We start from the raw sequence: 49,045 nt of genomic DNA on the forward strand, positions 1-49,045 counted from the left end.
GCGAAGTCTTTCGCTTCACCGCCGTACACTTTTGAAAGAGTAGTACAGATTGCAGCAGTTAGAGTTGTTTTACCGTGGTCAACGTGGCCGATAGTACCAACGTTAACGTGCGGTTTAGTACGTTCAAATTTTTCTTTAGACACGATCGTGTTCCTTCCTAGTTATGATTCGCCACGATCCGAATTGATCGAGACGCGCCAGAAATTGCTATTTTATGCGCCAACGTGAGTCAGCGCAATATTTGGACGCATTGATCTTTAAAAAAAGCCGGACTTTTTTACAGATCAAGACGTTTTATTAGTAACCACGCGCTGCAATGATTTTATCTGCAAAGTTTTTCGGTACTTCAGCGTACTCGTTAAACTCCATAGAGTAAGACGCACGGCCTTGAGTTGCAGAACGAAGGTCAGTTGCGTAACCAAACATCTCAGATAGAGGTACTTGAGCGCGGATGATCTTAATACCAGCCACACCGTCATCCATACCTTCGATCATGCCGCGACGACGGTTAAGGTCACCAACAACATCACCCATCCAATCTTCAGGAGTCGTTACTTCAACATTCATCATTGGCTCAAGAAGAACAGGTTGTGCTTCTAGTGAGCCTTTCTTGAATGCCATTGAGCCGGCGATCTTAAACGCCATCTCGTTAGAGTCAACATCGTGGTAAGAACCATCAAACAGCGTTGCTTTAATGTCTAGTACTGGGTAACCCGCTACTACACCACTGTTCATTTGCTCTTCGATACCTTTTGATACCGAGCTGATGTATTCCTTAGGAACCACACCACCCACAATTTCGTCAACAAAGACAAAACCTTCGCCAGGTTCAGATGGCTCCAGTTTGATCCATACGTGACCGTACTGACCACGACCACCAGATTGACGAACAAATTTACCTTCAACTTCCGCGCTACCACGGATAGTTTCACGGTAAGCAACCTGAGGTTTACCTACGTTACAGTCAACGCTGAATTCACGCTTCATACGGTCAACGATGATATCTAGGTGAAGTTCACCCATACCAGAGATCAGAGTCTGACCTGTTTCGTCGTCCGTTTCTACGCGGAACGATGGATCTTCTGCCGCTAGTTTACCTAGTGCAATAGCCATCTTTTCTTGATCAGCAACAGAGCGAGGCTCTACTGCGATTTGAATTACTGGATCAGGGAATTCCATGCGCTCTAGAATCACTTTGTGGTTCTGGTCACATAGCGTATCACCTGTCGTGACGTCTTTAAGGCCGATTGCTGCTGCAATATCGCCAGCACGAACTTCTTTGATCTCATCACGCTTGTTCGAGTGCATCTGTACGATACGACCAAAGCGTTCTTTCTTCTGCTTAACAGAGTTGTAGACTGCATCACCAGAGTTCACGACACCAGAGTAAACACGCATAAACGTTAGCGTACCTACAAATGGGTCAGTCGCGATCTTAAATGCTAGCGCTGAGAACGGTTCGTTGTCGTCTGCATGACGCTCAACTTCGTTGTCATTGTCATCAACACCTTTAATCGCAGGAACGTCTACTGGTGAAGGCAAGTATTCAACAACTGCATCCAGTACCGCTTGAACACCTTTGTTTTTGAATGCACTACCACAAGTAGCCAGTACAATTTCGTTATTTAGTGTGCGAGTACGCAGAGCTTGTTTGATCTCAGCTTCAGACAGTTCGCCCTCTTCAAGATACTTATCCATTAGCTCTTCAGTTGCTTCAGCAGCTGATTCAACTAGGTTGGCACGCCACTCTTCCGCTTCTTCAAGCATATCAGCTGGGATATCTTCGTAAGTGAAAGTTGTACCTTGGTCTGCTTCGTTCCAGTTGATCATCTTCATCTTGATCAGGTCGATAACACCCTTAAAGTCTTCTTCCGCACCAACGTTTAGTTGAATTGGAACAGGGTTCGCACCAAGACGGTTTTTGATTTGATCAACAACACGTAGGAAGTCAGCACCTGCACGGTCCATCTTGTTCACAAATACCATACGTGGAACGTGGTATTTGTCAGCTTGACGCCATACAGTTTCAGATTGAGGTTCAACACCTGAAGAACCACAGAACACAACAACAGCACCATCAAGTACGCGCAATGAACGCTCTACTTCGATCGTGAAATCTACGTGTCCAGGAGTATCGATGATGTTGATGCGGTGGTCTTGGAATTGTGCTTCCATACCACGCCAGAAAGTTGTAGTTGCAGCAGAGGTGATTGTGATACCACGCTCTTGCTCCTGCTCCATCCAGTCCATGGTAGCAGCGCCATCGTGAACTTCACCGATTTTATGAGAAAGACCAGTGTAGAACAGAATACGTTCACTTGTGGTTGTCTTACCTGCGTCTACGTGAGCGACGATACCAATATTACGGTAGCGCTCAATAGGTGTTTTACGAGCCACGATTGAATCCTCTTGAATTAGGGACTATTGCTATTTCTAGATGATTGTAGGATTGCTTTGGGCAATTTTCCTTACCCCTAGATATAGCAATAGTTCCTAGGCTTGCGCATAGGAACTAGAGTAGCGCCGCGAAGAGTATCGCGGCACTGAAAGGTATTACCAACGGTAATGTGCGAACGCTTTGTTTGCGTCAGCCATGCGGTGAACGTCTTCACGTTTCTTAACCGCAGTACCTTTGTTCTCAGACGCGTCTAGCATTTCAGCAGCTAGGCGTTGAGCCATAGATTTTTCACCACGCTTACGCGCAGCTTCAACCAACCAACGCATAGCAAGTGCGTTACGGCGAACCGGACGTACTTCTACAGGTACTTGGTAAGTTGAACCACCTACACGGCGAGATTTAACCTCTACCGCTGGGCGAACATTTTCAAGAGCTTCTTCAAATACAGCTAAGTGATCTTTACCAGATTTCTCAGCCATTGCATCTAGTGCAGTGTAAACAATTTTCTCTGCAGTAGATTTTTTACCGTCAACCATTAGGATGTTAACGAATTTTGCCAGCAGTTCAGATTTGAACTTTGGATCTGGAAGGATCTTACGCTGACCGATGACGCGACGACGTGGCATGGAATTTCTCCGTTGTCTTATTCTTCAGGTTATCCAAAACTTTTCAGTTTCTTCAAAAATTAAAATTTAATTTTAGTGTTTGGCCTTACTTAACGCTTTTCTTCAGAAGAAAAGACGATTAAGACTTAGGACGCTTCACACCGTACTTAGAACGACCTTGTTTACGGTCATTTACGCCAGCACAGTCAAGTGCACCACGTACTGTGTGGTAACGTACACCCGGAAGGTCTTTAACACGACCGCCACGGATTAGAACAACTGAGTGCTCTTGAAGGTTGTGACCTTCACCACCGATGTACGAAGTTACTTCGAAACCGTTTGTTAGACGTACACGACATACTTTACGTAGTGCCGAGTTAGGTTTTTTAGGTGTAGTAGTGTAAACACGAGTACATACACCACGTTTTTGTGGGCACGCTTCTAGTGCAGGCACGTTGCTTTTAACAACTTGCTTTGCACGTGGCTTACGTACCAACTGGTTAATAGTTGCCATTAACTAGCTCCTGATTTACTTAAAAGTAAGCTTTGTGAAAAATCTATCCCTACCTACCAGTGGCAGTTAGGGACGCAAAATTCTATTCAGCAGTGAGAGGTGTGTCAAGAAATATACGGATCTTTTTTGTTCAATTCAGGCGAACAAGGTGTAAACGTCCAGCGACACAAACTGGCAGAGGGAATAATCACTCCCAAGTGATCGAATTTGAGTGCTTAATAGTGAGTTCAACGAAGCCGTCATAGTCGACTAAATTGGCATTTGGCGTGATTCTATTTTCGATGCCTCGAGCCATGCTATCCGCGCTCAACACGAAGATTTCTAACCCTTTGATCTGACGATAGGCTTTATGCTGAGAGTTAGCTGCATACACGGCTTGTTCAATCAAAAGTAAGCTGTCTCCCTCACGGAAAACATTCACGACATCCTCAAGCGCTGATACTGTTTTTACGATATGAAGCATAGAAGACCTAAAATGTGAGGATTTTGCCGCTCATGTGCAGCTTTTCTTTAAGTTCAGTAGGTGGCAGAGCCTCAGCATCAAGAACTAAGTCTGCTTGCGCCAGTCCACGCTCTTCTAAAGAAGCCTGACACACAAACACCTGCTCAATGTCGTACAAATCAAACAACTTCATCATTGGCGAATAATCTTTACTCAAAATGCCTGCTGTCTGCTGACCATGCAGTAACTGATAAACACCATCGCCCATAAATAGCACGCTGATATCTTCGCAATAGGCCGACGCCGCTAACAGCGCATCAACCCCTTCTCGGCCAGCAGAAGAGCTATGAGGCGCACTGCGAAAGAGATAAGTTAACTGACTCAAAACTGTACTACCCTATCTTGGACTAACATGGCTTCTGCAAGACTGCCCAGTCCAGCTTGTTCAAAGCCCTCAGCGAGATTGCTTTGACTTAAACCATGTTGGCTAGCTTCACCTTCACTGATGATTCCTCGACGCAGCGCTGCCGCGACGCAAGTTTCTAAACGCACATCATGTTCCGTTGAGAGCGCTTGCCAAGCTTTGACTAAATCAAATTCGTCATTAGCCGGAACGGTCAGTGCACTACCATTGGTCACACCATCTTGATAGAAAAAGACACTTACTAAAGTATGCCCTTTTCCAATCAATGCTTTGGCAAACTGATAAGCACTGCGCGCAGATTGGCTTCCGTAGGCAGAACCATTGACGACAAGAGTGTAAGTTAGTGTGCTCAACTCTCGTCATCCTCAGTCTTGCGCTGACGAATGTAAAGGTAAACCGTGTGCTTAGAAATATTCAAGCGGTCCGCAACGCGGTTAATTGCGTCTTTGATATCGAAAATACCCTTATCATACAGCTCCATCACGATCTGACGATTTTTGGTGTTATTTGATACCGACTTATCCGCATTAATTTCTTCTATCGTTCGTTCAACGGTTTGGTCCACCAGCTCTTCTACATCACTAGCAAAGTTTACAGATGATGCAGCTTGTTTCGCCTCTTCAGTTGGCATAAACGATTGCAGTACTTGCGAGAATGGCGCATCTAAATTGACGTTGATACAAAGCAGGCCGATAACTCGGTTTTCACCGTTGCGAATCGCAACCGTAATAGACTTCATCAGTACTCCGCCTTTCGCACGAGTGAAGTAAGAACGAGAGAAGTTGCGCTCTGAGCCTTCAATGTCACGCAGCATTTTTAGTGCGAGATCGGTAATTGGAGATCCCACCTGACGCCCTGTATTTTCTCCGTTAGCAATCTTAATCGCTGACGTATTGAGATCTTCTAAGGAGTGAAGAACGATTTCACAGAACGGGCCAATGAGGCTGGCAATACCATCCACCACTGCTTCGTACGATCTAAGAATGATTTTATCGTGCTCACTAAATGGCATCACATTGACAGATTCCATTTCGAGCAGCATATCCGTGTTTACTGTTTCTGTAGTTGTCACTTTTTTAAGCCTTCGAGCGAAAAATCAACAAATTGATGTAAGTTTATCAGAAATTTTGAAGAGAACACCTAGCTATACGAGCATCTAGTGATTTAGAACAAATATTTACTTCTCGAAAACAAAAAAGGCCCGACTTAAGTCAGGCCTTTGTGTTATCCGTTCAAGCGTAAATTATTGAACCGCTTGCTCACCGTTATCAATTTTCAGAAGCTCAACTTCAAATACTAGCGTTGAGTTTGCAGGAATTGTTGGTGTGTCTTGTTCGCCGTATGCAAGTTCTGGCGGGATGACAAATTTGAATTTAGAACCCACAGGCATTAACTGAACACCTTCAGTCCAACCTGGAATCACTCGGTTTAGTGGGAACGTTGCAGGCTCACCACGATCGTATGAGCTATCGAACTGAGTACCGTCAATCAATGTACCTTTGTAATGTACTTGAACAGTATCAGTATCTTTTGGCTGCTCACCTTCTGCTGGCGTCATCACTTGGAAAAGAAGACCCGTGTCAGTCTTAGTTACGCCTTCCTGCTTCTCGAACTCAGTACGGAAGTTATCACCCTCTGTTTTCGCTGCAGCGGCTTTTTCAGCAGCTTGCTTTTGCATTGTCTCAGCAACGCGCTTATCTAGTCCCTCAAGGGCTGCACGAGTCTCTTCTTCGTTTAGCTTTGGGTTACCTGCGAATACATGTTCAATACCTTTAAGTACAAGGTCTTTGTTCAAAGTAATACCAATTTCGTTTGGCTTATCAAGACTCGTATTTAGGTAGTTAGCAAAAGAAACACCGATAGCGTATGCCGCTTTGTCATCTTCTGATTTAAAGTGAACCGCTTTACCTGTTTCAGCTTGCACCTGCTCTACTGCTGGTGCTGGCTCTGCTTTTGGTTCTTCTTCTTTTTGACAGCCAGCAGCTAGCGCAACAGTTGCAGCAAGCAGTGACACTTTAAAAATCGATTTCATTAAATTCTCCAATTAATGGCTAACCATTTGTCTTTGTGCACAAATCTCGAATTAACACTGGTGCACATAAGCATGTTGTACCAATATAACCAATATGCGTTTTAATTAAACGTAAACCAAGCGGATATTTGGACTTAATGCGTATAATTTTTAACTCACTATTCATACTAATTGTCATCTCTGCGTTAAATGGGTGTTTTTTCTCCACTCAAGACGCACAGCGCTGGACCATTGAACCACAAGGTACAACCAGCTTTGCACTCAGCCGAGACGCCAGATTCGCACTTCTCTACTCAAAAGAGCATCAACTTGTGCTTTGGGATCTGATCGAAAGCCAAGAGCTTGCCTCTTTAGGCGCTCAAGACCCACAGTCTAGCACCGTCTCTCGCATTCGGATTTCTGACAACGGCCGCTTCGCCGTTACCGCAACACAAATTAATTTTGCAGTCTGGGATTTAGCCTGGACGCAAGCCGAAGGGCTTTGGTCTATTTCCGATGGCCTGATCCGTGACGTTGACATAGCAAGTAATGGTGACCAAGTATTGCTTGGCCTTTCTAATGGCAAATCCATCTACGTCAACTTAGTCACCGGACGCCGCTTAGAGTTCCTCGCTCACAATGAAAAAGTCAATTCTGTTGCTTTATCACCGAATGGTCGTTTTGCCCTCTCCGGCGGAAACGACTACAAAGCTTACTTGTGGAACACCGAGACTGGTCAAATACTGCAAACCTTTGAGCACGAACAACGAGTCAACCGCGTAGCACTTCATCGTGATGGAAAGTTAGCGTTCACTTCAGATGGAGGAAACCAAGCGAGAGTTTGGGAGATTCCATCTGGAAATGAAGTTTCCCAACTCAGTAGCTTCTCTCGTCAGTTGATTTTTTCCAGTGCCCGCTTTTCCGATGATGGACTTCACCTAGTCACAGGCACACCGTCAAGTCGCATCATGGTTTGGGATACGCAAACAGGGAAAAAGGTGGATGGTTTTGAGGCCGAGCCATTAAAAGATACTCGCCCTCCACGTGCAGTGGTGTATGATGCAGCCTTTGATAGCGAGAACCGCGTCATATCTGGCACTTCAGCCGGCATAGCCCAAGCTTGGGACGTAGACTATTAACCTGACAAAGAACCGTTAGCGATGACAGAAAAGCGAATTGAACAGTTAGAAAGCCGTGTGAATGACCTAGAGTGTCAATTAGCTTTCCAAGAGCAAACCATTGAAGAGTTAAACGATGCGTTAAGTCAGCAGCAACTACTTATCACTAAGATGCAAGATCAAATGAAGTATGTTGTAGGCAAAGTAAAAAACATGGATTCATCCAACCTTGCTGACCAGTCACAAGAAACACCACCACCACACTACTAAGTGACGATTTGGCTAGCAACCTTACGCTAGCCAAACATATAAGCAATCACGGCTCCCGCCACCACTAAACAACCTCCGATTCTTCTCAGTTGTTCATCAGGCTGTTGGCTCAATTGCGCGACCATATTACGCCAGCCATTGGGAGCGATAAGAGGACCAAGCCCTTCGACGATTAAGACCAAACCAAACGCTAGCCACAATGAATTAGACATCTCTTTTCCTTACAAAAAATAAAGGCTCCACATGGGAGCCTTTATCGTATCTTAATTGCGATTATTTCGTTTCTGCACCAGAGGCATTATTCATGTACTGGAAGAAGTCACTCTTCGGATCCAATACAAGAATATCACTCTTGTTGCTGAACGATTTCTCGTACGCTTTCAGAGAACGCATAAAGCCGAAGAACTCAGGGTCTTTGTTGTAAGCATCCGAGTAAATCTTCGCAGATTTTGCGTCAGCTTCACCTCGAGTCACACGTGCAGTCTTATCCGCTTCCGCTAGAACTGTTGCCACTTCTAGGTCAGCTTGTGCACGGATAACTTCTGCTTTCTCACGACCTTGAGAACGGTGACGACGAGCAACAGACTCACGCTCAGCTCTCATACGACGATAGATAGACTCGCTGATTTCATCAGGCAGGTTGATTTTCTTCATTCGGAAATCAACGATCTCAACACCTAAATCTTTCATCGCACTGTCTCTCGTGCCTAGTAGAACGTTTTCCATGATTTGGTCACGTTCACCATCGATCTCTAATGCTTCTAGCGCCGCTTCCGTTGTTACTTCTTCACTGTCTGCACTTTCTGGAAGCACATCTTGGTTACGTGGACCAGACACAATCTGTTTGATCTCACGAGAACCGATTTCAGAACGTAGCACGTCGGTCACTTTACGTTCCAATAGTGCTTCTGCTGTTAGCGCATTACCACCACCTGTTGTTAGGTAGTAGCGGCCGAAATCAGAGATACGCCATTTAACGTATGTATCGATAAGAACGTCTTTTTTCTCTGATGTTACGAAACGGTCAGAGCGTCCATCCATCGTTTGGATACGTGCATCGAGTGTTTTCACACGGTCGAACAGAGGCATCTTAAAGTGAAGGCCAGGTTCGTAAATCTTAGATACACCGTTGTCATCTAGGACACGACCGAATCGGATTACTAGACCTCGTTCACCCTCTTGAATAACGAAGACTGACATAAGCAGTAGAGCAATCGTTACGACTAATACAGGGATCATTAACTTACGCATTCTTAATATCTCCCTTGACGTGAACCAGTTGTACGAGATTGCGAATCTGACGTTGAGTCAGTTGACTGGGTTTCAAGCTCAATTTGGTCGTAAGCTGAAGAAGACTTCGTGCTACGTTTCGTTTGAGTTTGGCTTTCGCCAGTTAACTTATCGATTGGTAAATAAAGAAGGTTACCGCTCGACTCTGAATCAATCAGAACTTTCGATGTGTTGCTGTAAACTTCTTCCATCGTATCTAGGTACAGACGGTTACGAGTAACTTCTGGTGCAGCTTGGTACTCAGGTAGAAGCTTTTCAAACTGAGCCACTTGACCTAGCGCTTCGTTCACAACGCGCTCAGAGTAACCCAATGCTTCTTTCTTCAGACGCTCAGCACGACCAGTCGCTTTAGGAAGAATGTCGTTACGGTAAGCTTCAGCTTCACGCTCAAAACGCTCTTCATCCTCACGAGCTGCGATAGCATCATCGAATGCATCTTTTACTTGCTCAGGTGGACGTGCAGACTGGAAGTTCACGTCTACAATCACAACACCCATGTCGTAGCTATCTACGATTTCGTTTAGTGTCTCTTGCGTGCTTTGACGGATTTGCTGACGACCAGTGGTCAGAATGCTATCCATCAGAGAGTCACCAATCACTGCACGTAGCGCAGAATCTGTCGCTTGGCGTAAGCTGTCGTCTGCGTTTGTGACGCGGAAAAGGTATTTATATGGGTCAGCCACTCGGTACTGAACGTCCATCGCAACCGTCACAACGTTTTCATCTTTAGTCAGCATTAGACCTGATGAACGCAGTGAGCGAATCGCCTGAACGTTAACGGCTTCATACTCATCAATAAAACGAGGACGCCAGTTAAGACCAGGATCGACCACACGATCGTATTTACCAAGGCGTAGTACAACACCACGCTCAGCTTCACCGATAGTGTAAAAGCCAGCAAAGAACCAAATTGCTACTGCGATTGCTGCAATAACGCCTAAACCTAGTACGCTACCACCGCCGCCAATAGACGGTCCATTACCACCTTTGCCACCAAACTTTCCACCCAGTTTCTGACTCAGTTTATTAAACACTTCGTCCAAGTCTGGCGGTCCTTGATCACGGCCACCCTTGTTACCACGATTATTATTACCCCAAGGGTCATTATCGCGGCCATTGTTGCCGTTGTTATTACCAGGCTCATTCCACGCCATTAGAAAGCTCCATCATTTGATATGACGTTATACTCTAGCAGTCATTTAAGTAACTATAAAGTCACGTAAATCTGCCTCTTCTCTTTTTTCAAGTCTAGACCAATCCACTTGTTGCATCCGAACATCAATCAACAAGTTACCCTCTTGGTCATATTCTTCTCGTTGAATACACTTCATCTTAAAGAATGTACTACGAAGTCTGCCTTGATGTTGTGGCGGAATTCGCATTTGGTGCTGAACCATCTGACTAGCCAAACGATCCGTCAGCGCATCAAATAAGAGCTCAATACCCTTACCTTCCATCGCTGAAACCCAAACCGTGTGAGGGACACCTTCGTCGTCTCTATCGATTCGAGGTTTTTGACCTTCGAGGTTATCGATCTTATTCATGACAACCAATGTCGGTATTTCATCCGCATCGATTTCAGCTAAGACATCATGAACAGCTTGAATATTCTCACGAAAACGCTCGTCACTGGCATCAACAACATGTAACAAAATGTCAGCTTCTTGCGTCTCTTGAAGTGTTGCTTTAAACGCTGCAACCAAGTCGTGCGGTAGGTGACGAATGAACCCCACCGTATCGGCCAATATCGCAGGACCAACATCCGCTAGATCGATCTTACGTAACGTAGGGTCCAATGTAGCAAACAGCTGATCTGCGGCGTATACACCCGCTTCTGTAATTCGGTTAAATAGCGTTGATTTCCCTGCGTTAGTATAACCAACGAGAGAAACTGTCGGGATTTCCGCTCGACTTCTTGCACGGCGACCTTGTTCACGTTGCTTAGCTACTTTCTCTAAGCGACGTAATATCGTCTTAATACGTACACGCAATAAACGTCGGTCAGTTTCTAACTGAGTTTCACCTGGACCACGTAAACCGATACCACCTTTCTGTCTTTCAAGGTGAGTCCAACCACGAATTAATCGAGTAGAGATATGGCGTAGCTGAGCAAGTTCAACTTGTAGCTTACCTTCGTGGGTACGGGCACGCTGAGCAAAGATGTCAAGGATAAGACCAGTACGATCTAAAACACGACACTTACACAACGCTTCGAGGTTACGTTCTTGGGCAGGAGAGAGGGCGTGATTAAAGATCACAATATCAGCTCCAGCTAATTGCACAGCCTGCGCAATTTCCTGAGCTTTACCCTCTCCGACATAGTATTTAGGGTGTGGTGACTGGCGACTTCCGGTTACAACTTGTAACGCAGATACGCCAGCAGAAGAGACCAGCATCTCAAACTCGCTGAGATCTTCCCACTCCCCTTCTTGCGTGAAGTTGATATGAACAAGTACGGCTCGCTCACCGGCTTCATAACGGTCAAACAAGCAATCAACTCCTTAAAATATGTCTCGGTAATTCAGAGATAATTAATCTTCTGATTTTTCTGGACGATCACCTTGTGGACGATCACCGCTGTGGTGGCTCACTGGACGAGCAGGAACTACCGTAGAAATAGCGTGCTTGTATACCATTTGGTTAACAGTATTTTTCAGCAAGATTACGAATTGATCAAATGACTCGATCTGACCTTGCAGTTTAATTCCGTTTACAAGGTAGATTGACACTGGAATACGTTCGCGACGTAATGCATTTAAGAATGGGTCTTGTAGAGATTGCCCCTTAGCCATTTTTATTTTCCTTATTTTGTAATTTTGTTTTAGTTATTTAGCTAGTGGTGCGCTGCAGATAAATGCGGCCTTTGCTCTGAGCTAAACGAATAAAATAACACCCTGTTGTTACTTGTTATGACGACTTTGGATCGAAATTTCAAGTAACAGATCCTTTACAGGGTACATTCACGCAAAAGCGATCACATTATACACAGCTAAAACCTTCAGATGCTATGGCATTTGAAACAGTTTCTAACGCTTCGTCAATGTTCTCACTATCTAACCAAGTTAAATCATCCCAGCTGCGTAACCAGGTAATTTGTCGCTTGGCCAATTGACGGGTTGCACAGACGCCTTTAAACATAGCTTCATCTAACGTGCAGTTCCCATCCAAATAGTCCCACATCTGCCTATATCCTACGCAACGAATCGATGGAAGATCTGGATGAAGATCATCACGAGCGTACAAAGCACGCATCTCTTCTTCAAAGCCAGCATCTATCATCTTGTCAAAGCGCAGCTCAATACGGCGATGGAGCTCGGCCCTTTCCTTGGGAGCTATTGCAAACTGTTTAACTCTAAACGGCAGGCTGTCACCTTTGGTTTGAGTTAACTCAGTTAGAGTTTTACCCGAAATTCGATAAACTTCCAATGCCCTAGACAATCTTTGTGGATCATTAGGGTGGATTCGCTCTGCCGAAACAGGGTCGATCTTTTTCAGTTCATCGTGAAGCTTATCCCAACCTAAGGTCAATGCTTCTTGTTCGATCTGTTGTCGAATTTCAGGGTTTGCAGCAGGAAGTGGTGATAAACCTTCCAGCAATGCCTTGTAATAGAGCATGGTTCCACCCACTAGCAACGGGATCTTGCCTTGCTCTACGATCTTGTCCATTTCAATCAGCGCATCGCGACGAAAATCTGCCGCCGAGTACGCTTCAGTTGGATCTAAAATATCGATCAAACGATGTGGTGCTTGCGCTTGCTCATCAGCATCTGGCTTCGCGGTACCGATATCCATCCCTTTGTAGATCAACGCTGAATCTACAGAGATGATCTCAACCGGGAATTTCTTTCGTAAACGAATCGCAAGGTCTGTCTTGCCTGATGCGGTTGGCCCCATTAAAAACAGAGCCAAAGGTAATTCTTTGTTTTTCATAATTCTAAAGCTGCAATCGTTGCCGAAAAATCTACGGGTCTTACGAATGTCGAATCCCCTAATGGGAGGTTACCCTGCCAAAGCTGCTCGATATCAGCGATGATTTGAATCGCTTCCGACAAAGTGTAGTCGCTTTTCACTTGCGTGATCTGATCGCTCAACCAATTCGCGATCTGTGTATGATCAATAGCTTGGTGGGTCGACATCGTCAAAGCGGCGTAAGATAGCAGATCTGGAATCACTTGTTGTAAGTTTTGTTGTCTCAAAGGCTGCGGAACCCCCATCACCATTAACGCTTTACTACCGCGTGTTTTTAGTTCAATTCCAAATTGCTTTAATGTTGCTTCAAGCTGCGTTGCAATATCGAGCAACTCTTGATCCAGTTTAAGCGACAGTGGCACCAGCAGGGGCTGACTTTTTAGATTTCCTTGTTGAGTGGCTAATTGACCATTCACTCTCAGCCACTCCGCTTTCGCTAAGCTCACAAGACAAACACCTGACTTGTTGCCCATCACCACATAGCGTCCATTCGTTACACTAACAGCCTTACCCAAGCTTTCGACCACTTGATGTTCTACAGGTTCAGTTGTTTTTTGCTTTGCCGCCTCTGGCTGAGGCTCTACCTGGTAATCTGGCGTTTTAAGTAGCTCTTGGTACGCCTTAACTTCCTGACGGCTAGGTGCTGGTTCACTATAACGTTCAGTGACCCTTGGTTTAGATGCGGGTTTGGATTCATTCCACTCATGACGAGGCTTAGCTTCTTGGATTTGCTCTCGACTCTGTTGATAGTCAGCTTTTCCTGGGTAAGACGGCACTGACTCAATCGCTTGAAATTCTTGTGTAGATAATGGAGTTGCTGGCTTTGGCTGCTCAGCGACACTAACAGATTGCGTAGGCTCAACCTCTGATGACGGCGATTCGACATGAAATGCCGATGCTGTCTGTTCCGGTTTTTCAATGTGAGCGCTTTGCGCTAAGGCATCACTCAGCGCCTGATAAATGAAATCGTGGACCAGTCGAGACTGATGAAAGCGAACTTCATGTTTAGCTGGATGCACATTGACATCCACTTGGTGAGGGTCAAGTTCGATGAAGAGAACGTAGGTCGCAAATTGATCTGGGCGCAAGCTTGTTTCATAGCTTTGACGAATGGCATGATTGATCAGCTTATCACGCATCATACGACCATTAACGTAACAGTATTGAAGATCGCTTTGTTGGCGAGCACCTTCGGGCATAGTTATCCAACCGTGCAACTTTAAGCCTTGGTGCTCAAGCTCAATTTTGAGCATGTTACGCACAAACGCATTGCCACATACCGCAGCGATACGCTTCTCTTCCTGCGCCGGTGTTTTTGCGGCGCGGTACTGTTTGACAAGCTTACCGTTGTGTCGAAGGTTTATCGTGACATCAAATCGGCTTAGCGCAATACGCTTTAAGAGCTCATCAATATGAGTAAATTCCGTCTTCTCTGTTCTCAGGAATTTACGACGCGCAGGAGTATTGAAAAACAGATCCAATACTTCAACTGTGGTGCCAATTGGATGGGCTGCAGGTTGAAGTTTAACCTGCATATCACGCCCTTCACTATAAGCCGACCAAGCTTGCTCTTGAGTCGCTGGACGAGAAGTCATAGTGAGTCGCGCAACAGAACTGATACTCGCTAGCGCCTCACCACGGAAACCTAAGCTAATGATCGCTTCGAGGTCATCCAGAGTGTGAATCTTTGATGTCGCATGACGACTCAGCGCCAAGCCCAATTCATCTTTGACGATCCCTTTTCCGTTATCTCGTACACGGATCAGTTTGGCGCCGCCCTTCTCAATATCAATATCGATTCGAGTAGCACCAGAGTCTAAGCTGTTTTCTACCAGCTCTTTTACAACAGAAGCCGGTCTTTCGACCACTTCACCTGCTGCGATTTGGTTTGCGAGTCGAGCGGGAAGAATCTTGATCGTCATATCAACGTTTCACTATTAGTTGTGCGGAATGATCAATACTTGGCCTACTGCCAATTGATCAGAACGTAAGTTGTTCGCTTTGCGGATACCACTCACACTCACGCCGTACTTACTTGCGATCTTACCTAGGAACTCACCGCGCTTCACCGTGTGTTTGCGTAGTGGCTGATCCTTCATGCTCACAGTAATTTTTAGCTTCTGCCCTAGCTTCAACGTATCAGACTTGAGATTATTTTCTCGCTTAACCGCTGCGACCGACACTTTGTATTTAGCAGCAATCTTACCTAAGTATTCTCCACGTTGAACAACGTGTGTCAGTGTCTTAGTCTCTACAGGGTTCGTCACTTTAGGAACAGTTACCCCTTGCTTAGAGCCTGGAATAGTTAACACTTGGCCAATAGCAAGACTGCTGCTTTTCAGCTTGTTCGTCTGCATAATCGCTTTGGTTGATGTGCCATACTTTTTAGCAATCACTGAGAGCGATTCGCCACGAGCAACCTTGTGTTTTATGCTCTTGCCGCGATTAGCAAATAAGGTTCCTTCAGGCGGGTTTTCCTCGAAGTATTGAACAACAGCTTTGGTGACAGAGCGTGCCAATTTATCTTGGTGACTACGTTGAAAGAGCAGCCGTTCTTCCGTTGGGTTGGTGATAAATCCAGTCTCAACGAGAACAGAAGGAATATCCGGTGACTTCAGAACAGCTAGACTCGCGTTCACAGGCTCTTTCTTATGTAAGTGAATACCTGCTCGCGTCATCTCTTTTAGAATCTTAGTCGCTGCTTTGTAACCCTCTTTTTGAGAGTGGCTAAATTGCAAGTCCAACAAAGTCTGGCTTACATTTCTATCATTAGAGTTCTTTGCCAGTACATCACCCGCGCCACCTAAAAGCTGTGACTGCTGCTCGTGGTTCTCAACCCAGCGAGCAATTTCTGAGTTCGCACGACGTGTGTTCAAGACAAAGACGGAACCACCTCTTGGCTGAGGCGTACGAAAGCCATCAGCATGAATAGAGATTAAGAAGTGTGCTTTGTTTTTACGGGCGATTTCAGAACGCTTGTTGAGATTGACAAAATAATCACCACCTCGTGTCAGCACGGCCTTCATACCTGGTACAGCATTAATCTGCGCGGCAATTTTCTTGGAAATAGCTAGCGTGGCGTGCTTTTCATATTTTTTAGACGGGCCAATTGAACCAGGGTCTTCGCCACCATGACCGGCATCAATCGCAACGACGATATCTGCACTTCCCGAAAGCTGAGAAGCATCGCGACTTACAGAAGTCTTACTGCTAGTCGGTTGAGAGGCAGGTGTCGATGAAGTTGTAGAGCCATGAGGCATATCAATGACGAGTCGATGACCGTATTGACCACCCGGTGTTGGCGCTAGCTTGAACAACTGAGGCGTGACTTTTGTCTTGAGTTCAAACACCAAGCGATAAGTTCCCTTACTTGGTGGCGAGCTTTTTCGAATTTTTTTCAAGACTGGGCTATCAGAAACCGAAATCGGTAGCTTAGTGCTCAAAGAGGTCTGTTTTAAGTCTACGACCAAACGAAAAGGGCTAGAAAGCGTAAAATAGCTGTAATCAGCCTCTGACGATAGGTCAATTACGACTCGTGTTTCGTCAGGAGAAGGCCAAACGCGAATTCCCTCTAAAGCATTCGCGAAGGCATAATTGGATAGTAAGGCAAGAGCAAAGAGAAATGGAGCGAAAGTAGCTCTTAATAATCGACTGTTCAACATAACTCCAACTGTTCTAATAATTGACATCCATATTGATTATTTGCAGTCAGTTCAACCACACGCGCTTCACCGTTGTAACGGATATCAATATCCAAATCGGCTTCAGGTAGCATGCCATAGCCTTTCTCAGGCCACTCAACTAAGCAGATTGCATCAGGAGTAAAATAATCACGAATCCCCATAAATTCCAACTCTTCTGGGTCCGCTAAACGATAAAGATCAAAGTGATATACCTGCCACGCATCCAATTGGTACGGTTCAACCAAAGTGTAAGTTGGACTTTTCACGTTTCCTTGGTGGCCCAATGCTCTTACAAAGCCTCGGCTAAAGGTGGTTTTACCTGCACCAAGATCACCATGAAGATAGATCGTTGTCTGTTGCGAACAAAGCTTAGCTAATGAGGTCCCCAGTTGAATAGTTGCTTGTTCATCTTTTAGGGCAAATTGTTTTGTGCTCATGGGGGATTATCTCTAAAGGGTCTAGCCTGAAGGCCACATAAAAATCAAAAGAACAGGAATAGTAAACTGGGTTGGAATTAGGAGACAAGAGATCTTGTGTAAGTAAAACGAAAAATCAGCGATTTCTTGCCATTTTTCCTTTTTTATTGGCTAGATCAGGCCTATAAGATCCGTTAAGATCCTGCCCCCTTTACCTGAGGTGCGTCTGCATGAACTACCAAGAGCTCGTCGAAAAGATCAAAATTTGGGGCCAAGAACTCGGCTTCCAAAAAGTTGGTATCAGCGATATTGATCTCTCTGAGCACGAAGCTGCGCTGCAACAGTGGTTAGATGCAGGCTACCATGGTGAAATGGATTGGATGGCTCGTCATGGCATGATGAGAGCTCGCCCTGATGAACTGCTTCCTGGAACCGTTCGTGTCATAAGTGTGCGTATGGATTACCTTCCTCCAGAGGCACGTTTTGCCTCTAATCTATCCGATCCAACTCAAGCCTACATTAGTCGCTATTCGTTAGGTCGTGACTATCACAAGCTAATCCGCAATCAATTAAAAAAGCTTGGACAAAAAATTGAGCACGAAGTTGGACAGTTTGGTTATCGCCCCTTCGTTGACTCAGCACCGATCCTTGAACGACCGTTGGCTCAAAAGGCAGGTTTAGGCTGGACAGGCAAACACTCGCTCATCCTTGATAAAGAGTGTGGTTCATGGTTTTTCTTAGGTGAACTTCTAATTGACCTTCCCCTTCCTGTAGATGAACCAAGCCAAGATGAGTGTGGTAAATGTCGAGCCTGCATCACTTCATGCCCTACAGCCGCGATTGTCGACGATGGTGTAGTGGATGCAAGACGCTGCATTTCTTACTTAACGATTGAGTTTGATGGAGTGATCCCTGAAGAGTTCCGTAAGCCGATGGGTAATCGAATCTATGGTTGTGATGACTGTCAATTGGTGTGCCCTTGGAATCGCTTTTCTGAACTGACTCAGCAATCAGATTTCCATCGTAGAGAGGCCTTCGAAGACGCAAATCTCGTTGAACTGTTTCTTTGGGACGAAGCGACCTTCTTAAAAAATATGGAGGGTTCAGCAATACGCAGAATTGGTCATCTGCAATGGATGAGAAACCTCTCCATCGCGATGGGGAATGCTCCCTACTCACAGAACATTGTTGATGCGTTGAACGGCCGCTTAGGCCTGAGCCACATACTTGACGAACATATTCACTGGGCTTTAGAAGAGCAAACTCGTCAGCTTCCTACTAGCTCAACCAAATTAGATCGACTTATTCGTATTATCGAGAAGGGTTTGCCTAGAGATGCATAATACTTGCCGCATCAGACTGTAGATAAGTTGATTTAGCTCTAAAAATAGAAATGTGGAAAAAGCAACAGATAGTTACTCATTTTCTTACAGGTGTAGAAGTTAATCACAGTCACAATAAATGACCAGGATCAAAAAACAGTGACTTAATGATCGAACTTGCCCCTAAATAAACCTTCCAGAAAACCATTAAAGTCACTTAAAAACAACAACTTAACCAAAAACCCAGCGTGCGTAAGTAACTTTCAAAAACAAAAAGATCGTTTCAAAGGCACTTGGAAATCAGCGTTATAATGGTTTATACACCAAGTTATCCACACATTGGACGTTGTGGATAAGTCTGTTGACTGATGTGTAAACGCCTAGCTCACACTAGGTTTGCTATAGACTTCTAATCAGCACATCCCGTACTGGAAAATATAATTTAGACATAAAAATGCCCACCTAATGATTAGGAGGACTGCTTTTTATTTTTTGGGGTTCATGCTTCGCAGCATTAGCTAAAGAGCGGTGACCGTCTAGGTCGATTCAAATGGATATACATTTGAATGAAGAATTTGGAGCGTCTAGGCTGGATTCAGTCACGAGGTTCCTCGTGTAAGCCAAGCTCTCTTAAATTTGGAGCGACACACGAGGTTCGAACTCGTGACCTCAACCTTGGCAAGGTTGCGCTCTACCAACTGAGCTAGTGTCGCATTTTGTCACCGTTAAGTACGATGAAGACTATAAACTGGAGCGACACACGAGGTTCGAACTCGTGACCTCAACCTTGGCAAGGTTGCGCTCTACCAACTGAGCTAGTGTCGCATTTTGTCACCGTTAAGTACGATGAGGACTATAAATTTGGAGCGACACACGAGGTTCGAACTCGTGACCTCAACCTTGGCAAGGTTGCGCTCTACCAACTGAGCTAGTGTCGCATTTTCTCACAAGAGAAATTGGTTGCGGGGGCCGGATTTGAACCGACGACCTTCGGGTTATGAGCCCGACGAGCTACCAAGCTGCTCCACCCCGCGTCCGTATTGTGTCACCGTTTAAAGTACGATGAAGACTTTTAAATTTGGAGCGACACACGAGGTTCGAACTCGTGACCTCAACCTTGGCAAGGTTGCGCTCTACCAACTGAGCTAGTGTCGCATTTGGTTGCGGGGGCCGGATTTGAACCGACGACCTTCGGGTTATGAGCCCGACGAGCTACCAAGCTGCTCCACCCCGCGTCCGTATTGTCTCATCGTTAAGCACGATGACAGCTTTAAATTTGGAGCGACACACGAGGTTCGAACTCGTGACCTCAACCTTGGCAAGGTTGCGCTCTACCAACTGAGCTAGTGTCGCATCAACAACGTTTCCGTCGTTCAGGGCTGCGAATTATAAGAGCATTTTTTTGTGATGCAAGTCCTTCATGAAAAAAAAGGGCATTTTTTTTCTTATCGGATAAAAAGCACACATTTATCAATCAAAAAGCTTGAAAAGCATACAAATTATCAGTGCCAAATATCGCCTAAAGATCAAAATGAGAACTCCCACCACGGTTTTAGATCTCTTTGTCGCGAATAACTCCTATTTTTAATATAAATATCTGATATAGATTTACGTTGCTAAACAACTTCTTAACGTAGAAGAGGCTCAATTACATGCCGTTTCACTCAGCGCTAGTCAAAATCATTGCTCTTCTATCGCTAATGATCGTGTTAATTGGTTGTGGTTCAATGCCTAAAACCGTGCGTAACTTGGGTAAAAGTGATGTCGATTTCGTTATGGATGTTCACGCTAAACAGTTAAAAGCTCAAATGGTGGAGCTCACACGTAAACTTTATGTTCGTAACCCAATCCAATTAGCCAAAAACCCCGAAACCACTATCGAAGAGCGCATCGCTCAAATCTTTGGACCAGAAGACAGTATTTCACTACCTCCTCTAGTCTTCGAGGAACTCAATGGAGTGACTGGAATAGACGCTATCTTGCTCAGTTTTGATGAACAGTTTGAAGGTGATCGCGTGTTTGCAGCTGTGGTTGGTTTATCTGAAATGTTGCGTCGTTCATATAACCACCAGCAAGAGTTTTTCATCATTGATTCATTGGATGAACAAGCCCTTTATAACAGCGCAAGAAACATAGAGATTTTCGTCTGGAGGCTCTACCACCGTAAAGATGATAACGGTAACCCCCTCATCTACACCAACGCTACCACCGAATATGGCGGCGACATCAGCTTTGATCGCCTATTCACTAAAATGGTCATGATCCAAGATATGATGGCATTGATTGTGGCCGATAAGACCAATCGCGGTATAACGAAAGTCGCTCATGGTGTCGCACAATTTGTTTTCCTGCCCGTGCCGTAACGAGCAATAAAAAAACCAGCATTGGATGCTGGTTTTCAAGATTAGATAGAGATGATCGTTTTTCGGTAATACTGCAGTTCAGCAATGGACTCTCTAATGTCATCTAGTGCCAAGTGACTGCCCGTTTTACTAAAACCATCAAGCACTTCTGGTTTCCAACGACGTGTTAGCTCTTTCAGTGTGCTCACATCGACGTATCGGTAATGGAAATACTGTTCTAGTTCCGGCATGTGCTTGTATAAGAAGCGACGATCCTGTCCTACACTGTTGCCACAAATTGGAGACTTACCTTTTGGTACCCATTTCTCTAGGAACTCGATGGTTTGGCGAATCGCTTCTTGCTCATCAATTTGGCTAGCTCGGATTCGCTCTACTAGACCACTTCCTGTGTGCGTAGTGGTGCACCACTCATCCATTTTTTCCAACTCTTCTTCAGGTTGATGGATGGCAAGTACTGGTCCTTCAGCTAAAATATTCAGTTCACTGTCAGTGACAATGGTGGCGATTTCGATGACTTTGTGAGTTTCTGGGTCGAGTCCTGTCATCTCCAAATCAATCCAAATTAAGTTTTGATCGCTAAAGGACATAAATCGTTGCCTATTGGTTTTCTAATAAAAAAGGTACTATACCCAAATTCCGATACCCAAGATAGCTTGAGATACTGAGAAGCTTATTGGTATACCCAAACAAATTAAACAATTGAAGTAGAGAAACGTGGCTAAGAAGAAAAAGCTAACCAAAGGTCAGGTAAGGCGTGTTCGCCATAACCAGAAACGCAAGCTGAAGCAGGAAGACTCTGTCCAATGGGACGAGTCGATGCTTGGTAGCAGTAAATCTGGCCTGGTTATCACCCGCTTTGGACAACATGCTGATATCGAAGATCTCGAAACAGGTGAAGTACAGCGTTGTAACTTACGCCGCGGTATTGAGACGCTAGTATCAGGTGACAAAGTAATTTGGCGCCCGGGTCATGAGGCGATGGAAGGTATCAGTGGTGTGGTTGAAGCCGTAGAACCACGTACTTCAATCCTGACACGCCCAGACTATTACGACGGCCTGAAGCCTGTTGCTGCCAATGTTGATCAAATGGTGATCGTTTCATCGGTCTTGCCAGAGCTCTCTCTCAATATTATCGACCGTTATCTTGTTGCTTCTGAAACACTGAATATTGCTCCGCTACTTGTGTTAAACAAAATTGACTTGTTAGAGCCAGAGCAATTGAGCGAATACAAACAGTGGCTAACTGAGTACGAAAAGATTGGCTACAAGGTACTATTTGTCAGTAAGCAAACTGGCGAAGGCATCGCTGATTTGGAAGCTGAACTCAAAGATCGCATCAACATTTTCGTTGGACAATCTGGTGTAGGTAAGTCGAGCCTTGTTAATGCTTTGATGCCTCAATTCAATGTTGAAGAAGGTGCCGTTTCTGAGAACTCTGGCTTAGGCCAGCACACAACAACTGCATCACGTCTTTACCATATTCCAACAGGAGGCGATCTTATTGACTCACCTGGGGTTCGTGAATTTGGCCTGTGGCACTTAGAAGCTGAAGAAGTAACGAAAGCATTCGTAGAATTCAGACCTTACCTAGGTGGGTGTAAGTTCCGAGACTGTAAACACAATGACGATCCGGGTTGCGTTCTTCGCCAAGCTGTCGAAGAGGGTGAAATCAATCAGATCCGCTTCGAAAACTATCATCGCATTCTAGAGAGCATGGCAGAAGTGAAAGCGAACCGTCAGTACTCTCGAAGCAAAAAAGCGGATTTGTAACCGCAATTTTGTAAGCAAACTCTCGTAAGTGCTGACATTATCGGGCAATTTGAGTACTATCTCGCGCCCAGAATATAGTCAATCGTACAAATAGCATTGGAATTGAACGCAATGGATAAGATTAAAGTTGGACTACAATATTGGATCCCACAGCACGGTTTGACGCGCTTAGTGGGTAAGCTAGCTTCAGCAAAAGCTGGCGGTCTAACAACAGCAATCATCAAGTGGTTTATCAAACAGTACAACGTCAATATGGATGAGGCTCTGCACTCAGATCCTAAGCACTTCAAAACGTTCAATGAGTTTTTCGTTCGTGAACTAAAAGAAGGCGCACGTCCAATCACCGACGAAGCATCAGTCATTACTCACCCTGCAGACGCATGTGTTAGCCAGTTTGGCCCGATCACTGACGGTAAGCTTATCCAAGCGAAAGGCCACGACTTTACGGCTCAAGAGCTATTAGGCGGTGATGCAGCATTAGCTGAAGAGTTCGCTGATGGTGAATTCGCAACGCTATACCTATCTCCACGTGATTACCACCGTGTTCACATGCCATGTGACGGTACACTTCGTCAAATGATCTACGTTCCAGGCGATCTGTTCTCAGTAAACCCACTAACCGCTGAAAACGTGCCAAACCTATTTGCACGTAACGAGCGTGTAGTGTGTATCTTCGATACAGAATTTGGCCCAATGGCTCAAGTACTGGTTGGTGCAACCATCGTTGGTAGCATTGAGCAAGTATGGGCAGGCACAGTAACCCCACCACGCGGTAACTCTGTCTACAAATGGGATTACCCAGCAGAGGGCGACAAAGCGGTTATCTTGAAGAAAGGTGAAGAGATGGGCCGCTTTAAGCTTGGCTCTACCGTGATTAACCTATTTGCTAAAGATGCTGTGACGTTTGATGAAACGATGCAAAATGGTCAAGCGACAGTAATGGGCACACCTTATGCTCATACAGCGATAGCTGAAGAAACAGAAGCAACTGAAGCAACTGAAGCTACTGAAGCTACTGACAAATAATCTTAGCGACACTTTTCTAAGCCCCGAACTCTCGGGGCTTTTTTTGACCCAAAACAATCTCTTTGCAACAAATTCAACTCTTTACGAAAAGTAATAGCCTGCTCTAAGACCCCAATTTCGAACTCCATTAGTCTATATCTCATCAAGAAATGATTGAGTGAGCGCGGGTATGTTGAAAGTCGATGTTGGAACCATTATTAAGTTGTTAATCAGCTTCGGCCTTCCCATTGGTGTCTTGTTCATGCCGATTGATTGGATACCGATCGACGATCTCACGTTGATTCAACACCGCCTACTGGCTATTTTTCTACTTGCCGCTCTGCTTTGGGTGCTTGAACCGGTTCCTGTCTTTGCGACCTCGATACTGATCATAGCGCTGGAATTGATCATGATTTCAGACAAAGGCTTACACCTTTTTCGCACACCACCAGCAGGGCATGATCTTGGCGAGTTGATGAACTATACCGATATCTTCAGCGCCTTTTCATCTCCGATCATCATTCTGTTTATGGGGGGCTTTGCGCTCGCAATTGCCGCTTCCAAATACGAATTGGACAACAACCTCGCCCGAGTGCTGCTCAAGCCTTTCGGTCATCAGCCAAGGTTCATCATGCTTGGTTTAATGTTGATCACCGCAGTGTTTTCTATGTTCATGTCTAACACCGCGACAACGGTCATGATGTTGGCTTTGCTGGGCCCGATTGTTGCCTCTGCACCGAAGGGCGATCTAGGGATAAAAGCCTTAGTTTTATGTATTCCCATCGCTGCGAACACGGGCGGTATTGCCACACCGATTGGTACTCCACCCAATGCTATTGCTCTGCAATATTTAACTGGTGACAACAGCATCGACTTTCTGAGTTGGATGATGATGGGCCTACCCTTTGTCATCATTCAACTCACGATCGCTTGGTTCTTACTTCAACGACTTTTTCCTTCTTCCCAAGCCGAGATGAAACTCAAACTTGATGGACAATTTCAGAAGAACTGGCGAGCTATCGTGGTATACGCCACTTTCGCAGCAACCATCTTGCTTTGGATGACCACTAAACTGCATGGAATGAACACGTATGTGGTCTCCATAATTCCACTCGCGGTGTTTACCCTGACCGGCATTATGGGCAAAGCTGAACTCAAACTGATAAATTGGGACGTTCTATGGCTTGTGGCTGGCGGTATCGCCATTGGTATTGGTCTCGATAAGACGGGACTTGCCTCTGCGTTGGCTCATGCGATCGACTATGAGTCGCTTTCCCCTATTGCGGTTGTCTTTACCATGTCGATCGTTTGTTGGCTCATGGCAAACTTTATGTCCAACACCGCGACCGCTAACTTGCTAATGCCTATCGCCGCAGCCATTGGAGCCTCAATGGAGAGCCTTGCTAGCGTAGGAGGTTTACAAGGACTACTGGTTGTCGTCGCTTTCTCCGCTTCTTTAGGCATGATTTTACCTGTATCGACACCACCAAACTCACTCGCCTACTCCACAGGGTTAATTGAGAGTCGAGACATGGCTAAAACAGGGATTATTCTTGGCATAGTCGGTCTGTGTTTAGTCTATGTGGGCGCGCTTATTCTCACCTGATGAGAATCTAATTATGTGAACCATTATTGCGGCCTTTTATTCTCTGATGAAAGGTCACAAACTTGCTGAACCCTGAGTAAATTTCAAACAAATACGCATATAGATCAATTCTAAACATTGATCTCTTCTATAAAATCTCGCTGATATTCACTATCCACATCCATTTCACGATTCCCGTGAGATTCTTGTGACTGCATATCCCCTCTTCTCGTCCTATTGTCTCTGTGAATAAGGAAAGGCAATGAGAAATACAATCAAGTTAAAAATACAGATCGCGATTGCGATCGTTATTGCTGTTGTTAGTGGTGTTCAAGCATGGATATCCGTTAATCAACTGGAACAAGAAACCACTTCGGCACTCAATAATGAAATGGCTAATATAAGTCATGCGACGTCACGTTACATCAGTGGTTGGCTCGCTATCCGCAGTGATATGATGCTGGCTAATGAAAAGGCCATCTTAGAGTCTGACAATTCAGATCGAGAGATGCTTGTAACCAAGCGAGCAGGTCAATTCCTCTCTGTATATGTTGGTTTTGATAACGGTACGATAGCCTACGGCGATAAAACCGAAGATTGGCCAGCCGATTATGACCCTAGAACCCGCCCTTGGTATCAAGATGCCATGGCAACCAATGGTCTTATCATCACTGAGCCGTACCAAGATTTTGATGGCAGCGTTGTTGTGAGTTTCGCCAAGGCATTCTCAGGCAGCAAGAAAGGGGTGCTAGCCGCAGACTTAACTGTCACGAATATTATCGATGAAGTGTTAAATACAACTTTGGATAATGATGGCTTTACCTTCCTTGTTGACGGCAACAATAATATTGTCGCGTACCAAGATGAGTCTCTCAGCCAACAGCCATTGACGAAACTCAATCCAAAACTTAACCAATCTAAGGTCCAGGCGCTCGTCGAGGAGTCTTCTATCTCAACGATTTCTTGGCCTCAACAAGGTGACAAACTGATTTATGTCATTCGTGTTCCTAGTACGGATTGGTCGCTCGGTATTGTGGTTGATAAGGAAATGGCGTTCGCATCTGTCACTGAGCAGATTCAATTTACAGCGATTGCTTCCGTGATCTTATACCTAATCATTGCAGCATTTAGCACTTACACCATCACAAAATTGCTCAAACCACTGCAAGACTTATCCACGTCTCTTTCTCAATTGGCTAAGGGTGAAGGAGATTTAACGCAGCGAGTTGAAATTAAGCGTCGTGATGAAATTGGTGAAGTCGCTGAGCACGTCAATCAGTTCTTGAGCCAAATGCAACAAATGATCGCTGGTATCATTAATCACAGTGAACATCTCGTTCAACAGGCAAGTCAGGCCAACTCACTATCATTGCAATCCGCGCAGCAAGTTGAAGCTCAACAAAACGACGTCAATCAAATTGCGACGGCGATTCATGAGATGTCAGCCACTGCGGCAGAAGTTGCTAGCCATGCAGAAATGACTGCTTCAGCCTCTCAGACCTCTTCCAACGCCTGCCAAGACGGACAGCTAGTGATCCAGAAGAACCGAGAATCTATTGTTGAGCTCGCTGAGCAAGTAACAGCAGCCGCAAATGTCATCTCTGAATTGGAGCACAATACTCAGAGCATTAATCAGATTTTGTCGACCATTCAAGAGATCGCTGAACAAACGAACCTTCTCGCCTTAAATGCTGCGATTGAAGCTGCTAGAGCTGGTGAGCAAGGGCGCGGTTTTGCCGTCGTAGCCGATGAAGTGCGCGTATTGAGTCAACGAACCCATGGCTCGACCGAAGAGATTCGCAACATGATCGAAACGCTGCAAAACAATACCAAGCTGGCAGTAAATAGCATGCAAAGCAGTACTTCCTTGGCCGATACCAGTGTCGACTATGCTCAGCAAGCGGCACACAGCCTAACGGACATCACTGACGCAATCGACAAGATCAATGATATGGCACTACAAATCGCCAGCGCCGCAGAAGAGCAGCGCGCGGTCAGTGAAGACATCAGTCGTAACACTCAAGGGATCAAAGACGCTTCTGACGTACTGGCCAATCAGGCTCAGCAAAGTAGCGACAGTGCTAATCGTATGAGGGAGTCAGCCGAGACGATGCAAATGGAGGTCACTCGTTTCAAGGTATAGCTTTGTTTTCATGATCTTTTAATGCATATTGTCAGCCTGGAATATTCCACATTCACAAGGATACGTGTCGATGGGTTACGAATGGCTGGCACTTGCCGCAGCGTTTCTTTGGGCTGTAGCGAGCTTACTTTCTGTGGTCCCTGCCCAACATTTGGGGACCTTTGCTTATAGCCGTTGGCGGATGGGTTGTACATCAGTCATCTTAGGCAGCATGGCACTTTTCACTGGTGGATGGAGCAGCGTCGAAACCAGTGCAATCTCAGCTATGATGCTCTCAGGTGTGATAGGTATATTCATCGGCGATACGGCTCTTTTCGCTTGCCTCAATCGCATGGGGCCAAGACAAGCTGGTCTTCTCTTTTCATGCCACGCCGTTTTTTCTGCCATTCTCGGCTATTTTCTCTTTAGCGAAACCATGACGTCACTTGAGCTACTCGGTTCACTACTGGTGTTTTCTGGTGTGTTAACCGCGATCTTTTTTGGTCGTAAAGGACAAGCAAGTAATCAACTAGAGTCGATTAAAGGCAAAGTTTGGGTTGGTGTTGGGTTAGGCCTATTAGCAGCATTGTGCCAAGCACTAGGTGGCATCATTGCAAAACCTGTGATGCAAACCGAAATCGATCCAGTTGCGGCGTCAGCTATGCGAATGATGACAGCCTTTGCCGCGCACTGTTTGTTCTTTATGACAGGGGCTAAGCTTGCCCGAGCTACTCAACCAATGAACACAAAAATATTCGCTATTACTGCGGTCAATGGTTTTCTAGCCATGGCAGTGGGTATGACCTTAATCCTTTATGCCTTACAGCAAGGCAACGTGGGCATGGTGGCATTACTCTCTTCTACCACACCGATTATGTTGTTGCCTATACTTTGGGTTTACTCAGGAAAAAGGCCTAATCGATACGCTTGGATTGGTGCCATCGTTGCTGTTATAGGTACAGGAATCTTGGTCAGCTAGACCTATCACAACGATTGAGACAACCCGCTTTCTTTTTGTCTCTAACGCGAGAAAATAGCACTATAAATCGGAATGCAAATGTCTTTATGCCTTGCACACACTGTTTGTAAGGTGAAAGATAACAACAATATTTCACAAACAATATTTGATCTTAACCTACAGTTTTGGTTAAAAAGTGTAGTAAAATTACGCTAATTTTGTTTCCAAAGTTACTTTGAAATTTGACGAGGTCATTACTATGTCTGCTAAGAAGCCTATGGCTCTAGTTATTCTTGACGGTTACGGTCACCGTGAAGACACAGCAAGCAACGCAATTGCGAACGCGAAAACTCCATTTATCGATAGCCTGTTTGCTAACAAGCCAAACACTCTAATCTCTGCTTCTGGCATGGATGTAGGCCTACCTGACGGTCAAATGGGTAACTCAGAAGTTGGTCACACAAACATCGGCGCTGGTCGCGTGGTATACCAAGACCTAACTCGCATCACTAAGTCTATTGCTGACGGTGAGTTCGCTGAAACTCCAGCACTAATCGAAGCTATCGACACAGCAGTAAAAGCTGAGAAAGCGGTACACATCATGGGTCTTATGTCTCCAGGTGGCGTACACTCTCACGAAGATCACATCTACGCAGCAGTTGAAATGGCTGCAGCACGTGGCGCTGAAAAGATCTACCTACACTGCTTCCTAGACGGTCGTGACACACCACCACGTAGCGCAGAGAACTCTCTACAACGTTTCCAAGACCTATTCGCTAAGCTTGGCAAAGGTCGCGTAGCATCTCTAGTAGGTCGTTACTACGCAATGGACCGTGATAACAACTGGGATCGCGTTCAAGTTGCTTACGATCTTCTAACTCAAGCGAAAGCTGAATTCACATCAGAAACTGCAGTTGCTGGTCTAGAAGCGGCTTACGCTCGTGATGAAAACGACGAGTTCGTTAAAGCAACAGCTATCAAAGCTGAAGGTCAAGAAGACGCAGTGATCGCAGATGGCGACGCAGTTATCTTCATGAACTACCGTGCTGACCGTGCACGTCAAATCACTCGTACTTTCGTACCTGCATTCGACGGCTTCGAGCGCGCTGTATTCCCAGCAATCAACTTCGTGATGCTAACGCAATACGCAGCCGACATCCCTCTAGCAATCGCATTCCCACCAGCGTCTCTAGAGAACACGTACGGTGAGTGGCTATCTAAGCAAGGTCAAACTCAGCTACGTATCTCTGAAACTGAGAAATACGCACACGTAACTTTCTTCTTCAACGGTGGTGTTGAGAACGAATTTGAAGGTGAAGAGCGTCAACTTGTTGCTTCTCCAAAAGTAGCAACTTACGACCTACAACCTGAGATGAGTTCTGAAGAGCTAACAGAGAAGATGGTTGCAGCGATCAAATCTGGTAAGTACGACACTATCATCTGTAACTACCCTAACCCAGACATGGTTGGCCACACTGGTGTTTACGAAGCAGCAGAGCAAGCTATCGAAGCAATCGATGCATGTGTTGCTAAAGTAACAGCAGCTATCGAAGAAGTAGGCGGCCAAATGCTGATCACTGCTGACCATGGTAACGCAGAGATGATGGTAGACCCAGAGACAGGTGGTACTCACACTGCTCACACTAACCTACCAGTACCTCTAATCTACGTTGGTGAAAAAGACGTTGAGTTCAAAGAAGGCGGTAAACTGTCTGACCTTGCTCCAACAATGCTTTCTCTTGTTGGTCTAGAGATTCCAGCAGAGATGACAGGTGAAGTTCTAGTTAAGTAATTCACTGACTCCCTGAATATTACAAAAGCCCGAGTAGATACCTGCTCGGGCTTTTATTTTTCACTCCACTCCTCAACAACTTTTGACATTGCGCTTTCTTCCGATCAAAAGGTTTGGGTATACTGGCTATCTCTCAAATAGTTAGGACAGATTTGAACGATGGCTATCCCCCCAGTAAGGACTTTATTTTCTCGCAAGGTTTGGCTTGCGCTCGGGTTGATACTGTCTGCTTCTTCAATCACACCAAGCTATGCTGCGAGTAACACTGAACTCAAGGGCGTGAGCGGTGAAATCTCTCGTCAAAAACAGTCTCTTTCTAGCCAACAGAAAAAACTGGATTCACTCCAACAATCACTGAAAAGCCAAGAAACTACCATTACCCGACTAGAGAAAGAGATAAAGCAAACCAAAGCATCTCTGGCAACAACCAATGCCAACATTGCCAACCTCGATGATAAAATAGACAGCTTATACGTCCAGAAGAAAGCCCAAAGTGACAAGTTGGCAGAGCTCATCCAAACCTATTATGTCACCCAAAGAGCCAAAACGTCTTCAAATATTTTGAACCATGGCGTTGAAGAAGATCGTATTAGTCAGTACTTTCAACATCTTGCAAAAGCTCGCGCTAACACCATTAGCGAATTAGAGAAAACTGTCGAAGAACTGGACAATAGCCAAGAGCAGCTTCAACTAGAGAAACAGCAAATTACCACGCTGCTGCGCCAGCAGACCGAAAAGCGCAATCAACTGGCCAAAGCCCAATCACAGCGAAAAGGAACGGTATCAAAGATTCGCAAGAGCATCTCTAACGATAAGGTCTACTTGTCAGAGCTACAGCGCAATGAGACTCGACTCAAAGCCGAAATTGCCAAAGCGGCGAAGCGTAACGCAGTACCGATGGATGGTTTAGCACGCCAGAAAGGCAGACTGCCATGGCCATTAAAAGGTAAGGTTCTGCACAACTATGGCACTCGCCAGACTGGACAGATTAATTGGAAAGGTATGGTGATTGACGCCAACTATGGTCAATCAATCAAAGCGGTCTATTCAGGTACGGTTGTATTTGCCGACTACCTACGTGGGTATGGCCTCGTCGTGCTACTCGATCATGGTAAAGGGGATATGACGCTTTACGGATTCAACCAAAGCTTGCTCAAGAAAGAGGGCGATAAGGTAGCTGCAGGAGAGAGTATTGCTTTAGCTGGTGATACTGGTGGTCAGTCGCGTCCATCACTCTACTTCGAGATTCGTCGTAACAGTAAAACTCAGAACCCGAAACATTGGCTCACTCGTTAAACCTTAGCTTTAAGCCGCTCCTCCCACTCATGGACGAACGGCATTATTGTGATATTTATGCGCTGTAATACCTTTCAACCACTTCAATAAACGCGTTTACTTGCTCTTTAGGTAAAGCATTGACACCTGCAGCGGCGGCTCGGCCTCCCCCTGTCGCAAACTCCGCACAAATGTCTCCCGCCCCCTGTTTATTGTTCAAGGGAGCACGCAAAGAGACGGTATACGTACCATCTATATTCTCGGTCAGCACCGCATGAGCACGTTCTGGGGACTGGTTGGCGAGCAAATTGCCATAGACTCCACTGATTCGACGTGACGCCGCTTCATTCGGCAATTCAAACACACCCAACTTTTCACTTTGGTACTTGGCTGCAATCGAGAATGCTTTGTCCATATCTTGCTGATAAGCAGACCTTAAAACATGAAAAGGGGAGCTTTGATCAGCAATAACAGCAAATGGATCATCGTAGGCCAAAAGCTCTTTAAACAATGATGCCGGGGCAAAGTGCAGGTCATCGATCTTGGAACCGTAACCATTGTAATTAATCAAGGTACCTAGTTCTTTCAGCAGTGCTTTCTGCTCTTCGGTGAAACCAGCTTTATCCGCCAGTCGATCGGCTTTGGCAATTAAGTTGTCACCGTAAGCTGCGGTAATTGCCCAAGAATGGAAACGGCCTTGAAGTAAGTCATCGACAATCAGTGCCGTACAAGTATTAGCGTCTAAATCGATATGAGCCTCAAGGTTGGCGCTTTGTGGAATATCGCCCGATTTATGGTGGTCGGCATAAAACACCTGAGCACCTGCACTGAGAATCGATTCTAAACCCGCTTTGTTTTTCTCCATGGAGATGTCTAATGCGGTCACAGAATCCTCTTGAGTGACGGAGAGCTTCTCAAGTAGCTGAATATCTCGCTTAACCCCAGTCACAAGCTGAGCATCTTTAGGTTCAGCCAGACGAAGCTGTAGGAGTGCGATGATGCCATCCGCATCACCATTGAAAACATCAAAATGCATAAACAACAAAACCCATTAAAACATCTCTCGATACTCTAATGGGTTCTCAGTGCTTTAACAATTTCAGTTAGTTATAACTAGGATCCATACGCTTAGGCATGAATTGCTTTGACGCCATCTTCCAATAGTTGAAGTTGTTCCAAACCTTGCGAGGTCGCCTTAGGTTTGACTACCGAGATCATTTGCACCATGCCTTGGTGAATGACCTGTTCGGTTATCTGCGTTTTTGGTGACATTGCCGCTTGATAACCCAACCAGCTAGACGCAATTAAATGCAAAGTTGTCACCAACGGCTTCATCTCACTCTCATCAACATTGAGTAGCTCAAGGCCGACAAACGCACGCATGATATTGATTAGGTTAGATTGTAGCTTCTCTTGAACTTGAATATATTCGTCATGAAGCTGCTCATCACGCTGGAGAATTTCAGGTAGGTTGGCGTAGAAAAAGCGATACTTCCACATCAAAGTAAAGATCGAATCTAGGTAGTGCTTGAGTAAAACTAAGCTCTCTTTTTGACCTTGAATCGGTGTAAAGCGCTCAAGTAACTCATTGGAATAGAGGGCAAAGATCTCACGGACAATCTCTTGCTTATTTCGAAAGTGGTAGTAAAGGTTACCAGGGCTAATATCGATATGGGCAGCAATATGATTGGTCGTGATGTTGCGCTCACCGTGCTCATTGAACAACTCCAGTGCCGCTAGCACGATTTTGTCGCGTGTCTTCATTCTTTTCCGAACTCCATTCCATCAATATGGTCAGTATAACTGAGTATATTAACCAATAACAAAAAAGCGCCTGATTAGACCAGACGCTTTCATGTGTTTCTTTGTTATTTGTGGTATGGCTTAGACAGCTCGTGTACCGCTTCCACAAATACGCCCGCATTTTCTGGCGGTACGTCTAGGTGAATGCCGTGACCAAGGTTGAACACGTGCCCTGTACCTGCATCGCCGAATCCTTCAAGAATCGTTGATACTTCTTCACGGATACGCTCAGGAGAAGCGTACAGCATTGATGGGTCCATGTTACCTTGCAGTGCAACTTTATCACCGACACGCTTCACTGCGTCTTGGATATTGATAGTCCAGTCTAGACCGACTGCATCACAACCCGTTGCAGCGATCTGCTCAAGCCACATACCACCATTCTTAGTGAATAGAGTAACAGGTACACGGCGGCCATCGTTTTCACGGATAAGACCATCGACGATCTTATGCATGTACTGCAGTGAGAATAGGTTGTAGTCACGAGGAGTAAGAACGCCACCCCAAGTATCAAATACCATTACTGATTGTGCACCCGCTTTGATCTGCGCATTTAGGTAGTCAATGACGCTGTCCGCAAGCTTATCAAGTAGTAAGTGCAGCGTTTGTGGCTCTGCATACATCATCTTCTTGATCTTAGTGAATGCCTTAGAGCTACCACCTTCAACCATGTAAGTAGCCAATGTCCATGGGCTACCAGAGAAACCGATCAGTGGAACATCACCGTTTAGGTCTTTGCGGATCTGACGCACTGCGTTCATTACGTACTTAAGCTCGCCTTCTGGATCTGGAATACCGATCTTTTCCACGTCAGCTTTACAGGTAATCGGCTTATCAAATACAGGTCCTTCACCTGCAGCGAAACGTAACTCTAAACCCATCGCATCTGGGATAGTCAGGATGTCTGAGAATAGAATCGCAGCATCAAGAGGAAAACGGCGTAATGGTTGAAGGGTTACTTCTGATGCAAGTTCTGCATTCTTACACAAAGACATAAAATCACCCGCTTCTGCGCGAGTCGCTTTGTATTCTGGAAGGTATCGACCTGCCTGACGCATCATCCATACTGGAGTGTAATCTACTGGCTGCTTAAGTAGCGCACGAAGATAGCGGTCATTCTTTAATTCAGTCATTCCGTTTTTCCGATTGTTAGGCTTAGTTTTGTTGCGGCTATTCTAACACTGTTTGGCTCTCAAAAGCTGTGTGCTTTGCAACCTAGATCAAGTTATTAACTTTTAAATCAATGCTTAATTTGCACCCAATTAGTAACAGTGTTAAAAATTTGTTTGCTAGCGAAAACTACAATTATAAACCGAGCACTCAGTGTTCGGCATCTCATAACGACATCTTACTTACCCCCTCCTTCTGGAGGGTTTTTTTTTGCTTATTTTTCAGGTATATATTTTTAACGCCTGCAAGTATGTTCTATTAACTCACGAGCAATCGTTCCTTTCGGAGCGATCGGTGGGAGCGCATTAAAGTCGAACCAGCGAGCATCGCTAAGCTCACTATAGTCAGGTTTCAATACGCCAGATTCGTATTCCGCTATGAAGCCCATCATCATGCTCGATGGAAATGCCCAAGGTTGACTGCCAAAATATTCGATATTTTTAACATTAACGCCTGTTTCTTCTTTCACTTCACGCGCGACACACTGCTCCAGAGTTTCACCTACTTCCAAAAATCCCGCGATCACCGTATACATACCATTGCGATGACGTGGATGTTGAGCTAAGAGTATTTGGTTCTCTTTTCTGACCGCAACAATAATACAAGGGAAGATCCTCGGGTAATGAAGCGTACGGCAATCACCACACTGCATAGCCAGCTGATTATGATTCAGGTGATTACGTCCACCGCATAAAGGGCAGAAACGCATGCTCTGCGTCATATGACTGTACTGTGCCGCCTTGCTGACCAGCAAAAATAGTTCGGTTGGAAAATCGAGACATTCTCGCAATGAAACTAGCTCGATATCTTGTTCGATATCTGAAGCGTTTAACCACATCACTGAGCGTCCTTCATAGCGCCCAATTTCTATCGCGGAGCTTGTTGGCAGAGATAAGTCCTGCGCAGTCCCCAGTGGGATCGAATCATCAACTAGCCAAACATCACTTGCCGATACAACGCACCAATAACAAACTTGCGTACGGTTTGTGTCACTTTTATTTAACATTCCACCCCCTCTTCACTTGCAGTTCGTCTATTTTACTGGCAATCTAATTTCATACCAGAGTTTGTAGCTAGGTAATTTTAACGCTATAAATTCTAGTAAGGACAAGAGCTTGTATCTCTGCACATGCTTTGGTATCAAAGCGGAATGGTCACCCAAGAAGTGACCCGATCATGAGGATATGGTCATGCTAAACAAATTCAAACAGACACAAGAACAATGGGGTGGCTCGAACGAAGTAATCGACCACTGGCTCGAAACTCGTCAATCTCTTATCGTTGAGTATTGTAAGCTAGGTGCCTTACAGCCGGCCAACGGTCATGCCAACGTTGTCGAACTCCCTTCTCCTAAAGAAATCAGCTCATTCTGCGATCACGTTGTCGACTATATTTCAGAAGGTCATTTCAAGATCTACGATATGGTCATGGAAAAGTGGCAAGCAACTGGCTTTAAAACCAACGATGAGATCGATACGACGTACGCGAAGATCGTACTCACAACCGAGCCATTGCTAGAATTTAATGACAAATACGTAAAAGTAACAGCAGACGATGAGTTGCCGAACTTTGAAGTAGATATGTCGAAAGTCGGTGAGCTACTCGAAGTACGTTTTGAAGTTGAAGACAACCTCATCCAACTTATTGCCGACAGTTTAGCGATTCCGCCAGGCGCATAAGTAAGAAAAGAAGCAGATTGAATTTTAAGGGTTGGCGTTTTGCGTCAGCCCTTTTGCGTTTTTAGAACGGTCATAAATCGGGGTTTCTCAGTTGCATCAAAGGTTAATCAAGGTCCCTAACCTTTGCTTAAATACCGTCATCCCCGAGAGGGAGGTACGACTGAGTTGGGGATCTCTAAAATCGAGTCGATAACTAACAGAGATTCCCTACTCGCTCCTTCGTCACTCTATGGAATGACACTTTCCCACAACCCCCATAATCACCATCGTAAAAATGACAAATTCTCTTTCGCCAGAAACAAAAAAGGCATCCCGAAGGATGCCTTTTATCATTTCTTAGCTAGCGATTACTCGTCAGCAGAGAAACCAGCGTTTAGTAGTGCTGCAAGGTTGTCAGTAGCTTGTTCAGCTGAAGGACCTTCTTGCTCTTCTGCACGTTTAGCTTGACGATCTTGGTGGTAAGCGAAACCTGTACCTGCTGGGATTAGACGACCAACAATTACGTTTTCTTTCAGACCACGTAGCTCATCACGCTTACCAGAAACCGCAGCTTCTGTTAGTACGCGAGTTGTCTCCTGGAACGATGCTGCAGAGATGAACGACTCAGTAGCAAGAGACGCTTTAGTGATACCTAGTAGGTCACGTTCATAGCGAACTAGCTCTTTGCCTTCAGCTTCTAGTGCACGGTTAGCGATCTTAACGTTCGCGTATTCAACCTGCTCACCCACTAGGAACTCAGTAGAGTCACCAGCGTGAGTGATTGTACACTTACGTAGCATCTGACGAACGATAGTCTCAATGTGCTTATCGTTAATCTTAACGCCCTGTAGACGGTATACTTCTTGAACTTCGTTCGCGATGTATTGAGTCACAGCGTGGATACCACGTAGACGTAGAATGTCATGTGGAGTTTCTGGACCATCTGCGATCACATCACCACGTTCAACTTTCTCGCCTTCGAATACGTTAAGCTGACGATGCTTAGGAATCATCTCTTCGTACGTCTCGCCGCCATCACGAGTGATAACTAGACGACGCTTACCTTTCGTCTCTTTACCAAAGCTCACAGTACCTGTGTGCTCAGCAAGAATCGCAGGCTCTTTAGGCTTACGTGCTTCGAATAGGTCTGCTACGCGTGGAAGACCACCGGTGATATCTTTGTTACCGCCAGACTTCTGAGGGATACGAGATAGAGTATCACCCACGCCTACTTCAGCGCCGTCTTCGATGTTAACGATAGCTTTACCAGGTAGGAAGTAGTGAGCTGGCATTTCAGTACCAGGGATCATTACGTCGTTACCTTGCGCATCAACAAGTTTGATAGCTGGACGCATATCTTTACCTGCTGCTGGACGCGCTGCCGCTTCAGTTACTTCGCTTGAAGATAGACCTGTTAGATCATCTGTTTGACGAGAAACTGTTACACCATCGATCATGTCAACGAATTGGATGCGACCTGCCACTTCAGTGATGATTGGCATTGTGTGCGCTTCCCAGTTAGCTACTGTATCACCAGCAGTTACTGCGTCGTTGTCGCCTTTGCTTAGTAGAGAACCGTAAGGAAGTTTGTGTTTCTCTTTCGTACGACCGAACTCATCAATAATAGTTAGTTCAGATGCACGAGAAGTGATTACAAGCTTACCGTCTTTGTTCGTTACAAACTTAGCGTTGTGTAGCTTAACTGTACCCGTTGTCTTAGCTTGGATGCTGTTCTCTGCTGCTGCAGTAGATGCCGCACCACCGATGTGGAACGTACGCATTGTAAGCTGTGTACCTGGTTCACCGATAGACTGAGCAGCGATTACACCAACTGCTTCACCTTGGTTCACTAGGTGACCACGTGCTAGGTCACGACCGTAACACTGTGCACAACAACCGAAGTCCGCATCACAGGTAACTACAGAGCGCACTTTCATGCGGTCAACTGAGTTCTCTTCCATGATTTGACACCACTTCTCATCAATTAGAGTGTTACGTGGAATCAGAACTTCGTCAGTACCTGGCTTAAGTACGTCTTCAGCAACAACACGACCTAGTGCTAGCTCAGAAAGTGCAACTTTAACGTCACCACCTTCGATATGAGGCATCATATCGACACCTTCATGAGTACCACAGTCATGTTCGTGTACTACAACGTCTTGAGCAACGTCTACTAGACGACGAGTTAGGTAACCCGAGTTCGCTGTTTTCAGTGCTGTATCCGCAAGACCCTTACGAGCACCGTGCGTTGAGATAAAGTACTGAAGTACGTTTAGACCTTCTTTAAAGTTCGCAGTGATCGGCGTTTCGATGATTGAGCCATCTGGACGTGCCATCAGACCACGCATACCTGCTAGCTGACGAATCTGAGCTGCAGAACCACGTGCACCTGAGTCGGCCATCATGTAGATGCTGTTGAATGACTCTTGCTGTTCCTCTTCACCTTCACGGTTTGTTACCGTTTCAGATGAAAGGTTTTCCATCATCGCTTTCGCTACGCGATCGTTGGTCGATGCCCAAATATCGATCACTTTGTTGTAGCGCTCACCCGCAGTAACAAGACCAGATTGGTACTGATCCTGGATTTCGCGAACTTCTGCTTCCGCTTCTTCGATCTCAGTGTACTTAGCTGCAGGTACAACCATATCGTCGATACCAACAGATACACCAGAAAGTGCCGCGTAAGCGAAACCTGTGTACATGATTTGGTCAGCAAAGATTACCGTGTCTTTAAGACCTAGCTTACGGTACGCTTCGTTAAGTAGGTTAGAGATTTGCTTCTTACCTAGCTTTTGGTTAACGATGCTGTACGGTAGACCTTCTGGTACGATTTGCCATAGCATTGCACGACCGATAGTTGTATCAACCATCTTAGTCTCTGTAGTGCTATTACCATCTTCGTCTTTAACAGTCTCAGTGATACGAACTTTTACGCGAGCGTGTAGTTCAGCTTCTTTAGTACGGTACGCTTTCTCTGCCTCAGCTGGGCCAGAAAGGTACATACCTTCGCCTTTCACGTTGATCTTGTCACGAGTCATGTAGTAAAGACCTAATACAACGTCCTGAGAAGGTACGATGATTGGGTCACCTGACGCTGGCGACAGAATGTTGTTTGTCGACATCATCAGTGTACGTGCTTCAAGCTGTGCTTCTAGAGTTAGAGGCACGTGAACCGCCATTTGGTCACCATCGAAGTCGGCGTTGTATGCCGCACACACTAGTGGGTGTAGCTGAATCGCTTTACCTTCGATTAGTACTGGTTCGAACGCCTGGATACCTAGACGGTGAAGTGTAGGTGCACGGTTCAGTAGTACTGGGTGTTCGCGGATAACTTCGTCTAGGATATCCCAGACGATCGCTTCTTCACGCTCTACCATCTTCTTAGCAGCTTTGATTGTAGTCGCAAGACCACGAGTCTCTAGCTTGCTGTAGATGAATGGTTTGAATAGCTCAAGTGCCATCTTCTTAGGAAGACCACACTGGTGCAGACGAAGGTATGGACCTACTGTGATTACAGAACGGCCAGAGTAGTCTACACGCTTACCTAGAAGGTTCTGACGGAAACGACCTTGCTTACCCTTGATCATATCAGCAAGAGATTTCAGAGGACGCTTGTTCGAACCTGTGATCGCACGACCGCGACGACCGTTATCTAGAAGTGCATCAACAGACTCTTGCAGCATACGCTTTTCGTTACGTACGATGATGTCCGGAGCAGCTAGCTCTAGAAGACGCTTCAAACGGTTGTTACGGTTGATTACGCGACGGTATAGGTCGTTCAGATCAGAAGTCGCGAAGCGACCGCCGTCTAGTGGAACTAGAGGACGTAGATCTGGCGGAAGTACCGGAAGCACAGTTAGGATCATCCACTCTGGGTTGTTACCAGATTGAACGAACGCTTCAACTAGCTTCAGACGCTTAGTGATCTTCTTACGCTTAGTCTCTGAGTTAGTAGACTCAAGCTCTTCACGCATTTCTTCGATTTCAGCAGGCAGATCCATAGACGCAAGTAGGTCTTTGATCGCTTCCGCACCCATCTTAGCCGTGAATTCATCACCCCACTCTTCTAGACGATCTAGATACTCTTCTTCAGTAAGCATCTGAGATTTTTCTAGGTCAGTCATACCAGGTTCAGTTACTACGTACATTTCGAAGTAAAGAACACGTTCGATATCACGTAGAGGGATATCCATTAGTAGACCGATACGAGACGGTAGTGATTTTAGGAACCAGATGTGAGCAACTGGTGAAGCAAGCTCGATGTGGCCCATACGGTCACGACGAACTTTAGTTTGTGTAACTTCAACGCCACACTTCTCACAGATAACACCACGGTGTTTCAGACGCTTGTATTTGCCACAAAGACATTCATAGTCTTTTACTGGACCAAAGATACGCGCACAGAACAGACCATCACGCTCAGGTTTGAACGTACGGTAGTTGATCGTTTCAGGTTTTTTAACTTCACCGAAAGACCATGAACGGATCATGTCCGGTGAAGATAGACCGATTTTGATTGCATCAAATTCTTCGGTCTTATGCTGCGCTTTTAGAAAGTTTAATAAGTCTTTCACAATCAGCTCCTGTAAGGAGTTAAAAGGGGCTCACCCGCAAAAGTGAGCACCTTCAACCAAATAATCGCTTTTCTCTATAAAGAAAGAAGGGATTACTCTTCGTCTTCTAGCTCGATGTTGATACCTAGCGAGCGAATCTCTTTCAACAGTACGTTGAACGATTCTGGCATGCCAGGTTCCATGCTGTGGTTGCCATCTACGATGTTCTTGTACATCTTAGTACGGCCGTTAACGTCATCCGACTTAACTGTTAGCATTTCTTGAAGCGTGTAAGCAGCACCGTATGCTTCTAGTGCCCATACTTCCATCTCACCGAAACGCTGACCACCGAACTGAGCTTTACCACCAAGTGGTTGCTGAGTTACTAGGCTGTAAGAACCAGTAGAACGAGCGTGCATCTTGTCATCAACAAGGTGGTTCAGTTTCAGCATGTACATGTAACCAACAGTTACAGGACGCTCAAACGCATCACCTGTGCGACCATCAAACAGCGTTAGCTGACCAGATTCAGGTAGGTCACCTAGTTTTAGAAGCTCTTTGATTGATTGCTCTGGAGCACCGTCAAATACTGGAGTCGCGATCGGTAGACCACCACGTAGGTTCTTGATCAGCGTGCGAACTTCGTCATCAGATAGAGACGCGATGTCTACTTTCTGACGAGTATCACCAAGATCGTAAACCTTCTGTAGGAAGTCACGGAACTTAGCAAGCTCTTGCTGCTCTTTAACCATCTGGTTGATCTTGTCACCGATACCTTTCGCTGCCAGACCTAAGTGTACTTCTAGGATCTGACCGATGTTCATACGCGATGGTACACCCAGTGGGTTTAGAACGATGTCAACCGGCTGACCTTTCTCATCGTAAGGCATGTCTTCAACAGGGTTGATCTTAGAGATTACACCCTTGTTACCGTGACGACCCGCCATCTTATCACCAGGCTGGATACGACGTTTAACCGCTAGGTAAACCTTAACGATCTTCAGTACGCCAGGTGCTAGATCATCACCTTGTGTGATCTTACGACGCTTAGTTTCAAACTTCTTATCGAAGTCAGCTTTTAGCTCGTCCCACTGCTCAGCAAGTTGCTCAAGCTGTGTTTGTGCTGCGTCATCTTCAAGCGTTAGCTCTAGCCACTTCTTACGATCGATAGCGTCTAGTTTAGCTTCAGTGTAACCACCGTCGATTAGTACAGCTTTAACGCGGTTTAGAAGGCCACCCTCAAGAATCTGGAATTCTTCAGTAAGGTCTTTCTTCGCTTCTTTAAGCTGCATCTGTTCAATTTCAAGTGCACGTTTGTCTTTTTCAACACCGTCACGAGTAAATACTTGAACGTCGATGATTGTACCTGACACTGAGTTTGGTACGCGTAGAGACGTATCTTTAACGTCTGACGCTTTCTCACCAAAGATAGCACGTAGTAGCTTCTCTTCAGGAGTTAGCTGAGTTTCACCTTTAGGCGTTACTTTACCTACAAGGATGTCACCGCCTTTCACTTCCGCACCGATGTAAACGATACCTGACTCGTCTAGTTTAGACAGAGCAGACTCACCTACGTTTGGAATGTCAGCTGTGATTTCTTCAGCACCAAGCTTAGTATCACGCGCCACACAAGATAGCTCTTGAATGTGGATCGTTGTGAAACGGTCTTCTTGAACTACGCGCTCAGATACTAAGATCGAGTCTTCGAAGTTGTAACCGTTCCAAGGCATGAATGCGATACGCATGTTCTGACCAAGTGCTAGTTCACCTAGGTCTGTTGAAGGACCATCAGCAAGAACGTCACCACGTGATACTGGTTCACCAGGCATCACACATGGACGCTGGTTGATACACGTATTTTGGTTAGAACGAGTGTATTTAGTTAGGTTGTAGATATCGATACCTGCTTCGCCAGGGATCAGCTCGTCTTCGTTAACTTTAACAACGATACGAGAAGCATCTACAGACTGGATTACACCACCACGTTTCGCTACAGCAGTAACACCTGAGTCAACAGCAATGTTACGCTCAACACCAGTACCAACTAGAGGCTTATCAGCCTTAAGTGTTGGAACTGCCTGACGTTGCATGTTCGCACCCATCAATGCACGGTTCGCATCATCGTGTTCTAGGAACGGGATAAGCGATGCAGCGATAGATACAACCTGGTTAGTTGCAACGTCCATGTAGTCAACATGTTCGCGTGGGTGTAGGCCAGATTCACCTTTCTGACGAGCAGTGATTAGCTCTTCAGAGAATGTACCTTCTTCAGTAAGAACAGTGTTCGCCTGAGCGATAACGTACTGACCTTCCTGAATAGCAGATAGGTAATCTACTTCGTCTGTTACTACGCCATCTACAACACGACGGTATGGAGTCTCAAGGAAACCGTACTCGTTACAACGTGCGAACGCAGATAGAGAGTTGATCAGACCGATGTTTGGACCTTCCGGCGTTTCGATAGGACATAGACGGCCGTAGTGAGTTACGTGTACGTCTCGAACTTCGAAGCCAGCACGTTCACGAGTTAGACCGCCAGGACCCAATGCAGAAATACGACGCTTGTGCGTTACTTCTGATAACGGGTTGTTTTGGTCCATGAACTGTGAAAGCTGTGAAGAGCCAAAGAATTCTTTAACCGCAGCAGAGATCGGCTTAGCGTTAATTAGATCTTGAGGCATGATTGCATCAAGGTCACCAAGGCTTAGACGTTCTTTAACAGCACGTTCAACACGTACTAGACCAACGCGGAATTGGTTTTCTGCCATTTCGCCAACAGAACGGATACGACGGTTACCTAGGTGGTCGATATCGTCCACTTCACCGATGCCGTTACGGATAGCGATAAGCTTCTTCATCACTTCAACGATATCTGTTTCGTCAAGTGTGCCTTGCTCTTGAGCATCTTCACGTTCGATAGAGCTGTTGAACTTCATACGACCAACAGTCGATAGGTCGTAACGCTCTTCAGAGAAGAATAGGCTTTCGAATAGTGCTTCAGCAGCTTCTTTCGTTGGCGGCTCACCAGGGCGCATCATTCGGTAGATTTCTACCAGTGCAGAGATACGATCAACAGTGCTGTCGATGCGTAGCGTGTCTGACATGAATGGACCGTGATCCAGATCGTTAGTAAATAACGTCTGTAGAGCTTTGTGGCCAGCTTGTGAAAGGTTAGCTAGAGCTTCTAGGCTGATTTCTTGGTTTGCACCAACAATGATCTCGCCAGTCGCTTCGTTGATGTAGTCTTTCGACGCAACTTTGCCCACGATGTACTCAACTGGTACTTCGATATGCTCAACGCCATCTTTTTCAAGTTGACGGATGTGGCGTGCAGTTACACGACGACCTGTTTCAACGTAAGTCTTGCCATTTGCTTCGATGTCGAAAGACGCAGTTTCACCACGTAGACGATCAGGAACAAGCTCCATAAGTAGAGTTTGATCTTTAACTTCGAAGTTCACCTTCTCAAAGAAGATGTCCAGGATCTCTTCTGTCGTCTTACCAAGTGCGCGAAGAATGATAGATGCTGGAAGCTTACGACGGCGGTCAATACGAACGTATAAGTTGTCCTTAGGATCAAACTCGAAATCAAGCCATGAACCACGGTAAGGAATAACACGTGCGTTGTATAGAACTTTACCTGAAGAGTGAGTCTTACCCTTATCGCTGTCGAAGAATACGCCAGGGCTTCTATGAAGCTGGGATACGATAACTCGCTCAGTACCATTGATTACAAAGGTACCATTGTCTGTCATAAGCGGAATCTCGCCCATGTAGACTTCTTGTTCTTTGATGTCTTTAACGGTGCCTGCTGGCGCGTCTTTATCAAAAATAACTAGACGTAGTTTTACGCGTAGTGGCTTTGAGTACGTTACGCCGCGGATTTGACATTCTTTAACATCAAATACTGGCTCACCAAGACGGTAGCTAACGTATTGCAGCTCAGAGTTGCCGTTGTAGCTCTGAATTGGAAATACAGAACGGAAAGCAGCTTCAAGACCGTACTGACCCTCAGGATCCTGTTCGATGAATTTTTCGAACGAATCGAGCTGGATCGATAGCAGGTATGGAATGTCCAAAACTTGTGGACGAGTACCAAAGTCCTTACGGATGCGCTTTTTCTCGGTATAAGAGTAAACCATGGGGTTCCTCAGCTCGCTGATAAGTGACCCAAACTGTCTCCAATCATTATGAGACAGTGACTGAATATCTGTTTGACTGTAGTGACATTTCGTTAAGAACTAATGAAATGTTTTTTGCTAGGAATGTGAGTGCTCAAACAGCGGAAAAATCACCCAACCCCTACAGCGCAAAAAGGCCGGTGGTTATAAAACCACCAGCCATTAGCCGTTAGGCTAAGAAACTATGCAATAATTACTTAACAGTAACACTTGCACCAGCTTCTTCTAGCTGAGCTTTAAGAGCTTCAGCTTCATCTTTCTCGATGCCTTCTTTTAGTGGAGCAGGAGCTGAGTCTACTAGACCCTTAGCTTCTTTAAGGCCTAGGCCAGTTGCGCCACGTACTGCTTTGATTACAGCAACTTTGTTACCGCCAGCAGATTCTAGGATTACGTCGAATTCAGTTTGCTCAGCAGCAGCTTCGCCTGCAGCAGCGCCGCCAGCTACAACAGCAGCAGCAGCAGAAACACCGAATTTCTCTTCCATTGCTTCGATTAGTTCAACAACTTGCATTACAGACATTTCTGCAACTGCGTCTAGGATTTGCTCGTTAGTGATAGACATAACAATTCTCTTTTAAATCAACAATAAGTTTAAATAGCAACCAGTGAAAAGCAAGGCTTAAGCAGCAGCTTCTTCTTTTTGGTCGCGTAGTGCAGCGATAGTACGTACCAGCTTGCCTGCAGAAGCTTCTTTCATGCACATCATTAGGCGTGCGATAGCTTCGTCGTAAGTTGGTAGTGTCGCTAGTACTTCAGCGTCAGTTAGCGCGCCTTCAAATGCAGCAGCTTTGATCTCGAAGTCTTTGTTCTCTTTAGCGAAGTCTTTGAAAAGACGCGCTGCAGCACCTGGGTGCTCGTTAGAGAATGCGATTAGCGTAGGACCAGTGAAAGTGTCAGTTAGACACTCGTAATCTGTACCAGCTACCGCACGACGCATAAGCGTGTTACGAACAACACGTACGTAAACACCAGCTTCACGAGCCTGTTTACGTAGTGAAGTCATAGCACCAACTTCAACGCCACGAGAATCAGCTACAACTGCAGAAAGTGCACCACTGGCAGCTTCGTTGACTTCAGCAACAATTGCTTTTTTGTCTTGAAGGTTTAAAGCCATCTTGGATTTACTCCTGGTTGTCGTTACACCACTCACTATCATCACGACAGTGAGAGTTATTTAGGTGCTTCCCAGAAGAAAGTAACTATTTTCATAGAGCTTTCTGTCAGTTCGGGCACCATCTACGTAGGAAAATTAAGTTTATAAAAAATAAACACCTACGGTCTTGGACGGAGACTGGGTCATAATTCAGACTAAATTCTTGCGAATTTAATGAACCAAAGTTCAGCCCCAACCACAAATATTAGGCGCAAAATTATACACTAATTTTGCGCCTAAGCAAATAAATTAGTTTGCTAGAGTGTTCAGGCTACCCTGATCAACAGCAACACCAGCACCCATTGTAGTAGAGATGCTAACCTTCTGAAGGAATGTACCCTTAGCAGAAGACGGCTTAGCTTTCTTAAGAGCAACTAGAAGAGCTTCTAGGTTCTCTTTGATCTGCTCTGCAGAGAAGTTTGCTTTACCGATTGTAGTGTGGATGATGCCGTTCTTGTCGTTACGGTAACGAACCTGACCAGCTTTAGCGTTCTTAACTGCTTCAGCAACGTTAGGAGTCACAGTACCAACTTTAGGGTTTGGCATAAGACCGCGAGGACCTAGGATAGTACCTAGTTGACCTACAACGCGCATTGCATCTGGAGAAGCAACAACTACGTCAAAGTTCATTTCGCCTTTCTTAACTTGCTCAGCAAGATCTTCCATACCTACGATGTCTGCGCCAGCTTCTTTAGCTGCTTCAGCGTTTGCACCTTGAGTGAACACTGCAACGCGGATTTCGCGGCCAGTACCGTGAGGTAGTACAGTTGCACCACGTACGTTCTGGTCAGATTTACGAGCATCGATGCCAAGGTTAACAGCAACGTCTACAGACTCAACGAATTTAGCAGTAGCTAGCTCTTGAAGAAGAGCAACAGCTTCGTTGATTTCGTATTCTTTAGTTACGTCAACTTTTTCGCGGATTACGCGCATGCGCTTAGTTAGTTTAGCCATCTTATTAACCCTCTACCACTAGGCCCATTGAACGAGCAGTACCAGCGATTGAACGCTTCATTGCTTCGATGTCAGCACCAGTCATATCAGCAGCTTTAGCTTCTGCGATTTCTTGGATTTGAGCGTCAGTTACAGTACCCACTTTTTCAGTGTTTGGACGACCAGAACCAGACTTAACGCCAGCAGCTTTCTTAAGAAGAACAGCAGCAGGTGGAGTCTTAGTTACGAACGTGAAAGAACGGTCGTTGTATACTGTAATAACAACTGGAGTAGGTAGACCTTTCTCAACAGATTCTGTTTTTGCGTTGAACGCTTTACAGAATTCCATGATGTTAACACCGTGTTGACCTAGTGCAGGACCAACCGGTGGACTTGGGTTTGCCATACCAGCAGCAACTTGTAGCTTGATGTAAGCTTCAACTTTCTTAGCCATGATAATTCCTAATTTTGGGTACAATCGCTAATCGACTGATCAGCTCCCCGTTGATATAAATACTTTTTATTTTGGCTGTCACTTTTGCTTCAGCCAAAATAATAAGGCGCGAAATTATAGTCATAATTCGCGCCTTATACAACCCTAAAAAAGGTGATTTTTTATACTCTTTAATTCAGAGTCTTAGTCCAGTTTTTCAACCTGACCAAATTCAAGCTCAACTGGTGTTGCACGACCAAAGATCGATACAGACACTTTCAGGCGGCTCTTCTCGTAATCCACTTCTTCAACTGTACCGTTGAAGTCAGCAAATGGACCATCAGTCACGCGTACCACTTCACCCGCTTCGTACATAGTACGTGGACGAGGAGCTTCACTTGCTTTCTCAAGACGGTTAAGAATCGCATCAGCTTCTTTATCAGTGATAGGAGCTGGACGATCAGAGGTACCACCAATGAAGCCCATGACACGCGGCACACTACGTACTAGGTGCCATGATTCATCGTTCATGATCATCTGAACAAGAACGTAACCTGGGAAGAACTTACGCTCAGACTTACGACGTTGTCCTGCGCGCATTTCAACTACTTCTTCAGTAGGAACCAGTACTTCACCAAACAGCTCTTCCATGCTATGCATTTTGATATGCTCGCGAAGAGATTGAGCTACGCGGCCTTCAAATCCAGAGAAGGCTTGAACCACATACCAGCGTTTTTTTGGAGCTTCACCCATGAATTAAAACCCTCTATACCCCAGTTGCTAGAGCAACAAGACGAACCATAATGCCGTCGATGCCCCAAAGCACTAGAGCCATTACAATACTTACAGCCAAAACGATCAGTGTTGTTTGCATAGTTTCTTGGCGTGTAGGCCAAACAACTTTACGTACTTCCATACGTGATTCTTTTGCAAACTCAATCGCAGCTTTACCCTTAGTTGTTGTAGCAGCAACACCAAGTGCCGCAGCGATTAGTACAACAACACCTGCAGCGCGAATCACTACAGACATCTCACCGTACAGGTAATTACCCACAACAGCGGCAGCTAGCAGAGCAAAAGTGATAAACCACTTAAAGATATCTGCGCCATTTGAGCTCTCAGGAGTTTCAGCATTATTTGCTTTCATAAAACCAACCTGTCTAAGTCTTAATATAGACGACAACAACCCCGCTGTTGCAGGGCAAATCCATGAAACGACAATCTAAATGAATTGACGTACTCTTTTATTGATCAAGGAGCAACACCTTAATCAAAATATCCTGCTAAATGTCACCTTGCTTAAGAAAGCAACAGACATTTTATTTAGTGCAGAAAAAGGGCATCAAATGATGCCCTTTTTGCTACTGGTTCGTCAAATCTTATTCCAAGATTTTCCGAAGTCTTTAGCTAATTCGTAAGAATTAGTCGAAGATCTTAGCAACAACACCAGCGCCAACAGTACGGCCACCTTCGCGGATTGCGAAACGTAGACCTTCGTCCATTGCGATTGGAGCGATTAGCTCAACAGTCATTTGAACGTTGTCACCTGGCATTACCATTTCAACGCCTTCTGGAAGAGTGATGTCACCAGTTACGTCCGTAGTACGGAAGTAGAACTGTGGACGGTAGCCCTTGAAGAATGGAGTGTGACGGCCGCCTTCGTCTTTAGAAAGTACGTATACTTCAGACTCAAACTTAGTGTGTGGGTTGATTGACTTAGGAGCTGCTAGTACTTGACCACGCTCAACTTCGTCACGCTTAGTACCACGTAGAAGTGCACCAACGTTCTCACCAGCACGACCTTCGTCTAGAAGCTTACGGAACATTTC

The 49,045-nt window shown here is 45.5% G+C and carries 43 protein-coding genes, 7 tRNA genes and 1 pseudogene; 12 read left to right on the top strand and 39 right to left on the bottom strand.

What is annotated here, in order from left to right; genetic code table 11:
* The 9 genes from F0231_RS19215 to fkpA form a co-directional block, all read right to left on the bottom strand.
* Nucleotides 1-143, bottom strand: a 143-nt coding sequence (locus F0231_RS19215) for a GTP-binding protein (protein ID WP_253817141.1), incomplete at its 3' end; no start/stop codon positions are given.
* Between the two features lie 154 nt (nt 144-297).
* Nucleotides 298-2,397, bottom strand: coding sequence for an elongation factor G (gene fusA / locus F0231_RS19220; protein WP_171761309.1), 2,100 nt, complete (start codon nt 2,395-2,397; stop codon nt 298-300).
* Nucleotides 2,398-2,553: 156 nt separating this feature from the next.
* Nucleotides 2,554-3,024 (bottom strand): 30S ribosomal protein S7, encoded by a 471-nt coding sequence (rpsG, locus tag F0231_RS19225; protein ID WP_004415829.1) that lies wholly within the window; start codon nt 3,022-3,024, stop codon nt 2,554-2,556.
* Between the two features lie 118 nt (nt 3,025-3,142).
* Nucleotides 3,143-3,517, bottom strand: a complete 375-nt coding sequence (rpsL, locus tag F0231_RS19230) for a 30S ribosomal protein S12 (RefSeq protein WP_004399892.1) — start codon at nt 3,515-3,517, stop codon at nt 3,143-3,145.
* A gap of 187 nt (nt 3,518-3,704) precedes the next feature.
* Nucleotides 3,705-3,980 (bottom strand): sulfurtransferase complex subunit TusB, encoded by a 276-nt coding sequence (tusB, locus tag F0231_RS19235; protein WP_171761310.1) that lies wholly within the window; start codon nt 3,978-3,980, stop codon nt 3,705-3,707.
* Nucleotides 3,981-3,987: 7 nt separating this feature from the next.
* Nucleotides 3,988-4,344 carry a sulfurtransferase complex subunit TusC gene (gene tusC, locus F0231_RS19240; RefSeq protein WP_171761311.1) on the bottom strand — a complete coding sequence of 119 codons (357 nt, stop codon included), beginning with the start codon at nt 4,342-4,344 and terminating at the stop codon, nt 3,988-3,990.
* Nucleotides 4,341-4,736: a sulfurtransferase complex subunit TusD gene (gene tusD, locus F0231_RS19245; protein ID WP_171761312.1), complete on the bottom strand. Its 396-nt coding sequence runs from the start codon at nt 4,734-4,736 to the stop codon at nt 4,341-4,343. The genes tusC and tusD overlap by 4 nt, the downstream gene beginning before the upstream one ends.
* A complete protein-coding gene (locus F0231_RS19250) occupies nt 4,733-5,455 on the bottom strand; it encodes a transcriptional regulator (protein WP_008075289.1) in 723 nt (240 codons plus the stop codon). The genes tusD and F0231_RS19250 overlap by 4 nt, the downstream gene beginning before the upstream one ends.
* 171 nt (nt 5,456-5,626) lie before the next feature.
* Nucleotides 5,627-6,415, bottom strand: coding sequence for an FKBP-type peptidyl-prolyl cis-trans isomerase (gene fkpA / locus F0231_RS19255; protein WP_171761313.1), 789 nt, complete (start codon nt 6,413-6,415; stop codon nt 5,627-5,629).
* Between the two features lie 137 nt (nt 6,416-6,552).
* Here fkpA and F0231_RS19260 point away from each other — a divergent pair, with 137 nt between their 5' ends.
* The gene (locus F0231_RS19260) at nt 6,553-7,533 is read left to right on the top strand and encodes a WD40 repeat domain-containing protein (RefSeq protein WP_171761314.1); all 981 of its coding nucleotides are present in this window, start codon (nt 6,553-6,555) and stop codon (nt 7,531-7,533) included.
* 21 nt (nt 7,534-7,554) lie between these two features.
* Nucleotides 7,555-7,782 carry a SlyX family protein gene (locus F0231_RS19265; protein ID WP_171761315.1) on the top strand — a complete coding sequence of 76 codons (228 nt, stop codon included), beginning with the start codon at nt 7,555-7,557 and terminating at the stop codon, nt 7,780-7,782.
* Between the two features lie 26 nt (nt 7,783-7,808).
* On the opposite strand, the gene F0231_RS19270 is transcribed toward F0231_RS19265, so the two are convergent.
* The 9 genes from F0231_RS19270 to tsaE all read right to left on the bottom strand — a co-directional run bounded on the left by F0231_RS19270 (nt 7,809) and on the right by tsaE (nt 17,161).
* The gene (locus tag F0231_RS19270) at nt 7,809-7,994 is read right to left on the bottom strand and encodes a DUF2065 domain-containing protein (protein WP_171761316.1); all 186 of its coding nucleotides are present in this window, start codon (nt 7,992-7,994) and stop codon (nt 7,809-7,811) included.
* 61 nt (nt 7,995-8,055) lie between these two features.
* A complete protein-coding gene (hflC, locus tag F0231_RS19275; protein ID WP_171761317.1) occupies nt 8,056-9,033 on the bottom strand; it encodes a protease modulator HflC in 978 nt (325 codons plus the stop codon).
* Between the two features lie 2 nt (nt 9,034-9,035).
* Nucleotides 9,036-10,226, bottom strand: a complete 1,191-nt coding sequence (hflK, locus tag F0231_RS19280) for an FtsH protease activity modulator HflK (protein ID WP_171761318.1) — start codon at nt 10,224-10,226, stop codon at nt 9,036-9,038.
* Between the two features lie 45 nt (nt 10,227-10,271).
* Nucleotides 10,272-11,561: a ribosome rescue GTPase HflX gene (hflX, locus tag F0231_RS19285; protein WP_171761319.1), complete on the bottom strand. Its 1,290-nt coding sequence runs from the start codon at nt 11,559-11,561 to the stop codon at nt 10,272-10,274.
* Between the two features lie 42 nt (nt 11,562-11,603).
* Complete coding sequence (gene hfq, locus F0231_RS19290) at nt 11,604-11,864, bottom strand: RNA chaperone Hfq (RefSeq protein WP_004415850.1); 261 nt, start codon at nt 11,862-11,864, stop codon at nt 11,604-11,606.
* A gap of 187 nt (nt 11,865-12,051) precedes the next feature.
* Nucleotides 12,052-13,002, bottom strand: a complete 951-nt coding sequence (miaA, locus tag F0231_RS19295) for a tRNA (adenosine(37)-N6)-dimethylallyltransferase MiaA (protein ID WP_171761320.1) — start codon at nt 13,000-13,002, stop codon at nt 12,052-12,054.
* Nucleotides 12,999-14,963, bottom strand: coding sequence for a DNA mismatch repair endonuclease MutL (mutL, locus tag F0231_RS19300; protein ID WP_171761321.1), 1,965 nt, complete (start codon nt 14,961-14,963; stop codon nt 12,999-13,001). Before mutL ends, miaA begins: the two co-directional genes overlap by 4 nt.
* Nucleotides 14,964-14,978: 15 nt before the next feature.
* Entirely contained in the window at nt 14,979-16,703 is a 1,725-nt protein-coding gene (locus F0231_RS19305; RefSeq protein WP_171761322.1) for a LysM peptidoglycan-binding domain-containing protein, read from the bottom strand.
* A complete protein-coding gene (tsaE, locus tag F0231_RS19310; protein ID WP_171761323.1) occupies nt 16,697-17,161 on the bottom strand; it encodes a tRNA (adenosine(37)-N6)-threonylcarbamoyltransferase complex ATPase subunit type 1 TsaE in 465 nt (154 codons plus the stop codon). The genes F0231_RS19305 and tsaE overlap by 7 nt, the downstream gene beginning before the upstream one ends.
* A 209-nt stretch (nt 17,162-17,370) precedes the next feature.
* Between tsaE and queG the strand changes: the two genes are divergently transcribed.
* The gene (queG, locus tag F0231_RS19315; protein WP_171761324.1) at nt 17,371-18,483 is read left to right on the top strand and encodes a tRNA epoxyqueuosine(34) reductase QueG; all 1,113 of its coding nucleotides are present in this window, start codon (nt 17,371-17,373) and stop codon (nt 18,481-18,483) included.
* Nucleotides 18,484-19,099: 616 nt separating this feature from the next.
* Here the strand turns inward: queG and F0231_RS19320 are convergent.
* The 7 genes from F0231_RS19320 to F0231_RS19350 all read right to left on the bottom strand — a co-directional run bounded on the left by F0231_RS19320 (nt 19,100) and on the right by F0231_RS19350 (nt 19,815).
* Nucleotides 19,100-19,175: transfer RNA gene (locus F0231_RS19320), tRNA-Gly, on the bottom strand.
* 36 nt (nt 19,176-19,211) lie between these two features.
* Nucleotides 19,212-19,287 (bottom strand) — tRNA-Gly (locus F0231_RS19325).
* 37 nt (nt 19,288-19,324) lie between these two features.
* Nucleotides 19,325-19,400, bottom strand: a tRNA-Gly gene (locus F0231_RS19330).
* 19 nt (nt 19,401-19,419) lie between these two features.
* Nucleotides 19,420-19,496: transfer RNA gene (locus tag F0231_RS19335), tRNA-Met, on the bottom strand.
* A gap of 45 nt (nt 19,497-19,541) precedes the next feature.
* Nucleotides 19,542-19,617: transfer RNA gene (locus F0231_RS19340), tRNA-Gly, on the bottom strand.
* 3 nt (nt 19,618-19,620) lie between these two features.
* Nucleotides 19,621-19,697 (bottom strand) — tRNA-Met (locus tag F0231_RS19345).
* A gap of 42 nt (nt 19,698-19,739) precedes the next feature.
* Nucleotides 19,740-19,815, bottom strand: a tRNA-Gly gene (locus F0231_RS19350).
* Between the two features lie 299 nt (nt 19,816-20,114).
* Here F0231_RS19350 and F0231_RS19355 point away from each other — a divergent pair.
* Nucleotides 20,115-20,825 carry a hypothetical protein gene (locus F0231_RS19355; protein ID WP_171761325.1) on the top strand — a complete coding sequence of 237 codons (711 nt, stop codon included), beginning with the start codon at nt 20,115-20,117 and terminating at the stop codon, nt 20,823-20,825.
* Nucleotides 20,826-20,866: 41 nt separating this feature from the next.
* Here F0231_RS19355 and orn read toward each other — a convergent pair whose 3' ends face one another.
* Complete coding sequence (gene orn, locus F0231_RS19360; RefSeq protein ID WP_171761326.1) at nt 20,867-21,412, bottom strand: oligoribonuclease; 546 nt, start codon at nt 21,410-21,412, stop codon at nt 20,867-20,869.
* Between the two features lie 127 nt (nt 21,413-21,539).
* Here orn and rsgA point away from each other — a divergent pair, with 127 nt between their 5' ends.
* The 7 genes from rsgA (at nt 21,540) to F0231_RS19395 (ending at nt 31,353) form a co-directional block, all read left to right on the top strand.
* A complete protein-coding gene (gene rsgA / locus F0231_RS19365) occupies nt 21,540-22,595 on the top strand; it encodes a small ribosomal subunit biogenesis GTPase RsgA (protein ID WP_171761327.1) in 1,056 nt (351 codons plus the stop codon).
* Nucleotides 22,596-22,706: 111 nt separating this feature from the next.
* Nucleotides 22,707-23,621: an archaetidylserine decarboxylase gene (asd, locus tag F0231_RS19370; RefSeq protein ID WP_171761328.1), complete on the top strand. Its 915-nt coding sequence runs from the start codon at nt 22,707-22,709 to the stop codon at nt 23,619-23,621.
* Nucleotides 23,622-23,790: 169 nt separating this feature from the next.
* Entirely contained in the window at nt 23,791-25,206 is a 1,416-nt protein-coding gene (locus F0231_RS19375; protein WP_171761329.1) for a DASS family sodium-coupled anion symporter, read from the top strand.
* A 241-nt stretch (nt 25,207-25,447) separates the two neighbouring features.
* Nucleotides 25,448-27,328, top strand: coding sequence for a methyl-accepting chemotaxis protein (locus F0231_RS19380; RefSeq protein ID WP_171761330.1), 1,881 nt, complete (start codon nt 25,448-25,450; stop codon nt 27,326-27,328).
* Between the two features lie 70 nt (nt 27,329-27,398).
* Nucleotides 27,399-28,286: a DMT family transporter gene (locus tag F0231_RS19385; RefSeq protein ID WP_171761331.1), complete on the top strand. Its 888-nt coding sequence runs from the start codon at nt 27,399-27,401 to the stop codon at nt 28,284-28,286.
* 238 nt (nt 28,287-28,524) lie between these two features.
* On the top strand, nt 28,525-30,057 hold the full coding sequence (gpmM, locus tag F0231_RS19390; RefSeq protein WP_171761332.1) for a 2,3-bisphosphoglycerate-independent phosphoglycerate mutase: 1,533 nt from the start codon (nt 28,525-28,527) through the stop codon (nt 30,055-30,057).
* Between the two features lie 159 nt (nt 30,058-30,216).
* Nucleotides 30,217-31,353: a murein hydrolase activator EnvC gene (locus tag F0231_RS19395; RefSeq protein ID WP_171761333.1), complete on the top strand. Its 1,137-nt coding sequence runs from the start codon at nt 30,217-30,219 to the stop codon at nt 31,351-31,353.
* Nucleotides 31,354-31,408: 55 nt separating this feature from the next.
* On the opposite strand, the gene F0231_RS19400 is transcribed toward F0231_RS19395, so the two are convergent.
* The 4 genes from F0231_RS19400 to nudC all read right to left on the bottom strand — a co-directional run bounded on the left by F0231_RS19400 (nt 31,409) and on the right by nudC (nt 35,311).
* Nucleotides 31,409-32,368 (bottom strand): DHHA1 domain-containing protein, encoded by a 960-nt coding sequence (locus F0231_RS19400; RefSeq protein ID WP_171761334.1) that lies wholly within the window; start codon nt 32,366-32,368, stop codon nt 31,409-31,411.
* Between the two features lie 92 nt (nt 32,369-32,460).
* A complete protein-coding gene (locus F0231_RS19405) occupies nt 32,461-33,096 on the bottom strand; it encodes a TetR/AcrR family transcriptional regulator (RefSeq protein ID WP_171761335.1) in 636 nt (211 codons plus the stop codon).
* A gap of 104 nt (nt 33,097-33,200) precedes the next feature.
* On the bottom strand, nt 33,201-34,268 hold the full coding sequence (gene hemE / locus F0231_RS19410; protein ID WP_171761336.1) for a uroporphyrinogen decarboxylase: 1,068 nt from the start codon (nt 34,266-34,268) through the stop codon (nt 33,201-33,203).
* A 272-nt stretch (nt 34,269-34,540) separates the two neighbouring features.
* The gene (gene nudC / locus F0231_RS19415) at nt 34,541-35,311 is read right to left on the bottom strand and encodes an NAD(+) diphosphatase (protein WP_171761337.1); all 771 of its coding nucleotides are present in this window, start codon (nt 35,309-35,311) and stop codon (nt 34,541-34,543) included.
* A 178-nt stretch (nt 35,312-35,489) separates the two neighbouring features.
* Between nudC and rsd the strand changes: the two genes are divergently transcribed.
* Nucleotides 35,490-35,984: a sigma D regulator gene (gene rsd, locus F0231_RS19420; RefSeq protein ID WP_171761338.1), complete on the top strand. Its 495-nt coding sequence runs from the start codon at nt 35,490-35,492 to the stop codon at nt 35,982-35,984.
* 347 nt (nt 35,985-36,331) lie between these two features.
* On the opposite strand, the gene rpoC is transcribed toward rsd, so the two are convergent.
* The 9 genes and pseudogenes from rpoC to tuf form a co-directional block, all read right to left on the bottom strand.
* Complete coding sequence (rpoC, locus tag F0231_RS19425) at nt 36,332-40,537, bottom strand: DNA-directed RNA polymerase subunit beta' (RefSeq protein ID WP_171761339.1); 4,206 nt, start codon at nt 40,535-40,537, stop codon at nt 36,332-36,334.
* Nucleotides 40,538-40,629: 92 nt separating this feature from the next.
* Nucleotides 40,630-44,658, bottom strand: coding sequence for a DNA-directed RNA polymerase subunit beta (gene rpoB, locus F0231_RS19430; protein ID WP_171761340.1), 4,029 nt, complete (start codon nt 44,656-44,658; stop codon nt 40,630-40,632).
* A 232-nt stretch (nt 44,659-44,890) separates the two neighbouring features.
* Nucleotides 44,891-45,259: a 50S ribosomal protein L7/L12 gene (gene rplL / locus F0231_RS19435; RefSeq protein ID WP_171761341.1), complete on the bottom strand. Its 369-nt coding sequence runs from the start codon at nt 45,257-45,259 to the stop codon at nt 44,891-44,893.
* Between the two features lie 57 nt (nt 45,260-45,316).
* Nucleotides 45,317-45,811: a 50S ribosomal protein L10 gene (gene rplJ, locus F0231_RS19440; RefSeq protein ID WP_171761342.1), complete on the bottom strand. Its 495-nt coding sequence runs from the start codon at nt 45,809-45,811 to the stop codon at nt 45,317-45,319.
* A gap of 288 nt (nt 45,812-46,099) precedes the next feature.
* On the bottom strand, nt 46,100-46,804 hold the full coding sequence (gene rplA / locus F0231_RS19445) for a 50S ribosomal protein L1 (RefSeq protein ID WP_008078230.1): 705 nt from the start codon (nt 46,802-46,804) through the stop codon (nt 46,100-46,102).
* A 4-nt stretch (nt 46,805-46,808) separates the two neighbouring features.
* Nucleotides 46,809-47,237, bottom strand: coding sequence for a 50S ribosomal protein L11 (gene rplK, locus F0231_RS19450; protein ID WP_171761343.1), 429 nt, complete (start codon nt 47,235-47,237; stop codon nt 46,809-46,811).
* 183 nt (nt 47,238-47,420) lie between these two features.
* Entirely contained in the window at nt 47,421-47,969 is a 549-nt protein-coding gene (gene nusG, locus F0231_RS19455) for a transcription termination/antitermination protein NusG (protein ID WP_171761344.1), read from the bottom strand.
* A gap of 13 nt (nt 47,970-47,982) precedes the next feature.
* Entirely contained in the window at nt 47,983-48,363 is a 381-nt protein-coding gene (secE, locus tag F0231_RS19460; RefSeq protein ID WP_171761345.1) for a preprotein translocase subunit SecE, read from the bottom strand.
* Between the two features lie 274 nt (nt 48,364-48,637).
* Nucleotides 48,638-49,045, bottom strand: a pseudogene (tuf, locus tag F0231_RS19465) (elongation factor Tu); the annotation flags it as partial.

It is taken from the genome of Vibrio sp. RE86 (assembly GCF_013114545.1).
In the GTDB taxonomy this organism is placed as follows: Bacteria; Pseudomonadota; Gammaproteobacteria; order Enterobacterales; family Vibrionaceae; genus Vibrio.

What these genes read in the sequence shown, in the direction of transcription:
- rpsG (WP_004415829.1), bottom strand. Translation starts at nt 3,024, where the DNA reads ATGCCACGTCGTCGCGTCATCGGTCAGCGTAAGATCCTTCCAGATCCA.
- rpsL (WP_004399892.1), bottom strand. Translation starts at nt 3,517, where the DNA reads ATGGCAACTATTAACCAGTTGGTACGTAAGCCACGTGCAAAGCAAGTT.
- tusB (WP_171761310.1), bottom strand. Translation starts at nt 3,980, where the DNA reads ATGCTTCATATCGTAAAAACAGTATCAGCGCTTGAGGATGTCGTGAAT.
- fkpA (WP_171761313.1), bottom strand. Translation starts at nt 6,415, where the DNA reads ATGAAATCGATTTTTAAAGTGTCACTGCTTGCTGCAACTGTTGCGCTA.
- F0231_RS19260 (WP_171761314.1), top strand. Translation starts at nt 6,553, where the DNA reads ATGCGTATAATTTTTAACTCACTATTCATACTAATTGTCATCTCTGCG.
- F0231_RS19265 (WP_171761315.1), top strand. Translation starts at nt 7,555, where the DNA reads ATGACAGAAAAGCGAATTGAACAGTTAGAAAGCCGTGTGAATGACCTA.
- F0231_RS19270 (WP_171761316.1), bottom strand. Translation starts at nt 7,994, where the DNA reads ATGTCTAATTCATTGTGGCTAGCGTTTGGTTTGGTCTTAATCGTCGAA.
- hflC (WP_171761317.1), bottom strand. Translation starts at nt 9,033, where the DNA reads ATGCGTAAGTTAATGATCCCTGTATTAGTCGTAACGATTGCTCTACTG.
- hflK (WP_171761318.1), bottom strand. Translation starts at nt 10,226, where the DNA reads ATGGCGTGGAATGAGCCTGGTAATAACAACGGCAACAATGGCCGCGAT.
- hfq (WP_004415850.1), bottom strand. Translation starts at nt 11,864, where the DNA reads ATGGCTAAGGGGCAATCTCTACAAGACCCATTCTTAAATGCATTACGT.
- miaA (WP_171761320.1), bottom strand. Translation starts at nt 13,002, where the DNA reads ATGAAAAACAAAGAATTACCTTTGGCTCTGTTTTTAATGGGGCCAACC.
- mutL (WP_171761321.1), bottom strand. Translation starts at nt 14,963, where the DNA reads ATGACGATCAAGATTCTTCCCGCTCGACTCGCAAACCAAATCGCAGCA.
- F0231_RS19305 (WP_171761322.1), bottom strand. Translation starts at nt 16,703, where the DNA reads ATGTTGAACAGTCGATTATTAAGAGCTACTTTCGCTCCATTTCTCTTT.
- tsaE (WP_171761323.1), bottom strand. Translation starts at nt 17,161, where the DNA reads ATGAGCACAAAACAATTTGCCCTAAAAGATGAACAAGCAACTATTCAA.
- queG (WP_171761324.1), top strand. Translation starts at nt 17,371, where the DNA reads ATGAACTACCAAGAGCTCGTCGAAAAGATCAAAATTTGGGGCCAAGAA.
- F0231_RS19355 (WP_171761325.1), top strand. Translation starts at nt 20,115, where the DNA reads ATGCCGTTTCACTCAGCGCTAGTCAAAATCATTGCTCTTCTATCGCTA.
- orn (WP_171761326.1), bottom strand. Translation starts at nt 21,412, where the DNA reads ATGTCCTTTAGCGATCAAAACTTAATTTGGATTGATTTGGAGATGACA.
- asd (WP_171761328.1), top strand. Translation starts at nt 22,707, where the DNA reads ATGGATAAGATTAAAGTTGGACTACAATATTGGATCCCACAGCACGGT.
- F0231_RS19375 (WP_171761329.1), top strand. Translation starts at nt 23,791, where the DNA reads ATGTTGAAAGTCGATGTTGGAACCATTATTAAGTTGTTAATCAGCTTC.
- F0231_RS19380 (WP_171761330.1), top strand. Translation starts at nt 25,448, where the DNA reads ATGAGAAATACAATCAAGTTAAAAATACAGATCGCGATTGCGATCGTT.
- F0231_RS19385 (WP_171761331.1), top strand. Translation starts at nt 27,399, where the DNA reads ATGGGTTACGAATGGCTGGCACTTGCCGCAGCGTTTCTTTGGGCTGTA.
- gpmM (WP_171761332.1), top strand. Translation starts at nt 28,525, where the DNA reads ATGTCTGCTAAGAAGCCTATGGCTCTAGTTATTCTTGACGGTTACGGT.
- F0231_RS19395 (WP_171761333.1), top strand. Translation starts at nt 30,217, where the DNA reads ATGGCTATCCCCCCAGTAAGGACTTTATTTTCTCGCAAGGTTTGGCTT.
- F0231_RS19400 (WP_171761334.1), bottom strand. Translation starts at nt 32,368, where the DNA reads ATGCATTTTGATGTTTTCAATGGTGATGCGGATGGCATCATCGCACTC.
- F0231_RS19405 (WP_171761335.1), bottom strand. Translation starts at nt 33,096, where the DNA reads ATGAAGACACGCGACAAAATCGTGCTAGCGGCACTGGAGTTGTTCAAT.
- hemE (WP_171761336.1), bottom strand. Translation starts at nt 34,268, where the DNA reads ATGACTGAATTAAAGAATGACCGCTATCTTCGTGCGCTACTTAAGCAG.
- nudC (WP_171761337.1), bottom strand. Translation starts at nt 35,311, where the DNA reads ATGTTAAATAAAAGTGACACAAACCGTACGCAAGTTTGTTATTGGTGC.
- rsd (WP_171761338.1), top strand. Translation starts at nt 35,490, where the DNA reads ATGGTCATGCTAAACAAATTCAAACAGACACAAGAACAATGGGGTGGC.
- rpoB (WP_171761340.1), bottom strand. Translation starts at nt 44,658, where the DNA reads ATGGTTTACTCTTATACCGAGAAAAAGCGCATCCGTAAGGACTTTGGT.
- rplL (WP_171761341.1), bottom strand. Translation starts at nt 45,259, where the DNA reads ATGTCTATCACTAACGAGCAAATCCTAGACGCAGTTGCAGAAATGTCT.
- rplJ (WP_171761342.1), bottom strand. Translation starts at nt 45,811, where the DNA reads ATGGCTTTAAACCTTCAAGACAAAAAAGCAATTGTTGCTGAAGTCAAC.
- rplA (WP_008078230.1), bottom strand. Translation starts at nt 46,804, where the DNA reads ATGGCTAAACTAACTAAGCGCATGCGCGTAATCCGCGAAAAAGTTGAC.
- rplK (WP_171761343.1), bottom strand. Translation starts at nt 47,237, where the DNA reads ATGGCTAAGAAAGTTGAAGCTTACATCAAGCTACAAGTTGCTGCTGGT.
- nusG (WP_171761344.1), bottom strand. Translation starts at nt 47,969, where the DNA reads ATGGGTGAAGCTCCAAAAAAACGCTGGTATGTGGTTCAAGCCTTCTCT.
- secE (WP_171761345.1), bottom strand. Translation starts at nt 48,363, where the DNA reads ATGAAAGCAAATAATGCTGAAACTCCTGAGAGCTCAAATGGCGCAGAT.